This window comes from Butyrivibrio sp. AD3002 (assembly GCF_000420905.1).
Classification (GTDB): domain Bacteria; phylum Bacillota; class Clostridia; order Lachnospirales; family Lachnospiraceae; genus Butyrivibrio.
In genome coordinates, this window is record NZ_ATVV01000019.1 from 1 (window position 1) to 56,815 (window position 56,815).

Below are 56,815 nucleotides of genomic sequence, written 5' to 3' on the forward strand. Positions count from 1 at the left end.
GATGGATGAGATCCCTGTGTATAAAAAGGGCAGGAAGTCTGACTATGTTTTTTCGGGAAAAAGGATAAAGCGTGGACTCTACAGGCACTACGATGGGACAATAACAAATGCAGACATAAACGGAGCTGCAAATATCTTAAGAAAAGTATTCCCAAAGGTAACCCAATGGGATAGAGGCATAGTGGACATGCCCTGTTCTTTGGGATGCACTAAGCATCCCAAAGGTTCATGCCGCTCTGCGGCATAACAGAAACCTCTTCCGACGCAGAGTCGGTGGTGGTAGTTCATGAGGAGATGCATCCCTGGGGAGCAGGTGCTCCGACAGATGATGAGGATATCTATTTTAAGGTTGTAGACCTTAATGATGGGAGCATAGTTACTCTATTTAAAGGGCCTCAGCAGTTTTTTGATATTTATTGGAAATGATATAAAAATCCTATAAGAAAATTAGCACTCTACTTGACAGAGTGCTAATTTGGTGTTATACCATATATAGAACAAAGGAACAGAGAAGACCATAAGGACTTAGGTTCCCTAGATCTGAACCCTCCGTCCCAATGCTCAAAAATAAATGTTTTTGATGCAAAGGAGGAAAAAATTATGTTAGCACCTAGTATTTTTGAAGAAAATCTTTTTGACAATCTGTTCAATTTTCCGGATTTCAGAGAACTGAACAACATGGAGCGGAAGCTCTACGGACGTCACGCCGACAGGCTGATGAAGACTGATGTTAAGGAAGAGGATAACCAGTATGAAGTTAGTGTTGATCTTCCTGGTTTTGCCAAAGAGGATATTAACCTTGAACTGAATGACGGGTATCTTACAATCAGTGCTTCAAAGAACATGAACAATGACAAGAATGATAAGAAAGGACGTCTGATCAGGCAGGAGCGATACAGTGGCTCGATGCAGAGAAGCTTCTATGTAGGCGACCAGATCACAGAAGAGGACGTAAAGGCAGCCTTCCATCACGGAGTTCTGACACTTACCATTCCTAAGAAAGAACAGGAAAAGCTTCCTGAAAAGAAACATATCATGATAGCTTAAGAGCCAATAGGCTCCACATAATAAGAAAACTCCTAAAAGGCATCCCGAGACCAATCACCTCGGGATGTTTTTTGTATTATGATTTTCACGACAAATCAGAGCAAGAAATGTCGGGTAATACTAACACCATCGGATTAAACTGATACTATAAATATCAGGAAGAGGTAAGGATATATGAATAGACCAATTACAACATTATTTATGCTAATGTCTGTAGACGGAAAAATCAGCACCGGATCAACTGATAACATGGATGTAGACAGGGATTTTCCTGAAATGGAAGGACTAAATGAAGGACTTCATCAATATTATGAGATTGAACAGACTACAGATCTGTGGTCATTTAATACCGGGCGTGTACAGGAAAAGATGGGAGTCAATGAGAAACCTATGCCCGTTAAGACACCGGTTTCTTTTGTGATTTTTGACAATGCTCATCTCACTGAGCATACAAGATAGTATAGAAGAAAATGCGAATGATCTAGATTATGATGACGTCGTCAGGGCTGTAGAGTCTGTATGGGATAACAGATGCTATAATATGGATTTTGATGAAAGATTTACAGATATAGAAAACGCTATCGAATCAGTTAAAAATGATTTGGAGTATAGCATAAATCACATCACCGACGATTAACCTATATATGTCGTAATATTTGAAAGAGCAATTAAGCGGAGGCATTTATATATGGAAGAATATTGTGGAAACTGCCATTCTCCACTCAAAAAGGATCAGAATTATTGCCCATACTGTGGAACAAAGCGAGGCGAAGGAAAATTTGATCCATTTGATAATGAGATTACATGTGTATATGGTCCTCCGGTAACGGTTAAATATAAATGTAACTCTTGTGGTAAGAAATGGACAGTTAAAACCTTAGGTGGTGATAACAGTAAATATTGTCCTGAATGCGGCAAATCACCTATAACGAAGGTTAGTGAAGAATTTGGAATGTTTTAAGATTTAGAAAATGGTCCAATGGACATTAATTGTCCATTGGGTTTTATAAACTATAGCCATAAAGAGGTATAAAGGAAATAATAAGGTAGGGTAAAAAATGTACCATCCAATCAAAGAAAAGAATATGCAGGCTTTAGCGACCTATCAGAGGCAGTTATGGAAGAATCCTAAGCTCACCTTTTTATTTTTTGAACTAACGGACAGATGTAATCTGAACTGCATACATTGCGGAAGCAGCTGCTTAAATACCAATGCGACATACCTTGATTTTGAAGTGATTAGTAGGACTTTAAAGGAAGTATCTGAGCGGTATGATCCAAAGCAAATTATGATATGCGTTACCGGCGGAGAACCTATGCTTCATCCGGATTTTATTAAGGTTATTGCAGTGTCCCATGATCTTGGCTTCCCGATAGGGATAACTACAAACGGAACGCTGATTGATGACAAAATGGCTGAGAATCTTAAAAAAGCTGGTCTGGATACGGTAGCGATTAGTATTGATGGCTTAGAAGCAGCACATGATGCTTTTAGGAGGAGCCCCGGTGCATTCAGGAAAGCAATGCAGGGAGTAAAAGCATTGAAGCGTGTAGGAATAGAGCCGCAGGCGCTTACTGTTATCCATAAAAACAATTTTGATCAGCTAGAAGATATTTATAACTTTGTTAAAGCAGAGGACTTTTATTCGTGGCGTGTTGTAAATATGGATCCTATAGGCAGGGCAAAAGAGCATGAAGATTTACTTCTTGATGGAGAACAGCTCAGAGGATTATACGATTTTATCCATGAAAAACGCTTTGATCCTGACAATGATATGGATGTTACATATGGCTGTTCACATTTTGTCACATATGAGTATGAAAATGAGCTTCGCGACTACTACTTTCAGTGTGGAGCCGGTACAAAAATAGCGAGCATCCGAGCTAATGGCGATATTGTTGCTTGTCTTGATATTGAAAGAAGACCGGATCTTGTGCAGGGGAATGCATATAAGGACAGTTTCTGTGCTGTATGGGAGATTAGATTCGAGAGATTCAGAAGTGATCATACCGCGAAAAGTGCCGTTTGTAAGGATTGTCCACATAAAGGTGTTTGCATGGGAGATTCTGCACATACCTGGGATTATGATGCAAATGAACCGCTGTATTGTGTTTCAAAAATGATAGACGATATTGCGGAATGACTATACAGATACCCAAAACCGATAATTATTATTTTTGCTGCTAACGAGTGATGAACTCATCAGTAAGGGAAGGTGAAATATGCAGTTATCTTTACCAATTACAGAAAAAGAATACTATCTGTTTGTGAATAAAAAGGAAATTTATGACAAAGCACAAGAGCTAGGAGAAAGACAAGTCATTTTATTTGAAAAAGACAAGTTTGATGCTGATGATGTAACAGCACTTAATAATTCTGATAAGCAGGTAGTTTTTGCGTTCTTTTGTGATAAAGATGATGAAGTACTTCACCATCTAGTCTGCCAGTTGGAGCCATATACTCCATATTATTCACTAAAGGAAGATACTGTTTTTTATAACGAATTCAGATATGAGAGTATTGATGCAGTTGTAAGGAATCTCAAGGGTATTATTACAATTATTGAATATGATCTGAAAGATGATGGCCTCATTTCTACTACAGATTATAAAGATCGATGCGGCAATTGTCATTCGGAGTTAGAACCTGAAGACAAATATTGCAAATATTGCGGAACTAAGCGTGGTGAAGGGGCATTTAAGCCATATCGAAATGTCTCTTACGGATTGTATGGACCATGTGGAACATATTTTTATAAATGCCATCATTGCGGGAAAATATTTGAGTACTGGACTATTGGCTCAAGTGATGTAAAGCATTGTCCTTCCTGTGGAAGCGAGGTTGAGGATACAGATTATAAGGAAGATAAGTAATTAAAATATATAATGATGTAGGTTTATGAAGGATGTGGTCAGATTGGCTACATCCTTTTTTGAATATACAGTCTGCTATCTTATATGTCAATGATTTTCTTATATTGTTTTGTGGCTATACTTGGTATATAATTTAGTCACAAAGGAGGTGCACGTTATGCAGATAGTTCCAATGAGAGATTTAAAAAACACTGTAGAAATAGAACGCAGATGTGCTGAATCAAATGAGCCTGTCTTTGTTACCAAAAATGGATATGGCCGGCTTGTTGTGATGGATATAGATTATTATGAACGTACTATGAGAAAGATTGATGAGGCTTCTCTTGTCAACAGGGGGATTTCAGACTACGAGAACGGCCGGACTGTCGATGGAAGGAAATCTTTGAAGAAGCTGAGGGAAAAACATGGTCTTTGAAGGATATGATTACGATTTTACCGAAATTGCAGAAGCTGATATCGATGAGACCCTTTCGTATATCGAAGATGATTTAGCAAATCCAGATGCAGCGGCTGCATTTGCAGATACTCTTGAAGATAAGCTTGAAGAAATATGCAAGAATCCCAAAACAGGGCGACCTATCGAGAATCCTTTCTTAAAGCGTGATGATGTTCGCAGATTCCTTGTTGATAACTACATTGCCTACTACATTATTGACGATGAAAATGCAAGGGTTGTCGTTCTTAGAGTGGTTTATGGTAAACGTGATCAGGATAAGATTTTGAAGGATTTATGACACCGCAGTCCTTGCTATATAGCACATAATATATCTAAAAATCGGAGATGCTCATATTGAACACCTCCGATTTTACCGTTTTATTTAACCTTTACACTCTTAGATTTGCTCCACTTGGAGTATATCTTTTCTCCGCCAGATTTCTTATATGTTCGGATTCTGACATAGTATTTTTTCTTAGACGTAAGTTTCTTTATAGTCTTTGATGTCCTCTTAGTCTTGCCAATATTAACAGTCTTAACATCTTTCTTAAAAGACTTATCTGTACTGTACTGAATTTCATAACCCTTGATGTCTTTAGCGGTCAGCTTTTTCCATGAAATCGTAATGGATTTCTTACCTGCCCTTAAGCTTTGAAATAGAAGTACTTTTCTGTTTTTTGTTGATATTCTCAGCCTTTTCTTCCGCATTTTTTGCTGCAGTGGAATCTTCAGCTGTTACCTGCTTTGAAGAATCTGTTGCTGTATCAGTTGGCTTTGTCTGTTCTGTAGGGTCAGTTGGTTTAGCTGGATCTGCAGGGTCTGTAGGCGTTGTCGGATCTGTAGGTGTTGAAGGTTCAGGTGAAGAACTACCGGATTTATTCTTCCATTCAGCTTTGATTGTTATATCGGCTGTTACTGTAATGCTTTCGCCAAAAAAGGCTTGAAATATGTGTATTTATTATAGGAAGAAGAACAGATGCCTGAAGATAGTTTATTAGATGAAAAAATAAGGAATCAATGGAATTCGATAAAAGAGACAATCCGAAAAGAATGTGGGCTATCTCCAATAGTATACGGAACCTGGATAGAGCCTCTTATTTTTGAGAAATACGAGTCAGAAACAGCTTATATCCTAATTCCACATAACAACAGGATGGCAATTGACTATATTAACAAACGATTTAATGCTTTTTTCGTAGTTGCCATCTCCGAAGTAATTGGAATTGACTCCTTACAGGTTGTATATATCATATCCGACGATGTTGCTAATGCTATCACTCAGGAGAAGAGAAGTGAGGAGCACAGGATACAACAAGGAGCCCGTCTAAAAAGCAAATCTACCTTTGATAGCTTTGTTGTCGGTGACAGTAACAGATTTGCCTATAGTGCGGCAGTAGCGGTAGCTGAGGATCCCGGGAATGCATATAATCCTTTGTTTTTATATGGTGGTCCAGGCTTGGGAAAGACACATTTACTGCAAGCTATAGGTAATTATATTCTTCATAATACGCCTGAAAAAACGGTATTGTATGTGACATCTGAGGAATTTACCAATGAGGTCGTCGATCACATCATGAAGGGTATTCCTGAAAAACTACGTGACAAATACAGGAATGTTGATGTTCTTATGGTCGATGACGTGCAGTTTATTATTGGAAAAAACAGTACTCAGCTAGAGTTCTTTCATACATTTAATTCTTTATATCAGGAAGGGAAGCAAATCGTACTCTCATCTGACCGTCATCCCAAAGAAATTGAGAATTTAGATGAGAGAATCAGATCCAGGTTTGAAATGGGATTAACATCGGACATACAGACACCTGATTATGAGACCAGGATGGCTATACTTCGCAGATTGCAGGAAGGAAATCCCATCAAGGTTGATGACAATGTTCTTGAATACATTGCTACCGGAGTTGTGTCTAATGTCAGAGAACTAGAAGGCGCATTTACAAAGATAGTAGCTTATTCGAGACTAAATAAGCTTAGTCATATAGGTGAAGAAGAAGCAAAAATAGCACTTCGTGATGATATAGGTAACACACGGGCAAGGGATATTCCTGCAGCAAAAATAATTGAGACTGTCGCAGAACAATACAATGTCAGTGTTGATGCACTTGTTTCAAAAAAAAGAAGTAATGATATTGTCCTCCCGAGACAGCTATCTATGTACCTGATCAGGGAGTACACGGATATGACACTGGAAGGAATAGGAAAATCATTAGGTGGCAGGGATCACTCTACAGTAAAAAGCAGTATAGACAGAATTGAAGAGATGCTAAGTCAGGATGCGGAACTAAGCAGAGTTATTGAGGTTATATGCATAAAGCTAAACCTCAGCAAAAGGTAAATTATGGATTCGGGAATAATAACTTCGCCACATGAAATGGAATATACTTTTGATAATTTTGACGTTGATCGGAGAAATTATTTCGCCTATCTGGCTGCAAAGGAGATATCTGAAACAACGGAAGCTCTATATAATCCATTCTTTATATATGGCGGAAAATATGATGGGAAAACACATTTGCTCAAGGCGATGGAAAATGAACTATGTCAGAATTATAAGGAGCTTAAAGTCATATACACAACTGCCACAGATTATTGCAACGAAATGATAGAAGCCATACAAATGGATAAAATGGATGTTTTTAGAAAGAAATATCGCATGGCAGATGTGTTTCTTATGGATGATTTGGAAAGATTGGAGGGTTTAAAACTTATTCAATCCGAATTTTTCTGGACTTTCGAGGAATTATATCTCAAGAGGAAGCAGATTATATTTTCTGCTGACAGACACCCAAGGGGATTAGTAAGTCTGGATAGCTTATTTCGAAAACGATTGGAAATGGGTCTTGTAATCGGACTTAGGTCGTAGCACATTTATCCTTATGCCCAACATAAATAGTGATTAATATTTCAAAAATGAAGAAAGCACAATATGAATATGACAAGATATGTTGAAACCATTGATTGCTTAGTTGCAAATCCACAGAGAAAGGGATTTCCGGGATGCCTGAAATTTTGGCTACCCAAGTATATTGTAAAAAGTATTCGTGTTCGGATTAAGGATACTGATAAATGAAAAAGGTAATATCCACTTTATTTTGAAAGGAAAAGCCTATGGGAAAAACAAATTACGAAAAAGAATTAGTGGAATTGAAGGATACAGTTAAAAATTATCAATTGAAATAGCTAAGCTTCAGTTGAAGGAGAAAGAACAGGATCTACTACTGAATAATATCACGGATGAAATATTACAACACCTAAAAGAGCATGATGGTCTTCGTGAATAATTCGATGGTACTTTTTAAAAAATGTTTTGTGGTGGACAAGTTGCGTCCACCACTTTTTTTATACTTAATGAGGATATTTACGGTTTAAAAGTATAGTGAGTGCTAAAAATGATCGATGATGTTATTCTTGAAAAACTAAATGACAAGCAGAGAGAAGCTGTTTTTGCAACTGAAGGATATGTAAGAGTAATTGCTGGTGCCGGGAGTGGGAAGACCAAGCTTTTGGTCAGCAGATATGCGTATCTTGTTCAGGATTATGGTATTGATCCTGCAAATATATTGTGTATTACATTTACTAATAAAGCTGCAGGAGAGATGAAAAAAAGAATCCGCAGCCTTATTGGTGATGGAAATGATACAAGTCTGATATGCACCTATCATGGTTTCTGTAATAGGCTTCTGAGGGAGAATCCTGAAAAACTGTTTCTGAATAAGCAGTTTCAGATAATTGACAGCTATCAGCAGAAAGCAATATTGACTGATATATATCAGAAATTTGAACTGCAGCTGGATTATGCCAGCTTTGAATCTATGCTTCACAAACTGGGAAAGTTTAAGAGTAATACTGACTATGTTGATAGGATCTGTAATCCTGAGCCTTGCCAGATTATTGATAAAATCACTTCACAGGATGACGAAATACTTGAAGAGTTCATGCAACGCCAGAAAGCAACATATTCATTGGATTTTCATGACCTGATAGCGTTTGCCATTCATGTACTTGTGCATAACGATGATGTCAGAAAAAAGTGGCAAGAACGGCTCAACTATATAATGGTGGATGAATTTCAGGACAGCTCATCTGTTGAAATGCGTCTGATAGAGATTTTGTCAGAGCATTATCAGAATCTCCTTATTGTTGGAGATCCTGATCAGAACATTTATGAGTGGCGTGGATCCGACGTTAAATTATTGGTGGATTTTGAGAAGTCGCATGTTCCGACACAAACGATATTTTTGAATCAGAATTATAGGTCGACACCTGAAATACTAAAATGTGCCAACACCCTTATAGAAAAGAACGAGATACGCCTTAAGAAAGATCTGTTTACAAGAAATCCTAATGGTGCTGAGGTTGTTCATTACCATTCCAAGAATGATTTTGAAGAGATGGACCACATCGTTGAGCTTATAAAAGGGATAAAACAGGCAGAATCCTATAAATATTCTGATTTTGCAATTCTTTACAGGTCAGGATTTCTCTCACGAATAGCAGAGAAAAAGTTAGTTGAAAAGAATATTCCTTATGAAATCTTAGGTGGAGTGCGCTTTTACCAACGTATGGAAATACTTGATATATTAGCATATCTTAAGCTGATAGCTTTTGATGATGACATTTCCTTTAAAAGGATTATCAACACTCCTCGGAGACGATTTGGAAGGTCAAAACTTAGTCATCTTGAAAGTATCAGGGATGCAGTCCGTATGAGAAAGGGACAGGATTTAATGCTTATTTATTACCCCTTCCTTGTTGCAGGACTAATCCAAATGACTTTTATGATACAGATGTGATCAATAGATCTTTTGAAAAATATGGGAAAGTGTACACTTCAAATATAAGTTATCTTTATTCACCTATTCTTTCTAAAGAAGCAGATAAAACGCCTATAATATCGAAAATGTATGTTGATCGACGCCCGGAAACATATAATTGTTTTCAAGCGGGTTTCTTCACGTGGTTTAATCAGCAGAATGTAGTATATAACCCATTTGAGCGCATAAAGAAGTTCTTCCGTATTATGCCTGCAGAGTATGACTCTTATGATATGGTTGACTGCTTTTTATTCGCAAAATATATGTCTATCATAGGCAAGGGCATTTTCTCACTGTCAGAAAACGATGTTAACACCTTACATTACGTGGACAGTATCCGTGATTCGGATATGACACTGCTCGCAATATGCTTCACATGGATAATGCAGGGCTTCGAAGAGCCCAGTGATGCTATCAGCGCAGACTGCCTTGGACACAACATCCGGCCTGTAATGCAAAGAAATTTACGGTCATATACTCTGGAAGATATTACTTGTGTAGGTGGTGTACGTTTTTACGAAATTGGCGAATCTGAAGCAGATAAAGTTTATCTTAAACTTTTCATCATGTCAGATATGATAGATGACCTATGGATCCAGTTCAAGAAATCAGCAACGTCTACAGGCGGAGTATATATATCTGATCCATGGAACACACTAATAATCCCGACATATCAGGTATTGTATCTGAAACATGAAGATATGTATGAAATAAGGAAATGCTAGCTGTTACTCTGTTGGAATTGACGAGGTAGGGCTAAAGTGTTATATTGTAACTAGAAAATAGTTGCAAGAGGAATTGCTGTGCCAAAGAAATCAAAATTACTAGAAAAATTACTGTCAAAACCCGCACCGACAAGTTTTACAATAAGAGAACTGGACGCACTTATGAAGCAATGTGGCTGCGAAAAGTTCGAGGGCGGAAGAGGATCAGGAATAGGCTATTATCATGTTGAAACCAAGCGCATCCTCCAATTTGACGGTCCACACCCAGGCAATGAGCTGTACAGGTATCATGTAAAGATGGTCATAGCATTTCTAAAGGAAGTAGGTGAGATAGAATGATAAGTTCACTGATGGAATACAACGGATATCATGCAAAGGTAGAATTTGACCAGGAAGATCAGATTTTTATCGGTCATGTTCTCGGAATCAATGATTCTCTGAACTTTCATGGAGAATCGGTAAAAGAGCTTACCCAGTCAATGCATGACTGCATAGATAATTACCTGGATTACTGCAAAAAGATTGGTAAAGAGCCTGAGCGTGAGTTTAAAGGCTCCTTCAATGTCCGTATTAAACCCGAACAGCACAAGAAAATTGCATTATATGCTGCCAATGAAGGAATCACAATAAACCAGTTTGTATCCAGAGCTATTGATGATGAACTGGACATCCTAGAAGGTTAGCCCAAAGACGCAATATTTTTGTTAATTCGCCGATTCGAGAACTGATAACTAAAGATGGATTTTATAATGGAAAGGCCTTGATGACAAGGCTTTTCTTTATTTGTTTCAACTATTAAGATATAAGGGTATGAAACCTTTTCTGAGCAAATTAGATATGATGAGTTTAAAAAAGTTGTGGAGAAAATTAGGACATTATAATCTGTAGAAGTGATTCATTTCGCTGATTAGATTTCAGTTAAAACTGACTAAGACAAACTAAAGATTTAGGGGCTGAACTAAGTGATAACTATTAAAGAATCAACATATGATGATATCAAGAATATACAAAACCTGTGGGCAGATGAAGACGTCATGCAGTATATCTGGCCAGGAGGATTGCATGAGACAGGGGAAGCAGTACGAGAATGGTTAGATAGATTCATATCTGCAAGACCAAAGCAAAATCATTATTCAATTTTTGAAGATGGCAAATACTGCGGTGAGACTCAATATCGTATTGATTCGGAAACTAAAAATGCTTCTTTGGATATTAAGTTATTTGAATTTGCCAGGGGCCGAGGGATTGCAACGCAGGCGCTACTATACTCTATTCAAGAAGCTTTTAAACAAGGAGCTGAAAATCTGTGGGTTGATCCCCATCCAGCTAATGCCAAGGCAATAAATTTGTACCGTAAGTTGGGATTTATTCAGAAAGAAATGCCTGAGTATGTTATTGCTTTAGGAGAAGATCCTTCTCTTTATATTTACATGGAACTGGGTAAAAAAGAATTCAATGATAAGTTTGAAAAATCTTGCGGGGCAATAGTATACACTATAGACGGTGGAGTAATAAAATATCTTTTAGTTGAGGAGATGAGCGGATCTCACAGCTTTCCAAAAGGACATATGGAAGAAGGCGAGACTGAAATAGAAACTGCGCTTCGTGAAATAAAGGAAGAAACAAATCTGAAAGTCGAGTTAGACACTGAATTTAGAGCAAGCGAACAGTATACGCTTTCAGAAAAACCTGGAGTGACAAAGCAGGTAGTTTATTTCCTTGCTAAGTATAAAGACTCATCTCCGAGCATAACAAGACCAGACGAGGTCAAAGCTCTGAAGATTCTTAAACTTGAAGATGCTATCAATACCATAGAGTATGATAACAAAAAAGAGATGCTTAAAAAGGCTGATAGCTATCTTAAGAATAAGGCAGAGAATACTTTTTAAATTTCAGTATATATGACAATAGAGAGGTTGATATGAATTTTCTATTTGTAGCACTTGGTGGTGCCTTGGGTGCAGTAGCGCGATATGCAATAAGTCTGATTCCTGTTAAGACTTATTTTCCGATATTAACTCTGATTACAAATATCCTCGGTGCCATACTAATTGGATTCGTTGTTGGAATTACCAGTAACCGAGAAAGTGTATCTGATAATACCATTCTTTTCTGGAAGACAGGGGTGTGTGGAGGTTTTACCACATTCTCTACATTTTCCCTTGAAGCTTTTAATTTGTTTGAGAAGAAACAATATATGAATGGCGGATTATATGTGGTACTGAGTTGTTGTTGCTGCATATTTGGAATTCTATGCGGAAAGAAACTTGCGACGATAATAAAACTTTGAATTTCAGGATAATGAAATAAGCAAATCGGGATTAGTGGAGTAGAACATGGATAAAAAAAGGGCTTTGTCTGGCGCCATAATATTTATAACCCTGATGGGAATCGTAAGTCTGTTTTCGGACATGACTCATGAAGGCGCCAGAAGCATATTGGGCGAATATCTGAACCTCGCAGGGGCATCCGCTACAACCATCGGATTTGTGTCCGGTATAGGAGAATTGTGCGGGTATTCACTAAGGCTCATATCCGGATTTATAGCAGATAAAACGAAGAAATACTGGACATTTGTTATCACAGGCTATGTAATACAGGCTCTGGCGATTCCTGCACTGGCACTCGTACCTGAACATGGCTGGATTTGGGCCTGCGGTCTTGTGATCCTGGAGCGTATCGGAAAAGCGATAAAAAAGCCTGCCAAAAACACATTGGTAAGCTTTGCGGCAAGCGAGATCGGAACCGGAAAAGGCTTTGCCTATCAGGAGTTTCTGGATCAGCTTGGCGCGTTTCTCGGACCGGTACTGCTTTTTGTAACAGCTCTTGTAAAAGGTACAGACGACCTTTTTACAACATATAGAATCTCTTTTGCGATACTGCTTGTTCCTGCAATGATCACCATAGCTCTTGTTTTGACAGCAAAGATAAGATACCCTGATCCGGAGATCTTTGAAAAGCAGGAAGATAAACCGGCAAGCTTTGAATTCAGGAAGTCATTTGTTCTGTTCATGGCGGCCATCTGCTTTTTTGCTTTTGGCTTTGCAGACTTCACCCTGATCACACTTCATTCGGCTAATACCGGAGCATTTAATGAATCCATGCTCAGCCTGCTATATGCTGGGGCAATGGCTGTGGATGCCTTTGCTGCACTATTCTTTGGCTGGCTTTATGATAAGGTCGGGCTGAAGGCTCTGATCATTTCCACACTATGCAGCACATTCTTCTCATATTTTGTTTTTATGACTGGAAATGCCTGGTTGATCGGAGCTGGGATAATTCTGTGGGGGATTGGAATGGGTGCGCAGGAAAGTATTATGAAAGCAGCTGTCAGCGGAATCGTCCCGCGTTCCATGCGAAGCACCGGTTTCGGAATATTTGAGACAGGATTTGGTATTGCGTGGTTTCTGGGCAGTTGGCTTCTCGGTGCCCTGTATGATTTGAATCCTGTGTATCTTGTCACTGTGTCTGTGGTATCACAGTTTCTGGCGATTGCATTTTATGTTTTATGCCTCCGGTGCAATAAGACAGAGTGCTAACAATTCCAGTTTGCTGGAATGAGCATTATATCCGAATTTTATGTTCTATTGGTGCTAAGGGAATTCCGGGGTCAAGCTTCATATGCGCAAGAATTACTTCGTTTACGCCAGGAAGGATCATTTCTCATGTTAGAAGAGGTCCTTGTTAATTATGGCAGTCTGCTCAAAGCGTTATCAAAGATATTTACGCAGATATCAGCCATTTGTTTTTCGTCTTCCTGCATCCCATCCCTGAACCAGCTTATGAGTATTTGTAAAATGGCAGCTTCGGCAGCAAGTCTGAGATACTTCTTTTCTGGGTCAGCTGTAGGATAGAGCCGCTCTGAGACCGCTTTTTCAAGAAAGAGTTCATTCTGAAGAATTCCGGCTTGGTCAAACAGAGATATTATATCTTTATCGTTTTTGACAGCCCGAAAAATATCTTCGAACCACAGATGTGGGTTTTCGTGCAGTTCGGGCTTTTCGCTGATCTCCGCTATACGCTTTATTATTTCATCCCCAAGCTCATGCAGGATATCTTCTTTATCTGTATAGTTTCGATAGAACGCCGTCCTTGATACTCCTGCACGGCGTACTATCTCGCTGATGGTGATCTTCTCATAAGGGTGTTCGCTCATTAGATGCATAAGCGAAAGCTGCAGACACTCTCTTGTCAGCTGATTGGACTCCTTATTATTCATCCTCAGAACTTCTTTTTTTTGCATTTCTGTTAAAGATTCTTTTGAGCTTTTCATTTTTTCTCCCTCTCGACGTTACAAAAAATGCAAGAATGTAACATCGGTTCACTTAAACGAAATATTGTCATGTCCGATGGTAGAGCCATTGTTATTAATATGCTGTGGCGTTACACTTGTTACATCAGAATAATTGTAGCATCGTTTGGGGAGGCATAACAAGTATGGAATTAGCAAAAAACATTTCTCACAAAGTACAAAGACAGGCTTTTAGCATACTGATTGACAGGTTCCTTGCAAATCTCGATAAAACGGAGAACAGGACTGCTACTTATCTTAAGCTTGTTGACCAGGCAGAGAAATTCTGGGGTAAAGATGGAGCCAGAAAAGAAAGCCTTGATAAAGTAAGAGCGGCATTTAAAGATCCGGATAACAGATGGGTTAAGTTTTTGAATAAAGTAATAGATGAGACAGATCCGCATGTTGCAAAGATGATGATGCTCAATCTTGGCTATGAGGCATTTTTCAGAGGCACAAAAATGATCAGGGCAAACAGGGAAAAATACGGATGCAATATCCCATGGCTTATTCTTTTTGACCCTACAAGCGCCTGCAATATGCACTGTGCGGGATGCTGGTCAGGTACTTATGGACCTAAGCACAATCTGTCTTTTGAAGATATGGACAAAATCGTTACCCAGGGAAAAGAGCTGGGAGTATATCTTTACATGATGACAGGAGGAGAACCTCTTGTAAGGAAGAAAGATATCTTGAAACTGGCAGAAAAGCACAATGATGTTGAGTTCTCTATCTATACCAATTCAACACTTATTGATGAGGATTTCTGTAAAGAAGTTGTAAGGCTTGGAAATCTCACATTCCAGCTTTCTATCGAGGGAACTCCTGAGACTAATGACGCAAGACGTGGCCTTGGTCATTATGATGCAGTAATGAATGCCATGGATCTACTCAAAAAGTACGGAATAGTTTATGGAACTTCCATCTGCTATACAAGAAACAACATCGAGGCAGTGACTGATCCCAAGTTCATCGAGTTCATTGCTGAAAAAGGTGCTAGATTCGGATTTTTCTTCCACTACATGCCGGTTGGAAACAATGCTGTTCCTGAGCTTATGCCTACAGTAGAGCAGCGAAAGAAGATGGTGGATCAGATAAGGTTCCTTAGAAGCGTCAAATGTGACCTGGGATTCTTCCCTATGGACTTCCAGAATGATGGTGAAGCTGTCGGTGGCTGCATCGCAGGCGGAAGAAACTATTTCCACATCAATTCAAGTGGAGATGCTGAACCATGCGTATTTGTCCACTTCTCCAACACCAATATACATACACATTCAATACTTGAGATGCTTCAAAGTCCTCTTTTCATGGAATACCATAAGGGCCAGCCTTTCAATAAGAACCATTTAAGACCGTGCCCTATGCTTGAAAATCCGGCTCTTTTAAGGGATATGGTCGAAAGATCAGAAGCTCATGGTACAAATGAAGAATCCGAAGAAAGTGTTGAGCATCTGTGTGCAAAGTGTGATGATTACGCAAAAGAGTGGGCGCCTGTAGCTGACGATATCTGGGCCGGACAGAAACACTATAAGAAGGCATATGAGAATTATGCAAAAAAGGATGAAAAGCCTCTAAACATAGTTGCATTTAAGCACAAACCCAGACAGCATCACTTTAAACATAAGAGAGCTTAAATGCCTCGAATTTTATAGTATTGTTGTTTCATTTACCCTGTCGAATAAAGTTTTATACTTTTCTTTTTCTGATGCAAGGCAGGTTTACAATGATCGGATGTCCCAAACCGGATGAGGGAGATTACACTGAGAAACTGACAGAAGTTATCAGTAACAAGGACATAAGGGATGTTACTATTGCAAGGATGGAAATGCCATGCTGCGTCGGTCTATGGTGTTCCGATGACTCATATAGCGTCGGAACACTTTTTTTATGTTCTAATGGTGCTCCGTGAATCCCTGGTTCAAGTCCCGTATGCGCATAAGTTAGCAATGCCGGAATACTAGAAGTCGCCTTTATCGATTTGTTATTTATTATTTATCGTATTTTAACATAATAATGTTAGAATGAAGTGTGAGTATCTAAAGCAAAGAACAAACAATAAGGCGAGTGTATCATGAAATCAAAAAGGATCCATACTACTATCAGCATAGCCCTCCTTTTCCTGGTAATCTATCTGGGAGTCTTTTTGACGCCTGTTTATGCCTCGTCTGATTCTCCTGCTACAGAATTTACAGTCGGTGTGCCTGTAGACAGATGTCCTATGTTTTACATTGATAAAGACAACGGCAAGATTGCAGGAATCGGCGTTGATCTTATGGAATCCGCTGCCAAAGAAGCTGGTTTCAATGTCGCATTCAAAGCTATAAGTGAATCAAATCTTAAGGAAGCCCTTGATAGTACTGAGTACGATCTTGTTATGCCCTTTGGAAGTGCTGTTTCAAGTGCATCTGGTCAAGCGACCATCGTATCTGACAATCTCATCCAGACCCCATTTACCCTTGTGACTACAGATAAGCACTCTATTTCTGACATAAATACCATCAGAGTAGGCATGCTAAAATCACAGGGCGGAGTAGCAGAAACTGTAAAGCAGTTATACCCTGGAATAACGATAAACCTTTACAATTCCATGGCTGATTGCATTAAAGCGCTTAGAAATGAAGAGGTAGATGCACTTTTACATAACTCATATGCGTGGAGCTATGTGCTTCAAAAGCCATCCTATAATGATCTTAAAGTACAGCCTTCTGCCATGTTTTCAATGGATTTTCGTGCCGGAACTCTTGAAACCCCAGAGGGAAAAAAACGAATTGAACTTCTGAACGAAGGAATTGCAGCTATTCCTGAAACCAAAAAACAGGCTATAGCCCTTGATTACACTACCAGAGATCTTTATGTATATACTTTTGAAGACTATCTCTACCAATATAAATACTTCCTTATTATTGGGACTATCCTTTTTGCTGCTCTTGTTATAATGCTTGTCCTAAGACAGAAAGCATATTTTGAAGAGCAGAAGGAAAAGATGCGGATAATGGAGGATATCGATCCTCTCACTGGTGTGCTCAGCCACAATGGATTCCGTAAAAAAGTTGAGGAACTACTCACTAACAACCCTGATACACCGTATACGATATCCTATAACAACATAAAAGACTTTAAGTTCATCAACGACAGCTTTGGCTGGAAGGCCGGAGATGAGCTGTTAAAATTTTGGACTGAGAGAAGCCTTGAAGTACTTACCGATAAAGAAGCTATAGGAAGGTATGATGGAGATCATTTTGTTATCCTTCGATGTATTGGCGGCAATGAACAGATTCTTCAGGATGAAAAATATATTTTGACTCCTGTTCGCAATTATTTTAGCGATCGTGGAAAAGACTTTGTTGTAAGGCTCTGCTCTGGTATTTATGTTCTTATGCCTGATGACTATAAAGACATAAACGTGGATAAGATGCTTGATTATGCCCGCATTGCAGAAAGAAAAGTCAGAGAATCCAAGAAAGAAGGATTTGAGTTTTATAACCCAAAGCAGTGGGACATGGGAAGGAAAAGTGCCGGTATCGCAAGTCGCCTTCCTGCAGCTATTGAGTCTGGGGAAATACAAGTATGGTATCAGCCACAGGTCAACTATAAGACTGGGATGATAACTGGTGCAGAGGCTCTTTGCCGCTGGAAAAGCAAGAAGGATGGAAACATTTCTCCGGGAGAATTTATTCCGGTTTTGGAAGATGCTGGGCTTATCTATGATCTTGACTGTCACGTTTGGGACACTGTGTGTAAGGATTTGAAGCGATGGAATGATCAGGGCAGACAACTGTGTGTATCAGTAAACCTATCAAGACTTGATATAGTAAAGAACCCTGATGTAGCCGACCACTTTAATACATTAAAAGAGTTCTATAACCTATTGCCTGGTCAACTTCGTATTGAGATAACGGAAAGCGCATATGTCGAAAACTCCGATACCATCATCAAAACAACAACCAAACTTCGTGAAGCAGGCTTTGAAGTTGAAATGGACGACTTTGGAAGTGGTTACTCATCACTGAATATGTTAAAAGAAGTTATCCTTGATCGCATAAAGCTTGATCTTCGATTTATTACCGGTTCAGGTGACCAAAAGATGGGTCGGACAATACTTAGCTACATGGTCCAGATGATCCATGCTATTGGAACTTCTATTATCGCAGAAGGTGTTGAGACACTGGAACAGGCTGATTTCCTCGGAAGTCTTGGATGTGAGGAAATGCAGGGATATTATTTCTACAAGCCTATGCCGGTAGATGAGTTTGAAGAATTAACGGCATATCCAACAAAGAAATAAAGCCAATAAAGAACGATGTCAGACAGGGGGTTCACTTCCCGCTGGAACGCGCTGCTAACGCAAATATCATTGCACAAAATTCCTCTTTTCTGACATGAATGTCATATCTGTGAAGAGGCGCAAAATTTCAGGGTAACCGCAACATTATGACACTTTTGTCATTGGTGTTGCGTTTGTTTTATGCTATGATTTTGTTCGGTTTTTATCACCTACAACAGAGCTAAATGCCACTCCCAGTACCATTATAATGATGTCATCCAAAGGGCCTGGGGCAAGATCCGGCGAAAAAACATACAAAATCGTCAAAGCTATTATTATTTTTTTCAATATCTGCTCATTCATAAAGTGCCCAACTGAATAATAACGAAATCTTTTCTCGCTGATGAATTTGTTTACCAGTAACGCTGACGAAAAAGTTTACCACCTGTATTAATTTACTTCCTATTATAATCTTCTTCAAGGCTCTTGTTGAACAAAATCATGTCGCAGCCGTTTTCTATGGCAGTCGGTATGGCAATATTTCTGGGCATTGCACTGGTAAATCCTACCATGGGAGTGGCATCTGTGGTTATAAGGCCATTAAAGCCAAGACGTTTTCTGAGAAGACCTCCAAGAAGTTCCTTAGAAAGAGATGCCGGCATCAACATGCTTCTTCTGTCAGCATTATTGTTAATCTCTTTTACATAAGCCGGCTGGGCAATATGGCCCACCATTACAGTCTTTGCTCCCTTGTCTATATATCAAACTCTCTTCTTCCAAAGTATTAAGCAAAGTATTTCCTGAGAAAATACGCCGGGCCACAGCTCCAGGCATGACAATAACTGTTTACAATGGTTCCTCCGTAAGGTGACTCGTCCGGATTTTCGGGATTATACAGCTCCCAAAAGGTGTCTGCACCGTTTTTGATCATTCCGCCCCAGTACTGTCTCATAAGATTGTGAGCGTCTTCTTTCCTGCCAAGCTTAATAAGTGCATCTATATAGTTGTGATACATATAAGGAGTAACCATTTTAACAGCACCGTCGCAGCCATTTAGTCTTTCCAAAAGCCTGAGTGCAGCACTACCTTCAACGGCATTTCCAAGTATCATCCATATCTGAGATGCAAAGGAGATCTGTCTGTCTTTCCCGCTTACGTACATGCCCATTTTTTCATCATATAAAAAAGTATTGGCTGCATCCTTTACTTTGTTGTAAAGATCAGCATACTCTTCCTCTGAGAGCACATCTCCGACCTGCTCGGCAAGCTCAATTGCTGCCTCCAGCGCGTACAGGAATATCCCCTGCGCACTTGCCTGTTTATTCAGCTCCAGATTCCAGTCCACAAAGCACCAGCCAAGAACGTCAAGGTCCTTTACTACATAGTGTTGGTCAAGGCCCTCTCTGGCAAGACTGATCTGTCTGCGGCATACCTGCCACAGATCCTCCAGCGCCTCCTGGTCACCTGTCTTTCTGTAATAATCCCTGAGAATGACCACAAAAAACAGAGAATAGTCAAACATACAGGTGTCGTCTACTTCAGGCTCAGGCTCCAAAAATACGCAGGCTCCGACTCTTCCATTCTCCTGAGTAAGCGCACCGAACAGGTATAGGCAGGATTTGACCATATCATTCATTCTGTAGGTTTCATAATTGGCCAGAGCCTGTATCCTAAGATCTCCTATCCACAGCCTTCTGTCTCTTTTAGGTCCATCCTCAAACACTGTCTGCATGCAATCTTTGAGAGTTTTTACAGCCACCTTGTCCATCTCTCTGTCCAAGGAATCTGCCGTCTCATAGGGTAAAAGATCCGTATCTCTGGCAGAAGTGACGGCCTTGGCCCAAGCTTCGGAAATCTGAAGGTCAAATCTTGAACTGATATCCATAACCTCAATCCTTACAAATCTGAATGAATATCGTCTGTCAAAGTCCAGCCTTCCGGGGACCACATCCACCTTTACCAGCTCTTCCTGGATCCATGATGCGCTTACCCAGCCACTGTATTCTGATGCATCCTCAAACAACTCTACTTCTCTTTCGGCAAAGCGTACTCTTAAGAGCACCGGAGCATCTGCATGAGCTCCTATGTTCTTAAAATCAAGAGAAAGATATCCAACCAGATGTCCGCCAAAGTCAAGGATGACCTCATCACCTTTTTTTAGTGACATAGTCCTGAAATCCCGGAGACTTTTTTTCTTTATTCCCTTGCCGTCCCTTGTAATACTTACTGTTTCGGCTACAGCAATCTCTTTTTCATTTAACCTTGGGAAAAGAGCCGTTGCTTTTTTCAATAATCTTAAGTCTTTCATACTTTCAATAATCTCTTTATCAAATCATTGTTGTTCAGGTAAATAAGGAAAACAACCAGCAATACTGCATTTATAATTGACTGCATCGTTGCATTCACTGAGTTTGAGAATACAGCAAAAGTAGAATTTAAAAGTGACATGCAAACAGCCGCCAGGAGAAAGCCAATCTTCTCGTTTGTGAATCTGCCGATATATCCTGCGATAAACATAGGGAGAAATGCTGTAAACATGATGGCTATACTGCCAAAATTGAGCTGTCCTCCATTTATTGTCGTATTTCTGGCCGCATTAAGTGTTCCCACTATACCCATCAGGCCTCCACTGATCCCATAACAGATCAGAGTGTTTTTTACCTCATTGATACCTGTAGCCACAGCCACCTTCTGTCCCGACTTAAGTGCGTTGTAGTCATATCCAAAGGCCGTTTTATCAAAAGTAATTATCATAAATGCAAGGACTGCCGCTATTATCAATGCTGCATAGACCCAGGTTCCTGTAAGAGCGGACATTGAAGGATTTTGAACTTCACTCATAACATATTTGCCACCGGTTATTGTGTACATAATTCCCTCATACACTAGCGTTACTCCCAGTGAGACTATGATGGGAGGCAGTCTTAATGTGCAATATGTAAGACCCGATATTAGTCCAAGTATCACTCCTGCAACAAGGGATATACAAAGCATCAGCGGTGCAGAGCCATTTCCCCCGGAGAGAATCCCATAGGTTATTTTTGCCCCTATGATAGATGACAGACCGGCCATTGATCCCAGGGAGAAATCAAATCTTCCGCTGTTCAGATTTATGGAAAGAGCCATGGTTGTGATCATCACAATAGCTGTATAAACTATGAAATTGTCAAAGCTTTTCATATTTGAAATCACACTCTGTCCATTTAACAGGCAAAGAGTCTGCAAAACCACAAGGGTTACAACCGGCATGGCCAGTGCGTTTACGATTCTCTTCGGGGTACTCATAGCTAATCTCCTTATTACTCTGTATTACTTACTCTCTACAAGGCTCTTTACATCCTGATAGGTGACCTGACTTCCGATAATGCTATCAAGTGTCTCTTTGCTGTAGATGGGTGAATCACCGTTGTCATTGACAAAATACTCATCGAAGGTTGCCTTGTCTGTTGCTACCAGATAGCCCTGATTGAGCGATACAGCATTTCCATCATCATTTCTGATAAGATTTCCGTCAATCGCATTTGAAATCAGCGCAAATACAGGTCCGATAGATGATGAATACTTACCTGCAAGATATTTAAGACTTCCACTCTCCATTGACTGACTGTTCATGGCAGTAAAGGAATCAATATCGGCAAAAGGTATATTTTCCTGTGAAAGTGTCTGTGCAAAGAATGTAGTTGCCATTCCAACTGAAAGGAATGCCTCGGGAGCCTTCTGAATAGCTGCACCAAGCTCATCTGTTGTTGTATCGCCATATCCCTGAAGGTATGCAACAAGTTCAACATCGCCTGAAACCTTTGAAAGATCAATTCCCTGATCCTGGAAAATCTGTCCCACGATCGCTCCCATGTCATTTGCTCCGCCGTAGGTACAACCAAGTCCCGTAAGAATACCGGCTGCTCTGAAAACGTGCATAGGATTTGGAATGAAAGCGCCATAGAGAGCCACCTTCTTTACTCCCTGATTTTTAAAATACTCGCCCATAGCTTTTCCTGCCTCAAATTCAGTGGCATTTGAAGGTCCGATCTGGCAAACGAAGTGCTCATAACCTTTGTATTTTTCATACTGCTCGTCATCAAGAACTCCTGAAGCTATTGCATAGTAAAGGCCATACTGCTCGCAGGTCTCAATCTGCTGTGCTCTGTCGCTGCTGGATAAAGAGATAACTGCGTCATATCCCTTTGATGCAAATTTTTCAATAGCGGCCTTCTCGTCTTCAGCGCTTGCCAGCGCATCAGTGTAATCAAAGGTAACATCATAGTTTTCCTGAATATACTTCTCATAGTAATTTCTAAATCCCAGGGCTTTCTCACCGCTGACATCTGCTACAAGCACTCCGATTTTCTTGGCTTTGCCGGAAGGCTGAGTAGTTGTTTCAGCTTCCTGTGCAGGTGCTGCGTTATCAGCACTGCCCTGTGCAGCAGGTGCTGAATTTCCGCATCCTGCCATCACCGTCATGGCCCCGGCCATGATAAGTCCGATCACTTTTGTAAGTTTTTTGTTCATAATATTTTCCTCCTTTATCTTGGTAACAGTGCTGTCCTGTAATTCATGCTGGTTACATAAACCACCGCCAGGAAAAAGACTGCACTGATCACCTGTGTGATGCCGTATGCTGCGCTGCTGTCTATGACTATCTCAAGAATGTCATTCAGCAAAATATATGAGAAGCCACCGATCAGTGCCGCGTAAATCTTACTTCTTGCACCTCCTGAGATTGGCATTCCTCCGAAAACGATCGCAATAAAGATATTCATTCCTATACTTGATGCTGTTGTAGTAGTAACCGATGGGGTATAGCAAAGTGTCAAAAATGCTCCGAGGCCGATTCCAATTCCCGCCATCACAAAGGCCAGGATCGTATATTTACTTGCCTTTATTCCTGTAAGCTCTGCACAAATTGGATTTCCGCCCACAAATTTCATCCTTCTTCCGGCCTTCGTAAACTGGAATACAAAGAAGCAAATGGCAAAAAAGGCTATTAAAAGCATTGCCTTAAAACCTATGTTGCCAAAGGGCTTTACAACTTCGCTGGGAATACTTATTCCGCCAAGAGCTCCTCCATAACTTGTGATGATCTGTGCCGAGAGAGCGGAAAGAACCGACATCATGGCAACAGTTGTCACGAAGGGAGGTATATGAAAAACCGAGGCTAAAACCGAATTCAGCAGTGAAGCTGTGATACCCACTGCGAATATCGCGACGATCATCAAAATAAGGCTTTGAGTCTTGTTATAGGTCATGACCCCCATAGTGGCTGCAAAGAGCGTTGATGCTCCAAGGCTTATATCAAAGGTGCCAAGGGTATAAATGAAGATCGCCCCAGTAGCAACCACCGCAAGAACAAGAGCCTCATTAAATACTATTTCCAGGTACATATCCAGCCTGTAACCATTTATGCTTACCACCACCAGAAATGCTGCAAACAAAACCAGTAAAGCGGCAATGGGAAGTAAGGATATGATTTTTTGTTTTATGTTGGTTTTTCTTTTATCTGTCATCTCTTTTACCTTCCTCAGATCATGTAGCTTATAATGTCTCCCTCGCTGAGGGTACTGCTTCTCTTAAACTCTCTTGTGATCTCTCCGTCCTTCATAATGAGTACTCTGTCACTCATACCTATCAGCTCCGGCAGCTCCTCGCTTATCATAAGTATTGCCTTGCCTTCATTTTTGAGCTTTACCATGAGCTGATACATCGCCTGCTTGACTCCGATATCCACGCCTCTTGTGGGGCAATCCAGGATCAGTATCTCGCTTCCGCAGCCTATCCATTTACCAAAGACAACCTTCTGCTTATTACCACCCGAAAGCTGACCTACCGCCTGATCCATATCTGAACATTTGATCTTAAGTTCATCCACCTGTTTTTTTACATATTTTTTCTCACCGGATGAAGTAACAAGGTTTATTTTGTTTTTAAAGATATTCATTCCGGCGATAGCAATGTTGTCTTTTATACTGGCATCGAGACAAAGCGATTTCTGATCTCTGTCTTTCGACACATATCCGATCTTTTGCCCCATTGCATTGTGAGGGCTGAGTATCTCTTTTCCACTACCGCAGATAACATACCCCGAATCAAGCTTTAGCGCTCCGAAAAGGGCTTCACCCAGATCATGCATTCCGCTGCTCGCAAGGCCACCGACTCCCACAATCTCTCCGCGGTGGAGCTCCAGAGAAACGTCCTTTAAATTATCTTTGTAGTTCAGGCTTTGAGCGCTGAGTACCACTTCATCAAGAGATGTACACTCCGTATCCGCCCTGTAATAATCACCTTTAAGCTCTCTTCCTATCATGCTGCTGCGGATGGCATCTGCATCAAATTCCTCTTTTTCAAAAGTCCTTATGATGTTTCCATCCCTGAGTACCGTCAACGTGTCACAGACTTCCATGATTTCGTCCAGATCATGAGATATAAAGATCACTGACTTTCCGTCATCCCTCATTTTTCTGATCAGACTGTACATGATCTGCCTTCCATCGTGGGACAGCGCAGTTGATGTCTCATCGATGATCAGAATATCCGGGTTTTTCATGATAACTTTGGCTATTTCAACCAGCTTTCTGTCCTGAAAGTCCAGCCTTCCCATCGCATCTCTTCCGCTGATGCCTGCTATCCCAACGCTTTTAAGAGCCTCATCTGCTTTTCTTTCCAGTTTGTTCTTGTCCACAAGGCCAAATTTGTTTTTAAAGCTCCCAAGTTCGGCAAGGAACATGTTTTCAGCCACCGATATTCCTCCAATGGTTCCGCTTTCCTGAACAACCATTCCAATGCCCTTGTTCAGTGCATCTATCATACTGGCCGGTTCCCATCTGTTTCCCTTAAAAAACATCTCTCCTTCATTTGCTTTCTGCATTCCGGCAGCTATTGAGGAAATAGTGGATTTTCCTGATCCGTTCTCACCGATCAGGCCTCTGATCTCGCCGGGATAAACTTCAAGGTCAACCTCGTTAAGAGCCACGACGCTTCCGAATCGTTTGCTGATATTCTTCATTTCAAGAACTGGTTTATTCATAACTGCCCATTCCTTTCTGTAACGGCGCTCTTTATGATGCAATTATATGTTTAAAAAGCACTGAACATAATTCACAAAATCGCTCAATATTATTGATGTTTTATGATATAAATATAATAATTTTTATATAAATCTTTGATTTTTTGACATCTACTTGCCGAGCAGATATAGTAGATTTAATAGGAGCCCTCAATATAAGGAGATAAAATGGACGCTAATGCATTAAAGCAGCATATATACGATGTTACAGAGGTGGAAGCATTTTATAGAGAGTACTACCTCGCAGGGAAGAACCCGGATTCGCTTAGAGAATTTCTTAAGAATCTTGACATGGAAATGGTGCTGAGTAAGCACCTTCTGATCAAAGAAAAAAAGAAACAATCCCCGATGTTTATGAGGATTATTTCTTTTTTGATCTGTCTGACAATGACAGTATTATTGTTCAAAAGCACGAAAGATACAGCCCGGATATTGAGCATAGCCATACCTTTTTTGAAATCTCATATATTTACGATGGCAGATGCACCCAGACTATATCGGGCAATACCATTGAGATGAGAACAGGAGATTTCTGCGTGATCCCACCGGGAATCAGGCATTCTTTTGCGGTATTTGACGACACTATCGCCATAAATATAATGCTGCGCCGTGATACACTTCACACTATGTTATACTCCTTTCTCAACACCCGTAACATCCTCTCATCCTTCTTTCTGAACAACATTTATGCCAAAAAGGCGAACGATTATATAATGTTCAGGACCGGCCAGGACACGGTCATTTCCGAGTCCTTCATATGGATGTTAACAGAGAGTCGCAACAAGGAAGAGTACCACTACCAGGCCATAACAAACACCCTACTCCTCGACTTCTATCTGATAATTAGACGGTACTCCGAATCTGTTCAGATGCCCCTGTTCGACTCCAGAGTAGATGTCCAGCGCTATGCTCTTATCCAGTATATTCAGGAAAACTACAAAGACGTTACCTTGTCGGATCTGTCAAATAAGTTCCACTATTCCAATGAATATACATCAAGACTGATAAAAGAGCTCACAGGCATGAATTACACAGATATCCTGCGAACTGTCCGAATCGAAAGATCGCAGGATCTTCTTGCCAATTCCACCATGACGGTGCAGACCATAGCAGAAGCTGTTGGGTACGATACCACAGAGCATTATATAAGGCAGTTTAAAAAGCACACAGGCATGACGCCCTCTGCATATCGCAAACAGTCCACATCAAACAGAACCAGGTAAAAGAGCTCTCATACCCCTGTCAGATATCATCCGCGATATCGATATTCTCGCCTGTAATTCCTACCCACGCGCCGTCCTTAATCTTACCATCATGATCAAATGTTATATAATGCTTGTAATACTAAAATAGTTATCAGCAATAGCATCTAATTGCACTTTACAGTAAGTATCAACGCTTTTGCTATCTTATATACAGAAAACAGTATTCCAAATGAATATCCAAAAATAACCAGCGCTATAAGCAGTACTTCTTTCACTTTCCTCTATCCTTCGACTTTTCAGCCAATAATTTCATTGAGAATTTTTCCATGTGGTGTCAAATATATAATTACCATTGAGAATTTTTCCTTTTAATGATAAAATTCTCAGTAGAAATTAAAATTAAGGAGTGCTGCCATGATCAAACGCGAAAAGTATATCGCCCCAATAAGAAGTTTCTATGACAATGACCTTATTAAGATCATTACAGGAGTAAGAAGATGCGGCAAATCAGAGATATTAAAGCAGATAAAAGCTGAAATCGCTGAAAAGTCTGCTAATATCATCTATCTCAATTTTGAAGACCGTATCGTAACAGAGCAGATCCAGGAATGGCAAGACATCGTTACACACGTTGAAGACAACCGGAAGGATGGGTTCTGCTATGTATTTCTTGATGAAGTACAGGAAATAGATGGATGGCAGAATGCCTGCAAGACCTTGCGTTTAAGGGATTGCTCAGTATTCATTACCGGCTCAAATTCCAAACTTCTTTCGAAGGAATTTACAAAAGAACTGTCGGGAAGATATGTTGCTTTCAGAATCCGCCCGTTCATATATAAGGAAATCCTTGAATATGCAAAAGAACTTGGTCGTGAGGTACCCATCTCCGATTACCTCATTTGGGGTGGTTTCCCCAAAAGGCTTGAATTCCAAGGTGAAGAAGAACTCAGGATATATCTCAACGATCTTGATAAAACCATCGTGGAAAATGACATCATAAACAGATATAAGATACAAAAGTCCAATGAATTCCGCAAAGTCACAAGCTTTGTTCTGATGTCCAACTCACGCATTTATTCGGCGAAAGCCATTGCCGATTACATGAAAGGAAACAATAACCAGTGCAGCAGTAACACAGTGCAGAAGTGGATTTTCTATCTGAGTGAGGCATATATCATAGATCAGGCAGACCGGTATTCAAAAAAAGCAAAGAAAGTCCTTGAAAACAGCCATAAGCTGTACAACTGTGACGTTGCCCTTAACTCTATCAGGTGCCCAAATAATCGCTATGACATCACTCACAATATGGAAAACATCGTGTATAACGAGCTGATATACATGGGTTACAAAGTAAGTGTCTATGACAACAATGGCAGGGAGATTGACTTCCTTGCTGAAAATGGCAATTACAGGTACTTCATCCAGGTTGCTTACAGTGTTGCCGAAGATAAAGCATATCAGCGCGAAATGTCTGCCTTTAGTGGGCTTAGCCAGATAGATACAAAAATCCTTATCACCAACGATGACATTGATTATTCAACAAGTAACGTCAAACACATAAAATTTAAGGATTTCCTGTTAATGGAAACCCTTGAGAAATAACGAATAAATTTCACCCACCAGAATCACCCCATGAAACTGATGAATGGTGAAACGCAGTATGCTTAAGGCAACTACGATATATATCATTATTATTGCAGGGAGGAATGTATGTGATGAAAAAGGGATTTGTTAAACAACGGATAATAATGCAATTTTTACTTTTACTGACAATGTCATGCTTTATTTTTTGCAGGCAAAATGTATCAGCTGCCTCAGCAAAGGATAGGATAATATCAAATTCCAACAAGGTTGTAGTAATCCGGACATCTTATGCTACTGGCGGATTTAATGACGGTTGGGGCGGAGTCATGGATGCTGTACCCAATAAGGATTCAGATGTATATGAGTTATATGATGTTGTTATCTGGGACGATCGCATTAGTCTATATAAATTTCCGGGAAACATCGATGATGCCAGCGATGAATTTTTCAAAAATCATCCTGAATACGATACAAGAAACAACAAGGAATATGAAAAAGGCTGGCGTGCTTTCAGAGAGGAATGCTGCCTTGATACGCATATGGTAAAAAGCTCTGAAGCAAGTCCGGGCACTAATAGTAAAAAAAGACTTTCCGCGTACAAATCATTCTTTAAAAAGATAAAGGAACGGACATCCAATAGCAGCAGCTATGTCATAAAATATTCAGGACATGGCCAGGATGAAATGTTCTGTGGGAATCTCAACAGAAATGACACTATAAATATATTAAAGTTCAGTAAAAAGCTATTGGGTAAAAAGTTTTCAATTATCGATTACGGAACAAATTGTAAGTCCGGAAAGACGTCTGTACTAAAAATGTACCAGGACTATACTGACTACATGATTGTGAACCAGTTGGACTTTGGTGGTTTTGAGTATGATGATGACAAGGATTGTAAGATATACGATCAGGTAGATACTGATATGGTATATGACAAAATGTTTGTATCCGGAGAGACCATGAAAGATGCTGCAATAAGAATGGCTAAACAGCATACTATCATCTGGCCGTACGCCAAAAATGATCTCAAAAAGCATCATAATCCACAGTCTGTCACCGTCGTGGATATGAATGCATTCAAAAAACTCATGAAATCAGCTTCAGCTTACATTTCAAAAGGCTCAGATCTGAAGAGTAGTATAAAGAAAAGCGGAAACAAATCTTTATCAAAGAAGTATAATAAAGCAGTGATTTTTTACGGAAATGATAAAAAGCAGATCGGAAAGTGGTCAAATTCATACGGTAACGGAATTACTAATGACTGACATTGATGATATGGTGACTGTTCTGCTGCATGGACTCACCAGGCGAATACACTATCGAAATGGTTCAATAGTTTTAGATATACCATATCAAAAATTAATTATATTAGAATTATTTATTTACATCATATTGCAGCTATGTTATTATTTTTATTGTTAAATCTAGTATTTTTTATATAGTTGTCGCTTGTAGCCGAAATTCTTATTTTTAAGGATTTCGGCTTTTTTGCGTTTACTGGAGGTGATTCATTTGAGGCATACTTTGGATAAACTTGTTGGGTTGTTCTGCATCATCGTCTTTCTTACATTCATGGTTAATCATGGACATATAGATTTCAGCGGCGTTGACTGGGTACGAAGGAACGTCTCAGAAGCAGTACAGAGTCCGGATGGTCAGGAATGCATAGAAGAAACAAAAGACATTTCAAAGGGCATATCTGCTGTAGTTGTCTTTCAAAAAATCTTCAGTAAACTTATGGCCCTTTTTGAGACGTTCTGGATCCATGGTCCAGCCTTGAATTGTGTAATCCTTTACTATCTGACCAGCCCATTTACGGAAACGAACCACCCTGTCGTTATTAACCTTAAATCCAACTGAAATAATCAGTTGGAGGTTATAATGCATTACATTCCTTTGTACTTGTCTGCTTCCCTCTGTTTGAACTATCCGAAAATTTCGGATAGTTGCCTCCTTGGTCAACTCGCCATCATCAAATATTTTCTGAATATGATCATTTATAGTTCTTACATCCACTTCGTACAGTGAAGCCATCATTTTTTGAGTAAGCCATATATTTTCAGCTTCATAGCGCATCTCAAACCAATGCCTCTATTTCTAAGTTTCTTAACTAAATCTATTCCAATCTCAGGCACTTCCCTATTAGGATGCTGAAAATTAAGATATCCTGCGAATCCATCGCTATTATAATCTAAACATATATGTATATTTCCATCGCTGCCTGTAAGAACTTCCTGCCACGAAGACTCCGCAAATTTCGGCATTAAGTCATAAGCTACTCCTACATCACTTACATCTTTCTTTAGCGAGATAAATGCATCCCTGTCATCCTCCCGAAACGCTCTTAAGACTATCTGTCCTTCAGTAGCATAGATTCCATTATCATCAAAAAAATCTTTATTATTCATAACAGCCTTCCTTAATAATCAACCATGACGATCCTTACACTTATCTCAGTAAAAGAATCCTTCTTATCAATCTCCGTTATTTTTACCTTTAGGAGTTTCCCTGCATCCATAAGACGCGCAAAAACTGTATTATCCTTCATTGGTACATATCCAAGCTTCTTTTTATCCGCGTTAAGCACCAGGATAGCATTGGAATCATACTTATTATCTTCTCTTTTAAGGATAAGCTCATCTCCTCTTTTTGCCTTCTTTAGAACAGACATATCATCAAGATGAGTTGTCCCGGCAATATAGGTGTCAAAAAGGTGTATCTCTTTAACAAGGGGCTTTAAGATATCCCCGAGGTCATGAGTACCTATGACAGCCACCATATTCTCACCATTTATCATCAATTCATTGGCCATAACATCGTCACCCCGCTTATAACTAACGCCTCAAGCACTTTATCGAGTTCCTCACAGTATTTTTCATACTCCTTAAGCTCATATGACAGCTCAAGCTTCTTATCACTGATTGCATCCTCATCTTCTAAAAGAAACTTATATATATAAGGTACCGTAGATATGATGTGCTCTATCTCTTCCTCAAGAGCCTTTATCTTTTCTTCGATATTGGGGATCTCAACCTCCACGTCCTCTATGTCTGTATCCTTCAACGCCTGTGCTACAAGAAATTCAAGTTCCTGAAGCGCCTGTAAATCATTACAGTTATATGCAACAACTACTCTGTTCCAAAGGTCCATAAGATCTTCATTCTCAGCTACCTCTGGATTTATGTCCGGGTGAATCCTCTTTACAATCCTGTGGTAGATACGCTTTACTTCGAGGTAATCCTTTTCACTTATAACCCCTCCGCTTTTAGCTTCTCTATAATCCTCTTCCATATGGTGGAGCTTTTCAGTGAACTCTGCCATTTCTTCCTTTATATATGCATTGAGCTTATTCTGATCTATAGGTTCATCCCGGTTTATCGCCTTCTGGCAGAAATCTATGACCTTCTTTTTCTCTATGCACTCAATCTTTTTGTTGAAAACAGCAAGGATGAGTTCTCCAAATTCCCTGACATATCCGCGCTCATACTGGAATGCATCTTTTTTGTAGCGGTCTCGCTGGTTTATCAGCTCTTCGTATAATGAATATGACGACTTTTTCTCAGTAACAATATTGTTCACGGCCATGCACCTCCAATCTCATAAAAAATACCTACGACAAAAAGGATGCTATTAGCATCCCCTGTCAAAACTCTTTCCATACCCCTGCCCTTAAAGCGGACAACTCATAAACATCAGCAACATGGCTCCTAATCCCAATAAAACTCTCATCATAATACTCATACCTTTTCATCCTCCAGCCCTTTGTCACACTTACAGAATTCGTAGAATTCACATGTAACACAAAAATGCTTACAGAACCTGTTGTTCTTGTGAATACACTTACTAAGCCAATAAATAAGTCTTTCCACGTCACACCCTCCAAAAGACTAGTTGCTTGTTTCTTTGTACTTTTAGTATAAAAATATTGCAGTCCAATAAAAATGACAGCCACATCTTGTATATACACCTCGTCATCAACAACTATATATTGTGGTTATTATGCTATTTACTTATTTCAGAAAATAAAAAAAGAGAGCTGTACTAAATAATAGTGTTTCAGCTCTCATACTGTATTCTGGCTCTTATATAGTATTTGTTTTATGCGGTCTCTTCCTGTACCGCAGCTGTCATTGGAATAGGCTCAGAAATCGGAACTGTATTATTTTCAGTCTCATTATTGCCCTCGATTCCTTCTACATTCTTAAGAACTACTCCGTTTTTAGAAATAAGCTCCATTCCCTCACGAAAGCATCTTATTGCAAAAGATTCCGTATACTCGCTCTTCTTTGCTATAGCTTTGACCTTCTTAGCAGTCTTTCTCACATCCTTTGCGTCACATACAACTGACGGATAAGCTCCATTCTTTTCACATGTATAGCCTTCTTCAAGAAGTATTTTTAAAAAATCGTCTTTTGTCACTGGTCCTCCCCATAATCATTTCTGATTATTATGCTGCTTTATACTATTTCCGCCCAAAATCAGGCGTGCGTTTCGTATTCTACATCAAATATTTGGAGAAAATCAATTCCTAATCTAAATCTCTATCTGATTCATTATTTTTCCAATACTGTCGTGAAAAACAAGATCTGCCCTCTGTTCCATCTGAAAAAGCTTTCTATGGGCATCGTTTGGCTCTATACTCCTGCAATCAAGGTTCTTGCGGAAATAATCAAAGAAAACTGCGGGCTTCTTATTTAGACAGTCATAGCTTAAGAGGTATTCCGGTTTATACATAGAAAACCGCTTATCTTTCTTATGATACAGGCCGTTCTTACTTCTAAAATCGGGAATACCACTCTCAGTGGACACATCTGCCCCGCCAAGAAACACTATATGTTCAGAAATATCTACCATCTCATTTAAAGCATCTATCTTCTGCTCATCATTAAGAGATCTAAAGTATTTTTCTTTTTCCCTCTGGGATGAAAAATCCGGTAAAAGCATATCTATTCCTCATTAGAAACACCAAACTGCTATATTTAATAGATTATTCCTTATTCCCTGCCACATCCTCAAGCAGCTTTGATGCCTCAAGATCTGCTTCATGCAAGGCAAGTACTATAGGATATTTCTCCATAGCATCGCCTACTGCCTTATATTGGCTCTTTTCCTCTGAAAATCCCATATGCCATCTTATTGCAAATATCTCAGGAGTCTTAAGTTTCATAAAGCAGTTAATCAGCATAACAGATTTCTCTCTATGTCCTAAAGGCATGGTATCGTCTATTTCATAGCGAAGGACAGTCTCCCAAATAAAGTTGCCCTTATCATCATGTTTAACCTGCCAATTCTCAGCTGCATCTACCTTTTCAGGATCATAAGTCTTCTGATTCTTTGTGCCTTTCACATAAAAGTTTACCTTACAAAGGTCATGTAAAAGAGCCATGATAATGAGGCTTTCTTCCGGAATTGTCTCAATTACTTTTTTCCTTTTTTATCCCAAGTACACACCACCTTATGAAAGGTATGCGGCTCATTATCTCATACAGAAGGTAGGAGCCTGTGAATGCTGCTATTGCAACCAGCAGGTATACGATTATAGGTGCCATGGATGGACATAATGTATGCAGATACCATCCGCTGACCGCTATCATCAGATAATGGAATACATAGAGTCCCCATGACTTTTTGCACATCCACTTTGCGAAAGCATTCTCGAAATTGCCCCATTTTTTCATGAAGGCAAGTATACCGATAGTTCCAAACCATGCGTATACATTGCACAATATTGTATCCAGAACCACGTGATCCGGATAAGACTGACCCATATATAATATCACGAAGGCTATGCAGGATGCGAGGGCAAGGATGCTTAATAACAGCCAGTTTTTGCCAAGTCGATCCATCACTTCGTCATGGGACAGTACAAAGTAGCCAATCAAAAAGCCCAGCCCGTAAATACCGAACCTGTATACCACTATTATCGGTGTGTTAAGTATCTGCGCCGCTCCGTATACGGGTATGACAAGAAGTATAACTATCAGAAGATTGGCCTTGCCGCAGATGTTATAGAATCTGTCTTTTTCAATCCTTCTGATCAGTACCAGTATCAGGCTGAAGACCCAGAGCATCTGAATGTACCACAGAGGACCTGAGCCGCTGACAGCCATTATCAGGAAAATGATTGGCCCCGGTACGTTGTTCATGGAATTAAATGCACCGGAAATAAGCATATTGTAGTAGCCAAGAACCCAACCGAAAACCAGAAGTCCGATTGTTGATGGCACAAGATATTTTCTTGTCCTTATTTTGATGAATTCCTTCTCTGTTCGTTTAACCAGTTCATAGCGGGCTGACATGCCGGATACCACAAACAGGAGTAACATGAACCAAGGATATACAATGTACTGATATGTATCCTGAGGCTGATGTTCACTGAAGGGACCGATGATTCCATGCTCTGTTACGCCGTTGAATATGTAAATTACATGATAGATAACAACCAGCACTACTGTTATCCAGCGAATATTATCCAAGTATACCTTTCTCATATTTCTACCACCTTTGCTACATTTATTAACATTTATCTTAATCATAAAAAAGTAAGCCCCGCCTGTCTACCAAGCTAAGCTTACATATTACGTTATTTTTTGTTAGATTTGGTTGCTTACGTCTCCTCGTATCCCTCTTTTCCCGGGTTACTTAATCTCGTCTTTAGTTCCGTCCTTTTTTACTACAACGAGCTTGCAGCCAAGACCGAATGCAGCAATAGCCTTAACCTTATCGATGAGCTTCTGCACATCCTCTTCAAGTGTGATTTTCATAATATTCTTCCTCCTTACACTTCTTTAGCCAAAAGGCCAATTATCATTGCGACAACAAGTATCGGGAATGCTATGTAAACAAGACCTCCAACTACCAATGCTACTAAGATGAACGGTAGGAACACAAGGAAAAATGCAATCTTAATCATGCTCCAGGAAAACTTAAAAGCAAACCCTATGAGCTTCCCAATAAAACCAAATAAGCAAACCATAAAAAGAATTGTCAGTAACATGATCATCACCATCCTTCTATATATGTACTAACAACTGTTTTCTGTCTATGGTCATATTGTAAGCAAAAACATGAATCTGTTACATATCAAGTAGAGCAAAAAACATATCCGTATTTTCCATTCTTTGTGACTTAAAAGAAAAGCAGACCACCAAAGCTGATGATCTGCCCGGAATATAGCATTTTATTCAGTTTTTATTTATTCTTCTGCGCTCTCTGCCTCTTTTTTATTATTCTTCATAAGCTTGAAGCTTAAATATAAAGCAGTTAAAAACAGGCAGAAACCGTATCCCTGAATTAATCCCTTAAAATATGCGGGCATATCGACAAAGCCTGCAACTATAATCATCATAAGTCCTATACCGTTTGCATATCCATACTTGTTGTTTAAAAAGTTCATCTTTTTTCATCCTCCAAAGTTTATTATTTTGTATTTTTAATATCTTATTTCTTACTTAAATATGAGCATCAGGCCAAACCCTATGCCGCCGCATACCACAGCTGCAATAACAGCCGATATTATTGTGGTCAGGGCTTTCTGGTAGGGCCTTTTAGCCTCTTCCTTTATCTTATCTGTAGGAGACAGTGTTTCTCCCTTTGTGAATGCAATGATTTCCTTGTAGGTCTGTACATTGTATTCCTTTTTATACTTTTCAATTCTTGTGGCAAAATACATTGTGCATGCAAACAATACCGCGAATGGGATGAGGAACCAGAACCCAATAGTAACTGCGAGTATTGGTGTCGTGATAAGAATAGCTATTATAGAAATAAGCATTCCTATCGCATAGGTGTTCATCTTGTTAATGTCAGCCTGCGTCTGTTCTGTGATGATTCTTTCCATTTTTTCAACATCTCCTTTTAATAGTTGGTCTACGGAGACATCGAAGATTTCGCTTAGCAGCAACACGCTCTGAATATCAGGATAGCTTTTATCATTTTCCCAGTTTGAAATTGTCTGTCTTGAAACAAAGAGCTTCTCAGCTAATTCATCCTGGTTGATATTTTGTGCTTTCCTTAACTCTTTAATTCTGCTTCCAAGTTCCATGTCGTATGTCTCTCTTTCCACCTCAGCATATCGAGATATTGAAAATGCTGCCATCAAAAGGCTTTTACATTCGTGTTTTTTGTAATGTCAAAAGCTTTTGACATCCGCTTGTTTACTGGGTTTCATCCCCGTTTAAGCTTTTAAATATCGGTTGTAATTTTAAATCACAGTATCTTATTTGTAACCTATTTTAATGAATCCCCTATTATTTTTATTCCCTCACTAAAAACACTTCTTCTACTATAACGGCTTTCCGTAAATTAAAAAAGCCCTGTAGTGGTATTTATTTCCACTACAAAGCTTTTCCAAAACATTTTTACTTGCAGCACGGTATCAGTGCTCGTAAAGTTCCGCAACTTTCTTAAGATTGTCGATGATAGGCAGGTGTTGAGGGCACACTCCTTCACACTGACCACAGGCTATGCAGTCGCTTGCTTTGCCGAAAGTCTTTCCAAGGGTTCCATAAGTGGAGAAATTAATTGTCCAACCCTTGTGCTCTAAGTCATCTCGCATGTCTGCATTGTAAAGGCTGAAATACTTTGGAATGCAGATGTTCATGGGACAGCCGCCTGTGCAATACGAGCAGGCTGTACAAGGTATTGCAATCTGGCTATTGATGATCTCTCCTGCCCTGAGGCAGAGGTCCTTTTCCTCCTCGGTAAGAGGCACAAAATCCTGCATGTAGCTTGTGTTGTCTTCCATCTGCTCAAGGCTGCTCATGCCGGACAGAACCATCATTACGTTATCGAGGCTTGCCACAAACCTTATAGCCCAGCTTGGTATGCTCATTGACGCATCATGCTCGGTAAATAGAGCCACCGCTTCATCAGGCATCTTATTGGCAAGTGTGCCGCCTTTTACAGGTTCCATGACGATTACAGGCTTATTGTGCTTTACAGCAACGTCATAGCAGGCTTTTGACTGGATCCACTCACTGTTCCAATCCATGTAATTGATCTGAAGCTGAACAAACTCCATCTCCGGATGATCTGTCAGAATCTTGTCGAGAAGCTCCGGTGTGTCATGGAATGAAAAGCCCACGTGCTTTATAAGACCTTCCTTTTTCTTTTCGAGGACAAAATTAAAGCAGTCCAGACATTCATATTTATTGAGCATATCTCCCTCTATACCATGTATCAGATAGTAGTCAAAATACCCGGCTCCGGTTTTTTCTAGCTGCCCCTGGAATACTTTGTCTCTCTCCTCTATGGAGTTAAAAAATGCACTATGAAGTTTGGTTGCGAGTGTATATGACTCTCTGGGATGCCTGTCCACGAGAGCCTTCTTCACCACGCTTTCGCTTTGGCAGGAGTGATACATAAGAGCTGTGTCAAAATAGGTAAATCCTCTTTCAAGGAACATATCCACCATCTTACATACCTGTTCGATATCAACATCTGCATCATTGTGAGTGTCATTGAGAGGCATTCGCATAAGTCCGAATCCCAGTTTTTTTGCAGGCATAAAGTCCATATTTTCTCCCTCCTAACATAACTAATACAGTGTATGTATCAAAATGAATTTTTTACATCACACTTTTTCCGGTAAATCCATATGCGCCACATCATTTAGCATTTCAGTGGTTTCAAAGCTTATTCCGTTTTCCGACAGTTCCTTTTCAAAAGCTCTTACTACTGTGTCTTCTTCAAAATTCTGATGCATTGTCAGGAAAATCTTTCCATTTACGGCAGCTATTTCAACCAGAAGTCCGTTTGCGTTTGGCACGTGAGTCCAGAACTCCTTTATATGCTTTCCCACAGATGGATATTTCCATTTTCCGACATAGCTTACCATGCATGTAAACAGTTTTCTGCCGCCTGACAGCATCATGCCGTAAGTCTGCATTTTTGCCGCTACTGTCGGAGTAGCCTTGGCAATTGCCTTATTCCTTGAAGCAGAAACGGTCATGGTTTTCTGTATTCTCTTCTCGTCGCTTTGGATGAAGGTTTTTCCACGATATGCAGTGCATTGTCTGTCAAAAGGCATTGCTTTGATCTTATCGGAATAATCAAAGAAAACGGTATTGACACAGTTATGATGGGTATTTGGGGCATGCAGCATAGGTCTGGCATTTATTATATAAGACCCCATTATCCCTTTATCTCTGTCAGGGAAAAGCCTGTCAATTGTACGTGCCAGAAGTATCGACACCATGACTCCCGGGCTTGCGTCATTTGCTGATGAAAACTTAAGAAAATCCTTTTCAGGAATCACAACGTCAAATAATCTCTGTTCGCAGGGAGTAAAACCGCCATCTTCAACCAGTGAAAAAGCAGGTTCAAGCTTGAGAGAAGGAATATTGCTGATATCAATCTCCGGCAACTGATCCAGAGGATCAAGATACTCATCCGGCGTAATCTCATCATCAAGAGTCCTGATGCCCTCGCTTTCAACGTCCCCGTATTTCTGATTGGTATAATAATAGAGTATCGTGGACAGAACCATGTACATTCCTGTTCCGTCACACAGGCCATGATAGAAATCGAGGAAAATCTTATCTTCAAAGTAGCAAACTGCCCACATGTGATATCCCGTTTCTTTTGCACCGAGAGTCACTCTTTCCTTTTGGTTAAGGACAGCAATCGGCTCATCATTGTCCTCATAAAAGATTTCATTATCATCACGCTTCATCCTCAGAAGAAGGTACGGATAACGGTTTGCCGCTGATGCTACCGAATCCCTCAAAATATCACCGTCAACCTCGTCTTCCATTCGGACAACAAGTCTCACACTATAATCTGCTCCTTGTCCAAAGCTTCCATAAACGTGCATTATATCGCCGGCAGTTATTTTTTTCATATTATCGGGTCCTCATAATCAATGTTCTGTAGCTACTTTGATGCTATTTTCGGATTAACATCGTCTATTAAATTGTACTATATTAAGTTGGCTGACATTCTAAAATTTGCATAAACAATGCACGATTTGATCTGCACTTAATCAAATAAAAAAGACAAAATTAGCAGGAATACCGTAAATGATATTCCTGCTAAATATTTATTTTATCTTGAGATTAAATGTCATTTTTTTGCCTTTTGTGCTGTAGTAGGCATTTACTACATGGATATATAAAACCTGTCCCTCAGTCAAATCATAAGTTATAGTTCGTGTGGCAACGTTCTGTTTACCGGGGACTCTGTATCCGAAAGGATACTGGTTGTCTCCTCTATATTTTTTTGTATGTCCGGAAACGTATGTTATGCCATCTTCTGCTCCGCTGGGAACAGAGAATTCTGCATAAGGAAGACAAGGTGACTTGCCCTTTGCTCTAACATGACTGAACGTAAATGCATATTTCTTGGTTTTAGGAACAACAAATTTTATTACGCCACCATAATAATCAGAGCTTTTGGTTTCTACCACTTTATAACTACCGGTTTTAGTAACGGTTACCGCTTTTGATTCCATATAGGATTCATATGGATGCCCAACTGCAGCAAAAGGAAGTTTCAGCTTTTTGGTCTTAGCCTGAGCTGTTACGGGATTCACCAGAATGATAGTCATTGCAAATAGCAATGCCAACGATAATACTCTTTGCCATACTCTTCTCTTCATATTTAACCCTCCAAGAAAATGATGAAAAATTATCGCCTACCTTATATCGATACTAGTTATTTAATTTTTAGATTAAATGTTACTTTGGGTCCTCTTGTATTCGTATGAGTATTATAAATATTAATATAAACAACCTGACCTTCAGTTAACTGATACGTTACTTTCCGCGAAGCTACATTATATCTGCCCTTTTTACCCGGTATTCTATATGCGAAAGGATAAGAATTTTGATATCCACCTTTAGAATAACCATCAAGATTCTTTATTTGATCTTCTATCCCGGTAGGAACAGTATAATCTACTGTAGCTAAACATGACGACTTGCCTTTTGCTCTCAGATGGTTATATGTAAATGTGTATTTCTTGGTTTTAGGTACAACAAATTTTATGAAACCGCTATAAATTTTTCCGGATTTTCCTAATTGAACTTTATAATTACCGGTCTTATTTATAGTTACTGCTTTTGATTCGATATAAGATTCTTGTGGAATATTAAATTCGGCATAAGGAAGCTTCAGCTTTTTGGTCTTAGCCTGAGCTGTTACGGGATTCACCAGAATGATAGTCATTGCAAATAATAGTGCCAATGATAATACTCTTTGCCATACTCTTCTCTTCATATTTAACCCTCCAAGAAACGATGAAAAAAATTTTCGCCTATTAAATGAATTTTAGCATATTTTATTTCATTTGCTACCGCCAAAAGGGGGTATTTTTGTGAATGGTTTTTTGAGAAAAGTTATAGAGTGATCAAGCCATGTTTGTCAGTATTAGAGCTATTCCTGACACGATTAACATGACAATTACCATTTTTTTTATTATTTTGTCATCTATAACCCGGACACTGAGCATTCCTGCACCAAGTCCGGCCAGCATAAACGGAGCCAGAAGTGCTGCTGTTTTCAGAGATTCCATTGTGATTATGCCATACAAGCTGTACAAGGCAATTCGAAAGGTGTTCTCTACCACAAAGACAAGGCAGATATTGGCTCTGAAGGCCTTTGAGCTGTCTGTCACTCTGCCTATATATGCTCCAAGCAGCGCACCTACGCCGTATAGTCCGCATAAGAAGCCGGATAAAACGCCGATTATCGTCAGTAAGATTCGGGACTGCTTCGCTTTTCCGGGAGAGAGCTCTCTGAGGAGCATCTCTATGCCGATTACGATGATAAGTGCACCAAAAATTATTTTTACAACAGATACGTCTGCATTTTTCAGAAAAAATACGCCTGCCACACTGCCGACAAGAACCATGGCCGCAAGCGGAATGCATATTTTCAAATCTATGGATTTGCGTTCTTTCCAGCTGATTATCAGATTGGTGGGATATCCAAGAATCAGCTCAACCGGAGATATATTTATGTTGGCATTTCCAAAGCTCAATATTGAGGTGAAAACCAACGTGTTTGCAAACCCGCATAAACCTTTAACATAAAAAGCACAAAGTGTTGCTATTATCCAAAATATCATGTGGTATTTTTTCTCTCCATTCAGGGACATCAGTATAAACAAAGTTGTTCCCTATATTTCAGAACAGGCTTAGCTGTTCATAGTCGCATGTTCTATCAAGCTCAGGCATTTTTTCCTTGATCATGTCAAGTGCGGCACTGCTCTCACACAGATATTCCCTCACATTCTTTTTGTCGATAATTACGGGCATCCGGTCGTGGACAGGGCTCATGGAACTGTTAGCTTCTGTGGTAAGTATTACAAAGCTGTCTCTGTTATCGCTCATATCATAGAATCCGGCAAGATACAGAGGATTGCCATCTTTGCTTGTAAATGTGTACTTGGTTTTGTCCCTGTTCCATTCATAGAAGCCTCCCGCCGGGAGGATGCATCGCCTGGACTTTATGCTTTCGGAAAACATCGGCTTTTCCAGGACAGATTCCGCCCTGGCATTTATCACCAGCTTTTTATCTTTGGTGGTAAGTCCCCAGTGAAGGTCACAGACTTTAATATCAGCTGTTTCTTTTCCCAATAGAAGCGCAATAGCCGCTTTTCCGGGAACAATATCACCGGCTGGAAGTATCAGCGTCCCATATGGCAGCTGTAACTCGATTTCCACAGCCTTTGCAGTTTTGTCAGCATAGTAATATCGTCCACACATATAACGCCGTTCCTTTCTCCGTTTCCGATTTGGGCTATAAGCTCTCTTGAAAAATCATAAATTACACTCTGCATAAATTGCAACCAAAAAAGAGACCGGGGGTGAGGTCTCTTTTCGGTAGATGTATAAGATGTAACAAATATTGCACTATGAATTAGATAGTGAATGTTGCACCAAACATATTGATTTTGGGCTCCTTGTTATGAAGCTCAAACAGCTTTTCTCTGTACTGGTCATAGCTTATAATCTGGCCATTTTTTCTGTTTCTTTTGTTTTCGCTATGTGTCGTCAAATCCTGAATATCTTTGTATCTCATAGTAAACCTCCTCAATAAAACCTTTATTTCTAACTGTAAACTCTTTTTTCATGCCTCTTTTTCACGCTCCGTCTTATTTTTTGCTGCCAAAGTACTTATCAGCGTTGTTCCTCCTCCTAAAACACAGATACCAGCCCAAAAGTGGTTAGCAGCTATCAGGAACACCCCGGCAACATAGACTGCAAGCGAAGCTATGTACATCATCTTTTTCATATGTCGTTTTCTCCTTTCCTGAGAATATATTTATCACATATAGAAAACGGGTTACGTAATTACACTTATTTAGAACTGTTTTACACGGAAATGCTTTTCCTTTAAGAAAAAAGTAAATAAAATAAGGTTTTTAGCGTTTTGGTATACATTTTCGACATGTTTTTATGGGTTTTCAACCCAAAATGTAAATGAGAAGGTGCTTTCAGTGATTTGGTACCCATGATTTCAAAAAAGATGGATACCAAAATCCTATAAACACATTCTCATTTACAAGTTGTCCTGTGGAAGTCCCTAAAAGAGCGCAAAAGGTATACCAAAATGCCCAGAATTCTCTCTCATTTACAAAAAGAAAAGCGGGGGTAATGATACCTCCGCGTTATATAGATGCACTTGTTGTGTAGCTATGTGCGTTTCGCAAATACGCAATTATTTATAGTTTATTACTCTTTTTGCATGATATTTATTCCATTTCTATAGTTCATTTTTCGCAAATCTATTTGTTCTTTAGATTTGTTACTCCTTTTTTACTGAAAACAGAGTAACAAAAGGAAAATTACTGTTAGTTTGCGAAAATATATGGGGATATCTATACATAAATAGGCTAAAAAGAGTAACAAATTCATGAAAAAAGCATTATTGCGAAAAATGCTGTTGACCATAAGAAATCTCAGGTTTTAGAGCGAGAAATCCCACGGTCTCATAATAAGATCGTGGGATTTGATGGATTTATATTTAGAATGTTATGTACGAAAAAAGAAATTTTCTTCAGAAATCTACGGTGTTATATCCGCAAAGGGTTCCCCCATGAAGATGTGATGATCCGCTTCCAGTTTAAGCTCTACTCCTTCCTGGAAGATCATAACGATATCGCTTCCACCAAAAAGGAAATATCCCATCGGATCCCCGGCCTTTACGGAAACGCCGGGTTTTACGGTTTCTTCCCAGTTGCAGGAGCTGACCTGAGACATGCCGATTGGAAGGATTGCGACCAGGCCGTATTTTGTATCAAGTATCAGACAGTCTCTGGTTTCTATCGACTGCCATCCGGGGTTCGAATCCCAAAGAATATATTTCTTCTGGGTACTGTCCCAGGAAATAATGCCGCCAACTGCATCAAGCGCATTTATTTTACGCACTTCAAGGACAGTGCCATCCATAGGAAAATGATAGCGGTGATAATCGTTGACATCCAGGAAAGTGTGCGTCAGCGTTCCATTAGCAAACTCATCCTCATATTCGCTATCTTCTCCGATGATATCCTTCACATTATAGAAACGCACGGATTTTAGCTGAACTCCAAGGTCAATCTGCGAATTTTCATCTATTTTCCATATGCCCTGAGGGGTAGAATCTGCAGGGGCAATTACGTCTGCATCAGCAAGAGGACGAACTCCGGGATCTATGAGCTTCCTGGAAAACCACTCGTTAAAGGTCTTCCACTCATTAGTATCCGCGTACCACCCTTTTTTCATATTAAAATCTTCATCAGCTACTACGCGGGCATAATAGTCATCGTTCCAGCTCTCTTCGGTTGAAAGGAATTCTCCCCAGTCTTTGCAGTAAGATTTCACCCATGAAGCCACAGGCTCGTGGTATTCAAGGCAGGGATAATAGTACCCTTTCCCGGCAAGCTCCGGCAGAGGCTGATCCAGCAAGTAATAGAAATAGTCCAGACTCTGGTCTATGCTCGAATAAAGTGAAGGATTTTCAACATCCAGTATATTCCAGGGCATACAGGTTGCTGACCAGTCAAGAAAAGCATAATAATCATCAAGCGAGCGCACCGGGTTTGTCTTTTTATCGGGATTGTTCACCGAAGCAAGCATGATTGATTCTTCCATCAGGCTTTTTAATTCCGGATCCTCATCAAGCATCGTCATAAACTCGATTGTGGTTTTGGCATGGGCAGTCTGGGTATCCGACTTTGGCTGAGCATTGTTGGTACCCAAAGAACACCCTGAAATCATTACAGTTACAATCATTGCAGCCAGCATATAAGCTTTTCTTATTTTCATTATCAATACCTCCTGTAAAAGAATCAGTCGGCTATTACTTAACTTCAGTTTTGGGGTGCGTGATAGTGTTCAAGCGCATATTCAAAGCGCTCGAAGAAGGATATTGTATGCCTCGGCCTCACGTTCAAAGCGATTTACAAATCCCGGTGTGAACTTAAGGATTATATGATTTCTCCATAAGAAAAATACCAATATTACGCTTATTCTATTATTTCAGATAGAAGTAAAAATTATCTTAATTCAAGATAAAAATAATCTTATTATTGAAGATTATCCGAGGCCGGAAAAAATTTTAAAAAAATTTTTTAAAACTTTGCAACATTTTCCCTCCCCCGTCTGTATATAAGGTAAAGGCGCAAATAAAACAGCCAAATATAAAAAATCAAAAATAAAAAATGATAAAGAAAAGAGGAAAAAGGTATGAAAAGAGTGTATTCAAAGGTTATGGGTGTTATTTGTATGGCAGCTACAATTTTCAGTGTAGCAACAAGCAGTGTTAATGTATCTGCAGCAGGATTTTACAATCCTTCCAAGTCACAGGGACAGACAAAAACAACTACTCAAAGCAGAACATCTACAGGAAGCAGTACAACAACCGAGAGAAAGTCAACTTCCGGTAATAAGACTTTACTTACAAAGGAAAAAGAGACTGTATCCAAGAGCTCATATCTCACATCTGAGCAGGAGAAAATTCTTGCCAAGCTTGAAAATGATTATTCAAAGATCAACTGGGGTGTACAGTACTCTCCCAAGGATATGGATGGAATCATCATTTCCGTTTCTTCTTATATGGAAGACACAATGCCTTTTCTTGTGATTGGTATTACAAATATTTACAATGATGATGTGACATTTTCAGCAACAGGCTATGCTAAGGGAAAGAGCGGACAGGAAGTCGCTGATATATCTATCTATGAGACAGCTATAAGACCCGGTAATACAATTATAAAATCGGTATACTGTGACAGCACACCTACCGGAGAGATTCAGTGGGATAACATTGAACTTCCTGAAGTATATGAAACTAGCGCTTATGCTACAGGAGATTGGACTTTCACAACAGATAGTGATGGTTACTACATGGTTGACTACTCTATTAAGTCAGATGACTATATGATGCCCGGATATGTAACAGCTGTTCTTGTTGATTCAAACGGCAATATCCTCGATATGGCATACAATTTTACTACTGATAAGGGTTATACAGTATCAGACAGCATCAAGTTCTACGAGAAGGAATACTCCAGAAGAGTTGCTGATGTAGCTATGTTTACAAATCCTTTGATTGAGGACTAAAAATGAAGTAATTAAGAATTGAACAGGCATTATTTTGGGGTCGTGCACTTAGTGATCAGTGCGCGGCCCCTGTTATTTTTTCTATGCCAATATTTCCTTTAGATAGTCCGAAAGCACTTTTGAAGCAAGGCGGTGGCCTTCCGGATCCGGATGAAGTCTGGCACCAACATGTATATCGCTGCAGTCTGGAAGCCTTAGATATGTAACGTTGTCCCCGGTTTCTTTGTTATAAGTATCTATAATCTGCCGGATTACATCTTCCATGTCATTTCCAAGCATACCGTAAGCCCATATGATTTTTGCACCGGGATTATTTTTCCTGATATCACCTAAAAAGATATTTCCGGTGGTCGTGAATTGCTCGAGAAATTCATCTTCATCCCAGATATCAAGCTTCATTGCACTGCTGTCATTCGTCCCGAGGTTTATTATGACCGCGTCTGTTTCAAAATCAGTAAAATCCCATTTTTCCATGCAGCCAAGCGCTTTGGACTCTTCACAGTTTTGTGCGGCGCAAACATAGGGGTATATCTTTTGCATTGAACATTCGCAGCTGCCCTCCCAGGAAGCAAACAGCCCCCATCCGCTCTGGCTTATTATGTTGTAATCAGCATCCAGAATTTTTGCGGTCATGTATGTATAACTGCTTACATGGTCAAATACAGTGGGCATCCACTCTTCACGCGATAGAGCAAAACTTCCCTCTCCTGATGTAATACTGTCACCTATAAATTCCAGGCTGAATTTCCTTTCCTTCACAGGCACAAATTCTCCATCTGTCTCAAAAGAAGAGATTTTTACAACTGAAGCGCAGCTCTCAGCCATTGACTGTGTACTTCTTACAACTCTGATCGACGCCGCATGAGTGGAGTCAAATCCGTTCATCAGTTGATATCTGTGTTTTCCCTTTAGGAGAGGGAAATGCATGATTCGCTGATCATCTATAAATACATCAATCCAGATTTCCAATACATCATAAACAGCCTCTATATCAGCATACATATGCCCTGCTCTTACATTTAATTCAATTCCGCTTCCTGTCCAGAATAATATAAGCTCATCCGCTACGGATGAACATCTTCCCCATATCTTTTTATGAGGTATATCCGCTACTTTATATTGCATACGTCACTCCTTGCTCTGTCGTTTTTTATTATTCTAAATTTAGATTAAAAATTTTTTTAAATCTTTGCAACATTTTTCCTCCCCCATCTGTATATAAGGTAAAGGCGCAAATAAAACAGCCAAATGAACAAATTAAAAAAATTAAAATAAAAAGGAAAAGAGGAAAAAAGGTATGAAAAGAGTGTATTCAAAGGTTATGGGTGTTATTTGTATGGCAGCTGCAGTATTCAGCGTAACAACAGGCAGTGTTAATGTATCAGCGGCAGGCCTTTACAATCTGACTTCACAGGCAAAGGTACAGCCTGCAGCATCTACAAGTGGTAAGACTTTACTTTCTACAGAAAAGACAACTTTATCCAAGAACTCATATCTCACATCTGAGCAGGAATCAATTATGAACAAACTGGATACCGACTACAATAAGGTTAACTGGGGTGTACAGTACTCACCCAAGGATATGGAAGGAATCGTTATTTCTGTAGCTTCTTATAAGCATAGTGATTCTCCTTATCTTTTAATAGGTATTACAAACATTTATGATGAGGATGTAACCTTCTCAGCAAAAGGCTATGCTAAGGGAAAGAGCGGACAGGAAGTCGCTGATATCTCTTTCTACGAGACAGCTATAAGACCCGGCAATACAATAGTACAGTCAGTATATTGTGACAACACACCTACCGGCGAGATTCACTGGGACAGCATTGAACTTCCGAACGTATATGAAACAAGCACATACTGGGAAGGTGACTGGTACCTCTCAACAGATAGCGACGGATACTACAAAGTGGACTATACTGTTAAGTCAGATGACTACATGATGCCCGGATATGTAACAGCGCTTCTTCTTGACTCAACCGGCAACATCATCGATGCAGGATATGATTACAGCACAGATAAGGGCTACACATTATCAGATCGTATCCAGTTCTACGAGAAGGATTACAACAGAAAAGTTGTTGATGTAGCAATGTTTTCAAATCCTTTAATTCAGGATTGAGAAGGCTGATATCTACATTAGGAGTATCAAATTGGAACAGCAAGTAAAAAAGTGGTTCCATTGGATGAGTTGTGGGGACAAGCACTCTTCTTTTCTTGGATATTTTGTAGAGGGACTGGCATGGACTGTATTTATTGCCGCGCTAACTAAAATATTTATACCCGTAACCGGCTTGAGATTGCGGCTATGGATCTGGAAAATCATTGTAGTAATAATACTTATAGCATTGCTTGCAGGACTGATAATGCTCATTTTCAGCATTAAAAAAAATCTCCTCCGCGTTCTTGCAATCGCCCTGACAGGGATGCTTCTTATCGGTGGAGGGGAAATATTGATGCTTAGTGGAATGCTTTTCTTTACTCAAACAGAGGAAGTGATAACAAGAGATGGTGAAAAATACGTGATGGAGGTGGAACAATTCGACGATACTTATGTCCGTTTCTATCCATACAAGAATCTCTTTTTCAGTGGGCCCATAAGAATAAAGGAAAGCTATGCCGGCGACGCTTCAATCACCTACTATGACAAGCACGGCTTTGTGACTGTTTCTAGGTCATGCATGAGTAATGAATCCTACGAGGAGCTATGGTACTACAAAAATAGGATGGATTATTATTGAGAAGAAAAAGAGTATTGAATAACGAACCTCCGTCAGAAATGACGGAGGTCCGTTATTACTGGTGGGTGAAAGTATTTATTGTAGTAACTCTCATAACAAATACTCCTTTTTCTATGCAGCTGACTGATGATCATTTGTATCCATTAGTTATTTCTTGCGCTTTGTAGGTACCGGGCTTTAATTTCATTTTTAATACAACTTTTCCGTGCTTGCTGTCGTGCGTTAATTGCCCTATATGCACCTGAAAGTGTATATCCTGTACCTTCAGCTACACCTTGCTGTTGCGATAAGATTTACATTATATTCTTTTCCGTCTATTGTAATTTTACTAATACCACTCCCGTTGTTCGTGTTGCTAACAACATAAAGCTTAACATTTTCTGCACCCAAAGGATCTATATATTTAACAGTTACCTTGGGCGGAGTTCCATTATAATATGTGGCATGTACAATCTGAATTCCGCCAGCTTTTACACTTATTCCAATGAAAATGCCTGATTTTATGCTATTTTAAGCCTCTGTTAAGGCGTTTTTAATAAAAGTTTTACTCTCCTGTTTTATAATGTTCACATTAGATATGCTCAAATTATAGATGTTAATGACAGGTGGTGATTTCTATGAAGAAGCGGATAACCTACAAGATTTCAGAAGTACAGGTGGAGTATATACAACAACACACCTTCAACATGCTCTACGACAAGACAATGTATTGGCTGTATTCTGAGAGGATGCCATTCCTCCACCCTTTCCTTGAGAGGAAGAAAAAAGAGAATGTATCACTTGAAGATCTTCTTGAGTACTGCAAAAACCAGCAGATTCAGGTATATCCCATGACCGTGAGGAAGAACAAACTTTTTACGGATATAGCTGCATATCTTGAGATGATCAATATGAAAAGACGTGGCATTTTGATCAAGAGTAATGAAATAGCGGCGCTTATCGTGGAATACACAAAATACTGCCTTGTGAACTATCCGGCTGATACAAGCACGGAGTCTGTCTGATAAGAGACGATTTCACACATTTTACACAAATTGGTCACTTTCTCTTACGATTTTATCTGTATTATATAACCATCAAGAGATTAAAAACTTCTCTTGACTCCCTCATAAGAACACACACTTTTCTTCATTAAAACAAGGCTGGAGCTTACGTGACGAAGCTCCAGCCTTCCCCATTAATCAGGTTTTCCACTATGAATAATACTTATCTTCCTTGATCAAATCTTATTAAAATGAATCTGAACAGCAGGATATACTCCGTAAAGCGGGTCTAATGCAAGACCTCCATTCATCAAAGCTCTACCGGTATATCGCATACCCTGTTCGCTTCTCTCCTCAATTCCGGCTTCTTCGGGGGAACCCTCTACGGATTTCAGCATATGATCAATTTCATAAACTGCATCCGGATCAAGCCCCGGAAGCTTCACAAAAGGAATCTCCGGATTACCTCTTACATCTGTAACTACAAGATTTAAAAGCACTTCTGACTTATCAGCAGCCACAAATTCCCAGGCTGTGAAATAATCTTCCGTAAGCTTGTCCGATAATCTGTAATATCTGCCTCTCTGAATAAGCTCGTAATACTTATTGAAAAGAGCTATCTGGCATCTCATCTCAGCACGCTCTTCCTTGGAAAGCTTTCTCGGATCAAACTCATATCCGAAAGTTCCGGACATGGCAACAATTGCTCTTGTGGTAAGAGGTGTTTTTCTCCCGTTCTGGTGATTAGGAGATGCTGAAACGTGACTTCCCATGGTACTTACCGGATAGCCATAGCTTGTGCCCTTCTGAATCTTCAGACGATTTATGGCCTCACTGTTATCTGAGCACCATATCTGAGGTGAATAGAAAAGAATTCCCGCATCAAATCTTCCACCGCCGCCTGAGCAGCCTTCCATCATAACTTCAGGATAGGCTTTTCTTAGTCTACCGAGTAGATCATAGGTTCCGAGCACAAATCTGTGCGGAACTTCACCCTGCCTGTCAGCAGACATAGCATTTGAGAAGACATTAGCCATTGACCTGTTGAAATCCCACTTGATGTATGAGATGTTGGCAGAATCAAGAATCTTCGACATGCTGTCAAACAGATAATCCACAACCTCTCTTCTTGACATATCAAGAACAAGCTGATTACGTCCCATTACAGGATTTCTGTCGGGATCGCGAAGCGCCCAATCGGGATGATTTCTGAAAAGCTCTGAATCTTCATTCACCATCTCAGGCTCAAACCAAAGCCCAAACTTCATTCCAAGACTGTTCACATGATCGGCAATCTTTGACAGACTACCGGGAAGCTTTTTCTCATTTACAAACCAGTCCCCAAGCCCCCTGTTGTCATCATTTCTTTCGCCAAACCAACCGTCATCCAAAACCAGCATCTCACAGCCAGCATCTGCTGCTGCATCTGCAATCTCGATGATGCTCTTTTCATCAAAATTGAAATATGTGCCTTCCCAGTTATTGATCAGAACAGGTCTCTTAACCTGTCTGAATTCACGCGGGCACACATTCTCACGGATAATGCGATGGTACAAAAAGCTAAGATCATTAAGACCGTTGCCGGTGTATGCCATGATTACTTCAGGAGTATCAAAGCTCTCACCTGATCCAAGTCTCCAGTCAAAATTATTACTTCCGATTCCGCAAACAAGTCGGATGCTACCGGCCTGGTCTACCTCGATTTCCTCTGCATGGTTGCCTGAATAAACAAGCATGAAGCCATAGCATTCTCCGCTATTTTCAGTTGTATCGCGGTCGCAGAGAATCACAAAAGGATTGTTGTGGTGGCTGCTGGCACCTCGCTTGGAAGAAACAACATGTACGTCATGTGTGAGCGGAATCCTCTCAGGCTGTCTCTCCATTGCATGTCTTCCATGGAAGTGAATCATGTCCATTTTCTTATTAAGCATATCAATCCCCATTGATGCTGCCTTAGTCAATCTGTGAACACTTCCGGATGTATTTGTGATCTTTGCGGATCTTGTGATAATATCTTTTTCTTCATAAACTGAGTAAATAAGAGTAACTTCTATTCCCGAAGGCTCGTCAAAAAGGCTTATCTTAAGGGTGCTTACCCTGTCCTCTTCGCCTCTTACATGGGGTAATCCCATAAGAGCCTCTTTTCCCTCTATAATGCTGTGGCTCTTATATCTCAGATCCAAAGTTCTACTGCCGTTTTCCAGAACAACGTCAATTGCACTTATTCTGTAGTCTCCGGCGCCATCCGTGCTGTACTCAAAGGGAAGGGTATCAGGTGAAATACCTCTCTTGTGCCTTCCTTCGTATGAGTTGCCGGAAAAGCCACGGTCTATCTCACGAACAAGATAGCCCATGTCATTGTTTCCAACGGGTGCTCCATAGTAGGTATGAAGCAGCATGTTGTATTCATTTATCTTTATCTGATATTCAGTGTTTTCAGTATTTAAGCAAAACACTTTGTTTTCTTTGTCAAAACTGATTGCCATATCAGAGCTTTCCTCCTGATGTTGCAATTCCTTCTACAAACTGCTTCTGGAAAATGATGTAAATAATTATCATAGGAACAATTGCAAGCACTGCTGATGCCATCATTGCGGGATAATCACTGCCATACTGTCCCTGCATCTTTGCAAGACCTGCACTAAGTGTAGTTGTGCTGGCATTTGTGCAGACGATCATGGGCCACATAAGATCCTTGAACGCAAACAGCGCAGTAAAGATTCCAAGTGAGATCATTGCTGATCTTGTAAGAGGCATCATTATGAAAAGAAATGTCTGTCCAATATTACAGCCATCAATGGCCGCCGCCTCTTCCAAATCCTTTGGCAGACTTTGATATCCCGTCTTCAAAAGGTAAGTTCCAAATGCTGTAACAAGCCCCGGGAAAACCAGTCCTGCTGTAGTATTCATCAGTTTTAGCTTTGAAACCATTAAGTACTGAGGTATTACAAATACCTGAGAAGGAATCATCATCTGGATAAGAACCAGGGAAAACATAAACTTCTTTCCGGGGAACTCGAGTCTTCCAAATGCATATCCTGCCATTGTTGCTGTAAGGCAGGCACAGATTACACGGAAAATAATGAACAAAATTGTGTTCTTGTAAAGAGTTATGAAATTATAACTCTTCCATACTGTTCCGAAGTTTTCAAAATGCCATCCATGCGCAGGTAAAATGTAGAAAGGATCTACGCTGATTGCTTCCTGGTTTGTCTTAAGTGCGGTAAGGATCATCCATACAAAAGGCACAAGCATTATGATTGCAAATATTATCAGCACTGCATATGCGAGAATTTTACCGATAATATACTTTTTTTTCATACTATCCATAACATGCTCCTTCTTTAATTGTAGAATACAATCTTCTTCTCAAGTCTCTGCAGGAAGAAGGTTGCGATCATAATAAATACTACAAGTACTACAACAAGTGTCGCGCCGTAGCCCCTGTTACTGTTTGTAAATGCGTAGGTATAGAACAGGTAAACGATTGATTGTGTCTTATTAAGAGCAAGATTCGTCTTATCCATTACCATGAACATAAGATCAAACACAGTGAGGGCTCCGATAATTCTTGTCTGAACGATAAAGAATGTTGTAGGACTAAGAAGCGGAACTGTTATGTTAAAAAATTGCTTCAAGGGTGATGCTCCGTCAATCTGGGCAGCTTCGTAATAATCTCTCGGTATTTCCTGAAGACCAGCGATAAACAGAACCATGTTATATCCGATTATTGACCAGACACCGATTATTCCTACACTGATCCATGCAATATTAGGATCTGATATCCACGCAACCTTTGTACCAAAAGTGTTGTTGATAAGTCCGAACTGCTGGTTATATAGCCACTTCCATACCATAGCTACTGCAGCAGGTGCGCAGACCATAGGAAGGAAAAACAGTGTGCGGAAAAATCCCTTTCCCGGAAGCTTATTCTGAAGAAGTACTGCAAGTATAAGAGCAATCACAATTCCAAGAGGAACCTCAACGATTGCATATTTTACAGTATTCCACAGGGATTGCCATGTTTCACCTGCCGTAAGAACAGCCTGATAATTTGCAAGACCGACAAATCTATTTCCTTTTCCGAAATCTCCGGTTTTACAAAATGACTGGTATACAGTATTAATTGCCGGATAAAAATTTAATATGATAAGTCCCAGCATGGTAGGTGTAATAAAAGCCCATCCCCAAATAGCCTGCCTTTTCTGAGACGGAGTCATTTTCCCTTTAGCCATGATTATTCTCCTCTGTTATATTACTCTGCTGCTATAGCATCCTCGATAATCTTCTGAGCATTGTCACATGCTGTAGCCATTGCTGCCGGATCATCAGGGCTCTGCCATGCATCAAGGAAAGCGCCTTCCTGCTGAAGAGCATCTTCCCAAACAGTTGTCTTTCTTGTGTAAGGACGGAAGTAAAGATCTCCCTCTTCCTCGGCTCTTACAAATGCTGAAACATCCATTCCCTCAAAAGCGCCGGAGAAATCTTCTGAAATTCCCTTCATACCGCCCATTGTTACACCAAGCTGAGCCTGCTTCTTCTGACCTTCCTCTGAGCAGAAGTAAGAAATGAGGTCGTAGCAAGCCTGAGGATCTTCAACAGCTGCATTTGCTGCCCATCCAAGACCGTTGTAGCAAGAATATCTCTCGCCGGCATCACATGAACCATTGCCGTTAACATCTGCATAAGGAAGCATTGCCCATGCATAATCTGCATGATTTTCTGCTGTGTAGAATGTGTTGATCATCCATGAACCCTGTGTGATCATAGCTGTCTTACCGGAGATGAAAAGTGAATCTGTTCCTGTCTCAGCTACTACAGACTGAGGAGCGCCAACAGAGATAAGCTTTCTGCACATCTCCATACCATTCTTAGCTTCGTCGGAACCGATTGTTGTTCCCTTGTGATCTTCTGTGATAACCTGTGCGCCGTAATCGTAAACAAGGTTGTACCATCCATCCTGGTTGTTGGAAGTGTTCATAGCCATACCATAAACATCGCCGTTTGAACCCTCGGTGATAGCCTTAGCTGCCTCGTACATATCTTCCCATGTCCAGTCATCTGTAGGATATTCTACGTTGTACTGATCAAAGATTGCCTTGTTATAAAGAAGAGCGATTGTGTCATGATCCTTGGGAAGTGCATACTGTTTGCCACTGCTGCTGTAAAGATCCCAAACACCTTCGTAATAGTTGCTCTTATCGATTGAAGAATCATTAGCAATGTAATCTGTAAGGTCAAGAAGAATATCATTCTCCATATACATCTGTGCTGTGTTGGAATGCATCCAGAATACATCGGGCATATCTCCGCCTGAAGCACCGGCTTCAAGAAGTGTCCAATAGTTATCCCAATCGATAACCTCGATGTTAACCTTAACACCGGACTTAGCTGTCCAGTCATCAGCTATCTGCTGGATTCCTGCCTGCTGGTTTGAATCCCAGATGTTGATTGTGATGTGGTCTGTCTTATAATTTCCGGAAGCAGTGCTTTCTGAGGCAGTGCTCTCGGTATTCTCAGTAGTTGCCTGGGTGTTGTCTGCTGAAGATCCGCCACAGCCGATCATTCCTACAGCCATCATAGAACTAAGAACAAGTGCCAATACTTTCTTTTTCATTTTTTCTTATCCTCCATTTGTTTTGCAGATTTATTTCTGCTTTTTTGTTTGCCTGTCTTGCTTAGTTTATCCATTACAAATGTTTCTTTACATGTTATTATGTTGGTAGTATTTGTCATTTTGTGAGGTGGTTATTTTATGAATACAAAAACAGATGGACCCGGATTTGATTTTTGCGCTTTTCTTGACTACGACAAAAGCGATGAAGTAAGGCTTTATGAGATAGGACGTTATGTGGCAAAAACCTGTTATTCATACGGCCCCGTTATACGTCCTCGCGGCATTTTGCATTATGTGACTTCTGGCAAGGGCATGCTTCAGATTATGGGAAAAGAATACTCTATCCATGAGCAACAGATTTTCTTTATTCCGGCAGGTATCAGTGCATACTACATAGCTGACAGCGAGGATCCCTGGACATACTGTTGGGCTCATCTCGGAGGTTCTGCTATGCTTGAGCTTTTTAACGAATGCGAGCTCAATGAGATGCAGCCTGTACGCGATGTTAAACTCCGGGAAGGCGAAACAAAAAGCGCTCTTCAACGTCTGATGGACGATCTTTTTGAAAACTATGAAAGGGAATACTTCAGCATTGCCAAAACCTATGAACTGATGGACTTTCTTCATTCTTCCTATGCCCGCAGCGAGGAAGAAACAAATGAAAGCCTGCAGCTCCAGTACGTCCGCACAGTGATAAAATTCATACAACTTAAGTTTTCAGAACCCATCCATGTAGAAGACATAGCAATGACCTGTGGCTTAAACAGAAGCTATTTATCAAGGCTTTTTCATGAAGCAACAGGCTCTACAATCAAGGATTTCCTGTCAACTTATCGTGTTAACATGGCTAAAAATATGCTGAAAAAAACCGACAACACAATACAATTCGTTGCATTTGCTGTCGGTTACAGTGACATATTTACTTTTTCAAAAGCTTTCAAGAGAATAACCGGTATGTCCCCCAGTGAATACAGAAGTTCTCCTGATATTTAAATGTGTCTAGGCTTTATTTTTTCCCTTGCCATAACGGAACGGTCTTGCCACATTGACATTGAAGAACTCTATAAGCGGCCCCATGAAAAATCAACTACGTAGCCCACAAGGAACAAATTGATAAATGTGGCTATCACAACACCTCCAAGAGTCATAGCAAGGCGTCGCTTCATTTCGTTATCAATCTTACTAAACATATTCGTGTCCTCCAGGTAAGAATGATATCAAAGCGATTTTTTGTAAACAATGTTATTTTGTGAGGTGTTGAAATTCATTGAAGTTCTAGCTATTTAATTGTGAAATCAAACTGTACATAGCTTGATCTGCTTCCGGAAACATAGAATTCTATATACATCACAGTGTTTTGATAGCATGCAAAACCGATGCGTCTTGTCTTTCTGGCCATACCGGTATTTTTAGAGGCAAATAAACCACTGGTTCCGATTCGCTCCGAATATAGATATCCGTCGGGCTCCATCAATTTTTGCAGAACATTGAAATATCCGTTCACATAGTTTTTTCTTTTGTTTCCATGAACTTTATTTACAGTAAAATAATAGTCTTTTTCCTTGGGAGCCATGAATCTTATGAGGCCGTAGGCTCCGGAATTCTTCGGC

General features: G+C 39.9%; 66 protein-coding genes and 2 pseudogenes (1 of these 68 cut by a window edge). 32 read left to right on the forward strand and 36 right to left on the reverse strand.

Annotation, left to right across the window (positions count from 1 at the left end; all coding sequences use genetic code 11):
* The 10 genes and pseudogenes from G596_RS25265 to G596_RS0113260 all read left to right on the forward strand — a co-directional run.
* Nucleotides 1-247, forward strand: a pseudogene (locus G596_RS25265) (RNA-guided endonuclease InsQ/TnpB family protein); the annotation flags it as partial.
* Nucleotides 229-426, forward strand: coding sequence for a hypothetical protein (locus G596_RS0113225; protein WP_022762323.1), 198 nt, complete (start codon nucleotides 229-231; stop codon nucleotides 424-426). The pseudogene G596_RS25265 and the gene G596_RS0113225, both read left to right, overlap by 19 nt.
* Nucleotides 427-600: 174 nt before the next feature.
* Nucleotides 601-1,047, forward strand: coding sequence for an Hsp20/alpha crystallin family protein (locus tag G596_RS0113230; RefSeq protein ID WP_022762324.1), 447 nt, complete (start codon nucleotides 601-603; stop codon nucleotides 1,045-1,047).
* A 174-nt stretch (nucleotides 1,048-1,221) separates the two neighbouring features.
* Nucleotides 1,222-1,506 carry a hypothetical protein gene (locus G596_RS22180; protein ID WP_044928675.1) on the forward strand — a complete coding sequence of 95 codons (285 nt, stop codon included), beginning with the start codon at nucleotides 1,222-1,224 and terminating at the stop codon, nucleotides 1,504-1,506.
* Nucleotides 1,478-1,684, forward strand: a complete 207-nt coding sequence (locus G596_RS25415) for a hypothetical protein (protein WP_196805814.1) — start codon at nucleotides 1,478-1,480, stop codon at nucleotides 1,682-1,684. The genes G596_RS22180 and G596_RS25415 overlap by 29 nt, the downstream gene beginning before the upstream one ends.
* Before the next feature lie 51 nt (nucleotides 1,685-1,735).
* Nucleotides 1,736-2,008, forward strand: a complete 273-nt coding sequence (locus tag G596_RS0113240; RefSeq protein ID WP_022762325.1) for a zinc-ribbon domain-containing protein — start codon at nucleotides 1,736-1,738, stop codon at nucleotides 2,006-2,008.
* A gap of 97 nt (nucleotides 2,009-2,105) precedes the next feature.
* Entirely contained in the window at nucleotides 2,106-3,191 is a 1,086-nt protein-coding gene (locus G596_RS0113245; RefSeq protein ID WP_022762326.1) for a radical SAM/SPASM domain-containing protein, read from the forward strand.
* Nucleotides 3,192-3,270: 79 nt separating this feature from the next.
* A complete protein-coding gene (locus tag G596_RS0113250) occupies nucleotides 3,271-3,921 on the forward strand; it encodes a hypothetical protein (RefSeq protein ID WP_022762327.1) in 651 nt (216 codons plus the stop codon).
* A gap of 157 nt (nucleotides 3,922-4,078) precedes the next feature.
* Complete coding sequence (locus tag G596_RS0113255; protein WP_022762328.1) at nucleotides 4,079-4,336, forward strand: type II toxin-antitoxin system Phd/YefM family antitoxin; 258 nt, start codon at nucleotides 4,079-4,081, stop codon at nucleotides 4,334-4,336.
* Nucleotides 4,326-4,655, forward strand: coding sequence for a type II toxin-antitoxin system RelE/ParE family toxin (locus G596_RS0113260; protein ID WP_022762329.1), 330 nt, complete (start codon nucleotides 4,326-4,328; stop codon nucleotides 4,653-4,655). The genes G596_RS0113255 and G596_RS0113260 overlap by 11 nt, the downstream gene beginning before the upstream one ends.
* 80 nt (nucleotides 4,656-4,735) lie before the next feature.
* Here the strand turns inward: G596_RS0113260 and G596_RS0113265 are convergent, their stop codons facing one another.
* Nucleotides 4,736-5,065, reverse strand: a complete 330-nt coding sequence (locus G596_RS0113265) for a fibronectin type III domain-containing protein (protein ID WP_022762330.1) — start codon at nucleotides 5,063-5,065, stop codon at nucleotides 4,736-4,738.
* An 11-nt stretch (nucleotides 5,066-5,076) separates the two neighbouring features.
* Here G596_RS0113265 and G596_RS25765 point away from each other — a divergent pair, with 11 nt between their 5' ends.
* The 10 genes from G596_RS25765 to G596_RS0113325 all read left to right on the forward strand — a co-directional run bounded on the left by G596_RS25765 (nucleotide 5,077) and on the right by G596_RS0113325 (nucleotide 13,450).
* The gene (locus tag G596_RS25765; protein ID WP_155829278.1) at nucleotides 5,077-5,301 is read left to right on the forward strand and encodes a hypothetical protein; all 225 of its coding nucleotides are present in this window, start codon (nucleotides 5,077-5,079) and stop codon (nucleotides 5,299-5,301) included.
* Nucleotides 5,302-5,333: 32 nt separating this feature from the next.
* A complete protein-coding gene (gene dnaA, locus G596_RS0113275; RefSeq protein ID WP_022762332.1) occupies nucleotides 5,334-6,707 on the forward strand; it encodes a chromosomal replication initiator protein DnaA in 1,374 nt (457 codons plus the stop codon).
* 3 nt (nucleotides 6,708-6,710) lie between these two features.
* A complete protein-coding gene (locus G596_RS0113280) occupies nucleotides 6,711-7,235 on the forward strand; it encodes a DnaA ATPase domain-containing protein (RefSeq protein WP_022762333.1) in 525 nt (174 codons plus the stop codon).
* 526 nt (nucleotides 7,236-7,761) lie between these two features.
* Complete coding sequence (locus G596_RS22185) at nucleotides 7,762-9,165, forward strand: ATP-dependent helicase (RefSeq protein WP_049944867.1); 1,404 nt, start codon at nucleotides 7,762-7,764, stop codon at nucleotides 9,163-9,165.
* 107 nt (nucleotides 9,166-9,272) lie between these two features.
* Nucleotides 9,273-9,911 (forward strand): hypothetical protein, encoded by a 639-nt coding sequence (locus tag G596_RS0113295; protein ID WP_155829280.1) that lies wholly within the window; start codon nucleotides 9,273-9,275, stop codon nucleotides 9,909-9,911.
* A 78-nt stretch (nucleotides 9,912-9,989) separates the two neighbouring features.
* Nucleotides 9,990-10,250: a type II toxin-antitoxin system HicA family toxin gene (locus tag G596_RS0113300; RefSeq protein ID WP_022762335.1), complete on the forward strand. Its 261-nt coding sequence runs from the start codon at nucleotides 9,990-9,992 to the stop codon at nucleotides 10,248-10,250.
* An 11-nt stretch (nucleotides 10,251-10,261) separates the two neighbouring features.
* Nucleotides 10,262-10,594 (forward strand): type II toxin-antitoxin system HicB family antitoxin, encoded by a 333-nt coding sequence (locus G596_RS0113305; protein ID WP_196805226.1) that lies wholly within the window; start codon nucleotides 10,262-10,264, stop codon nucleotides 10,592-10,594.
* Between the two features lie 279 nt (nucleotides 10,595-10,873).
* On the forward strand, nucleotides 10,874-11,800 hold the full coding sequence (locus G596_RS23915) for a GNAT family N-acetyltransferase (RefSeq protein ID WP_049944868.1): 927 nt from the start codon (nucleotides 10,874-10,876) through the stop codon (nucleotides 11,798-11,800).
* Nucleotides 11,801-11,832: 32 nt separating this feature from the next.
* Nucleotides 11,833-12,201 (forward strand): fluoride efflux transporter CrcB, encoded by a 369-nt coding sequence (gene crcB, locus G596_RS0113320; protein ID WP_013282473.1) that lies wholly within the window; start codon nucleotides 11,833-11,835, stop codon nucleotides 12,199-12,201.
* 46 nt (nucleotides 12,202-12,247) lie between these two features.
* A complete protein-coding gene (locus tag G596_RS0113325; RefSeq protein ID WP_013282474.1) occupies nucleotides 12,248-13,450 on the forward strand; it encodes an MFS transporter in 1,203 nt (400 codons plus the stop codon).
* Nucleotides 13,451-13,599: 149 nt separating this feature from the next.
* Here G596_RS0113325 and G596_RS0113330 read toward each other — a convergent pair whose 3' ends face one another.
* The gene (locus G596_RS0113330; RefSeq protein ID WP_013282475.1) at nucleotides 13,600-14,184 is read right to left on the reverse strand and encodes a TetR/AcrR family transcriptional regulator; all 585 of its coding nucleotides are present in this window, start codon (nucleotides 14,182-14,184) and stop codon (nucleotides 13,600-13,602) included.
* A gap of 164 nt (nucleotides 14,185-14,348) precedes the next feature.
* On the opposite strand from G596_RS0113330, the gene G596_RS22195 reads away from it, so the two are divergent.
* The 3 genes and pseudogenes from G596_RS22195 (at nucleotide 14,349) to G596_RS0113345 (ending at nucleotide 18,487) form a co-directional block, all read left to right on the forward strand.
* Entirely contained in the window at nucleotides 14,349-15,836 is a 1,488-nt protein-coding gene (locus tag G596_RS22195; RefSeq protein ID WP_013282476.1) for a radical SAM protein, read from the forward strand.
* A gap of 83 nt (nucleotides 15,837-15,919) precedes the next feature.
* Nucleotides 15,920-16,048: pseudogene (locus tag G596_RS26100) on the forward strand (4Fe-4S ferredoxin); the annotation flags it as partial.
* A 225-nt stretch (nucleotides 16,049-16,273) separates the two neighbouring features.
* Nucleotides 16,274-18,487, forward strand: coding sequence for an EAL domain-containing protein (locus tag G596_RS0113345; protein WP_022762337.1), 2,214 nt, complete (start codon nucleotides 16,274-16,276; stop codon nucleotides 18,485-18,487).
* 434 nt (nucleotides 18,488-18,921) lie between these two features.
* Here G596_RS0113345 and G596_RS0113350 read toward each other — a convergent pair whose 3' ends face one another.
* From G596_RS0113350 to G596_RS0113375, 6 genes are read right to left on the reverse strand one after another with little or no spacing between them, the layout of a single operon-like run.
* Complete coding sequence (locus tag G596_RS0113350; RefSeq protein ID WP_278246766.1) at nucleotides 18,922-19,224, reverse strand: glycoside hydrolase family 3 N-terminal domain-containing protein; 303 nt, start codon at nucleotides 19,222-19,224, stop codon at nucleotides 18,922-18,924.
* Between the two features lie 26 nt (nucleotides 19,225-19,250).
* Nucleotides 19,251-20,774, reverse strand: coding sequence for an alpha-L-rhamnosidase-related protein (locus tag G596_RS0113355; protein WP_022762339.1), 1,524 nt, complete (start codon nucleotides 20,772-20,774; stop codon nucleotides 19,251-19,253).
* Nucleotides 20,771-21,751: an ABC transporter permease gene (locus G596_RS0113360; protein ID WP_022762340.1), complete on the reverse strand. Its 981-nt coding sequence runs from the start codon at nucleotides 21,749-21,751 to the stop codon at nucleotides 20,771-20,773. Before G596_RS0113360 ends, G596_RS0113355 begins: the two co-directional genes overlap by 4 nt.
* 24 nt (nucleotides 21,752-21,775) lie before the next feature.
* Nucleotides 21,776-22,975, reverse strand: coding sequence for a substrate-binding domain-containing protein (locus tag G596_RS0113365; RefSeq protein ID WP_022762341.1), 1,200 nt, complete (start codon nucleotides 22,973-22,975; stop codon nucleotides 21,776-21,778).
* 14 nt (nucleotides 22,976-22,989) lie between these two features.
* Nucleotides 22,990-23,970, reverse strand: a complete 981-nt coding sequence (locus G596_RS0113370; RefSeq protein WP_022762342.1) for an ABC transporter permease — start codon at nucleotides 23,968-23,970, stop codon at nucleotides 22,990-22,992.
* Between the two features lie 14 nt (nucleotides 23,971-23,984).
* The gene (locus G596_RS0113375) at nucleotides 23,985-25,487 is read right to left on the reverse strand and encodes a sugar ABC transporter ATP-binding protein (RefSeq protein WP_022762343.1); all 1,503 of its coding nucleotides are present in this window, start codon (nucleotides 25,485-25,487) and stop codon (nucleotides 23,985-23,987) included.
* Nucleotides 25,488-25,694: 207 nt separating this feature from the next.
* Between G596_RS0113375 and G596_RS0113380 the strand changes: the two genes are divergently transcribed.
* The 4 genes from G596_RS0113380 (at nucleotide 25,695) to G596_RS0113395 (ending at nucleotide 29,580) form a co-directional block, all read left to right on the forward strand.
* On the forward strand, nucleotides 25,695-26,045 hold the full coding sequence (locus G596_RS0113380; RefSeq protein ID WP_026671337.1) for a hypothetical protein: 351 nt from the start codon (nucleotides 25,695-25,697) through the stop codon (nucleotides 26,043-26,045).
* The gene (locus G596_RS0113385) at nucleotides 25,985-26,749 is read left to right on the forward strand and encodes an AraC family transcriptional regulator (RefSeq protein WP_442855881.1); all 765 of its coding nucleotides are present in this window, start codon (nucleotides 25,985-25,987) and stop codon (nucleotides 26,747-26,749) included. The genes G596_RS0113380 and G596_RS0113385 overlap by 61 nt, the downstream gene beginning before the upstream one ends.
* A 396-nt stretch (nucleotides 26,750-27,145) precedes the next feature.
* Nucleotides 27,146-28,333, forward strand: coding sequence for an ATP-binding protein (locus G596_RS0113390; RefSeq protein ID WP_022762344.1), 1,188 nt, complete (start codon nucleotides 27,146-27,148; stop codon nucleotides 28,331-28,333).
* Nucleotides 28,334-28,446: 113 nt separating this feature from the next.
* Nucleotides 28,447-29,580: a hypothetical protein gene (locus G596_RS0113395; protein ID WP_022762345.1), complete on the forward strand. Its 1,134-nt coding sequence runs from the start codon at nucleotides 28,447-28,449 to the stop codon at nucleotides 29,578-29,580.
* Between the two features lie 421 nt (nucleotides 29,581-30,001).
* Here G596_RS0113395 and rhuM read toward each other — a convergent pair whose 3' ends face one another.
* The 21 genes from rhuM to G596_RS22210 all read right to left on the reverse strand — a co-directional run bounded on the left by rhuM (nucleotide 30,002) and on the right by G596_RS22210 (nucleotide 44,568).
* Complete coding sequence (rhuM, locus tag G596_RS0113400; RefSeq protein ID WP_026671339.1) at nucleotides 30,002-30,352, reverse strand: RhuM family protein; 351 nt, start codon at nucleotides 30,350-30,352, stop codon at nucleotides 30,002-30,004.
* Nucleotides 30,349-30,723, reverse strand: a complete 375-nt coding sequence (locus G596_RS0113405; RefSeq protein ID WP_022762346.1) for a GNAT family N-acetyltransferase — start codon at nucleotides 30,721-30,723, stop codon at nucleotides 30,349-30,351. The genes rhuM and G596_RS0113405 overlap by 4 nt, the downstream gene beginning before the upstream one ends.
* An 11-nt stretch (nucleotides 30,724-30,734) precedes the next feature.
* Nucleotides 30,735-31,127 (reverse strand): HIRAN domain-containing protein, encoded by a 393-nt coding sequence (locus G596_RS0113410; RefSeq protein ID WP_022762347.1) that lies wholly within the window; start codon nucleotides 31,125-31,127, stop codon nucleotides 30,735-30,737.
* On the reverse strand, nucleotides 31,112-31,894 hold the full coding sequence (locus tag G596_RS0113415; protein ID WP_155829284.1) for a hypothetical protein: 783 nt from the start codon (nucleotides 31,892-31,894) through the stop codon (nucleotides 31,112-31,114). The genes G596_RS0113410 and G596_RS0113415 overlap by 16 nt, the downstream gene beginning before the upstream one ends.
* 519 nt (nucleotides 31,895-32,413) lie before the next feature.
* Nucleotides 32,414-32,734: a hypothetical protein gene (locus G596_RS0113425; RefSeq protein WP_022762350.1), complete on the reverse strand. Its 321-nt coding sequence runs from the start codon at nucleotides 32,732-32,734 to the stop codon at nucleotides 32,414-32,416.
* Nucleotides 32,735-32,848: 114 nt separating this feature from the next.
* Nucleotides 32,849-33,259 (reverse strand): Sir2 family NAD-dependent protein deacetylase, encoded by a 411-nt coding sequence (locus tag G596_RS23920; RefSeq protein WP_022762351.1) that lies wholly within the window; start codon nucleotides 33,257-33,259, stop codon nucleotides 32,849-32,851.
* Between the two features lie 43 nt (nucleotides 33,260-33,302).
* Entirely contained in the window at nucleotides 33,303-33,701 is a 399-nt protein-coding gene (locus G596_RS22205) for a hypothetical protein (RefSeq protein WP_022762352.1), read from the reverse strand.
* Between the two features lie 28 nt (nucleotides 33,702-33,729).
* A complete protein-coding gene (locus G596_RS0113440; protein ID WP_022762353.1) occupies nucleotides 33,730-34,806 on the reverse strand; it encodes an acyltransferase family protein in 1,077 nt (358 codons plus the stop codon).
* 147 nt (nucleotides 34,807-34,953) lie between these two features.
* Nucleotides 34,954-35,079 carry a hypothetical protein gene (locus G596_RS25770; protein WP_022762354.1) on the reverse strand — a complete coding sequence of 42 codons (126 nt, stop codon included), beginning with the start codon at nucleotides 35,077-35,079 and terminating at the stop codon, nucleotides 34,954-34,956.
* A 14-nt stretch (nucleotides 35,080-35,093) separates the two neighbouring features.
* Entirely contained in the window at nucleotides 35,094-35,318 is a 225-nt protein-coding gene (locus tag G596_RS0113450) for a hypothetical protein (RefSeq protein ID WP_022762355.1), read from the reverse strand.
* Nucleotides 35,319-35,510: 192 nt separating this feature from the next.
* Entirely contained in the window at nucleotides 35,511-35,711 is a 201-nt protein-coding gene (locus G596_RS0113455) for a hypothetical protein (protein ID WP_022762356.1), read from the reverse strand.
* Between the two features lie 51 nt (nucleotides 35,712-35,762).
* Nucleotides 35,763-36,413 carry a helix-turn-helix domain-containing protein gene (locus G596_RS0113460; protein WP_022762357.1) on the reverse strand — a complete coding sequence of 217 codons (651 nt, stop codon included), beginning with the start codon at nucleotides 36,411-36,413 and terminating at the stop codon, nucleotides 35,763-35,765.
* Between the two features lie 279 nt (nucleotides 36,414-36,692).
* Nucleotides 36,693-37,823, reverse strand: coding sequence for an aldo/keto reductase (locus G596_RS0113465; protein ID WP_026671343.1), 1,131 nt, complete (start codon nucleotides 37,821-37,823; stop codon nucleotides 36,693-36,695).
* A gap of 66 nt (nucleotides 37,824-37,889) precedes the next feature.
* Nucleotides 37,890-39,158, reverse strand: coding sequence for a hypothetical protein (locus tag G596_RS0113470; RefSeq protein WP_022762359.1), 1,269 nt, complete (start codon nucleotides 39,156-39,158; stop codon nucleotides 37,890-37,892).
* Nucleotides 39,159-39,356: 198 nt separating this feature from the next.
* Nucleotides 39,357-39,914 carry a hypothetical protein gene (locus tag G596_RS0113475; protein ID WP_022762360.1) on the reverse strand — a complete coding sequence of 186 codons (558 nt, stop codon included), beginning with the start codon at nucleotides 39,912-39,914 and terminating at the stop codon, nucleotides 39,357-39,359.
* 56 nt (nucleotides 39,915-39,970) lie between these two features.
* Nucleotides 39,971-40,534 (reverse strand): hypothetical protein, encoded by a 564-nt coding sequence (locus tag G596_RS0113480; protein WP_022762361.1) that lies wholly within the window; start codon nucleotides 40,532-40,534, stop codon nucleotides 39,971-39,973.
* A 130-nt stretch (nucleotides 40,535-40,664) separates the two neighbouring features.
* Nucleotides 40,665-41,384, reverse strand: coding sequence for a sulfite exporter TauE/SafE family protein (locus G596_RS0113485; protein ID WP_022762362.1), 720 nt, complete (start codon nucleotides 41,382-41,384; stop codon nucleotides 40,665-40,667).
* A gap of 58 nt (nucleotides 41,385-41,442) precedes the next feature.
* Entirely contained in the window at nucleotides 41,443-42,024 is a 582-nt protein-coding gene (locus G596_RS0113490; RefSeq protein WP_022762363.1) for an SOS response-associated peptidase, read from the reverse strand.
* A 154-nt stretch (nucleotides 42,025-42,178) separates the two neighbouring features.
* A complete protein-coding gene (locus G596_RS24930; protein WP_022762364.1) occupies nucleotides 42,179-42,340 on the reverse strand; it encodes a hypothetical protein in 162 nt (53 codons plus the stop codon).
* Nucleotides 42,341-42,388: 48 nt separating this feature from the next.
* On the reverse strand, nucleotides 42,389-42,553 hold the full coding sequence (locus G596_RS24935) for a hypothetical protein (protein ID WP_022762365.1): 165 nt from the start codon (nucleotides 42,551-42,553) through the stop codon (nucleotides 42,389-42,391).
* A gap of 773 nt (nucleotides 42,554-43,326) precedes the next feature.
* Nucleotides 43,327-44,568, reverse strand: coding sequence for a phosphatidylserine decarboxylase (locus tag G596_RS22210; RefSeq protein WP_022762366.1), 1,242 nt, complete (start codon nucleotides 44,566-44,568; stop codon nucleotides 43,327-43,329).
* A 420-nt stretch (nucleotides 44,569-44,988) separates the two neighbouring features.
* Between G596_RS22210 and G596_RS0113510 the strand changes: the two genes are divergently transcribed.
* On the forward strand, nucleotides 44,989-45,864 hold the full coding sequence (locus G596_RS0113510; protein WP_022762367.1) for a hypothetical protein: 876 nt from the start codon (nucleotides 44,989-44,991) through the stop codon (nucleotides 45,862-45,864).
* An 81-nt stretch (nucleotides 45,865-45,945) separates the two neighbouring features.
* On the opposite strand, the gene G596_RS0113515 is transcribed toward G596_RS0113510, so the two are convergent.
* A complete protein-coding gene (locus tag G596_RS0113515; RefSeq protein ID WP_022762368.1) occupies nucleotides 45,946-46,989 on the reverse strand; it encodes an SGNH/GDSL hydrolase family protein in 1,044 nt (347 codons plus the stop codon).
* A gap of 172 nt (nucleotides 46,990-47,161) precedes the next feature.
* Here G596_RS0113515 and G596_RS0113520 point away from each other — a divergent pair, with 172 nt between their 5' ends.
* The 3 genes from G596_RS0113520 to G596_RS0113530 all read left to right on the forward strand — a co-directional run bounded on the left by G596_RS0113520 (nucleotide 47,162) and on the right by G596_RS0113530 (nucleotide 49,609).
* The gene (locus tag G596_RS0113520) at nucleotides 47,162-47,986 is read left to right on the forward strand and encodes a hypothetical protein (protein ID WP_022762369.1); all 825 of its coding nucleotides are present in this window, start codon (nucleotides 47,162-47,164) and stop codon (nucleotides 47,984-47,986) included.
* Nucleotides 47,987-48,017: 31 nt separating this feature from the next.
* A complete protein-coding gene (locus G596_RS0113525; RefSeq protein WP_022762370.1) occupies nucleotides 48,018-48,605 on the forward strand; it encodes a hypothetical protein in 588 nt (195 codons plus the stop codon).
* Nucleotides 48,606-49,222: 617 nt separating this feature from the next.
* Nucleotides 49,223-49,609: a hypothetical protein gene (locus G596_RS0113530; RefSeq protein ID WP_022762371.1), complete on the forward strand. Its 387-nt coding sequence runs from the start codon at nucleotides 49,223-49,225 to the stop codon at nucleotides 49,607-49,609.
* 215 nt (nucleotides 49,610-49,824) lie between these two features.
* Here G596_RS0113530 and G596_RS0113535 read toward each other — a convergent pair whose 3' ends face one another.
* Genes G596_RS0113535 through G596_RS0113550 form a run of 4 tightly spaced genes read right to left on the reverse strand, consistent with a single transcriptional unit; the run spans nucleotide 49,825 to nucleotide 55,205 of the window.
* Entirely contained in the window at nucleotides 49,825-52,074 is a 2,250-nt protein-coding gene (locus G596_RS0113535; RefSeq protein WP_022762372.1) for an alpha-galactosidase, read from the reverse strand.
* A 1-nt stretch (nucleotide 52,075) separates the two neighbouring features.
* The gene (locus tag G596_RS0113540) at nucleotides 52,076-52,918 is read right to left on the reverse strand and encodes a carbohydrate ABC transporter permease (RefSeq protein ID WP_022762373.1); all 843 of its coding nucleotides are present in this window, start codon (nucleotides 52,916-52,918) and stop codon (nucleotides 52,076-52,078) included.
* Nucleotides 52,919-52,932: 14 nt separating this feature from the next.
* A complete protein-coding gene (locus G596_RS0113545; protein WP_022762374.1) occupies nucleotides 52,933-53,823 on the reverse strand; it encodes a carbohydrate ABC transporter permease in 891 nt (296 codons plus the stop codon).
* 20 nt (nucleotides 53,824-53,843) lie between these two features.
* On the reverse strand, nucleotides 53,844-55,205 hold the full coding sequence (locus G596_RS0113550; protein ID WP_022762375.1) for an ABC transporter substrate-binding protein: 1,362 nt from the start codon (nucleotides 55,203-55,205) through the stop codon (nucleotides 53,844-53,846).
* Between the two features lie 138 nt (nucleotides 55,206-55,343).
* On the opposite strand from G596_RS0113550, the gene G596_RS0113555 reads away from it, so the two are divergent.
* Nucleotides 55,344-56,198, forward strand: a complete 855-nt coding sequence (locus tag G596_RS0113555; protein WP_022762376.1) for an AraC family transcriptional regulator — start codon at nucleotides 55,344-55,346, stop codon at nucleotides 56,196-56,198.
* A gap of 68 nt (nucleotides 56,199-56,266) precedes the next feature.
* Here G596_RS0113555 and G596_RS25775 read toward each other — a convergent pair whose 3' ends face one another.
* Nucleotides 56,267-56,395 (reverse strand): hypothetical protein, encoded by a 129-nt coding sequence (locus G596_RS25775; protein WP_022762377.1) that lies wholly within the window; start codon nucleotides 56,393-56,395, stop codon nucleotides 56,267-56,269.
* A gap of 89 nt (nucleotides 56,396-56,484) precedes the next feature.
* A protein-coding gene (locus G596_RS0113565) for a hypothetical protein (protein ID WP_022762378.1) crosses the window boundary here: on the reverse strand, nucleotides 56,485-56,815 show its 3' portion. Its footprint extends 215 nt past the window's final position; only the last 331 of its 546 coding nucleotides appear in the window; its start codon lies off the right edge, out of view — the gene reads right to left on this strand; it ends in the stop codon at nucleotides 56,485-56,487.

Coding starts and splice junctions, on each gene's coding strand:
- G596_RS0113225 (WP_022762323.1), top strand. CDS start 229: ATGCCGCTCTGCGGCATAACAGAAACCTCTTCCGACGCAGAGTCGGTG.
- G596_RS0113230 (WP_022762324.1), top strand. CDS start 601: ATGTTAGCACCTAGTATTTTTGAAGAAAATCTTTTTGACAATCTGTTC.
- G596_RS22180 (WP_044928675.1), top strand. CDS start 1,222: ATGAATAGACCAATTACAACATTATTTATGCTAATGTCTGTAGACGGA.
- G596_RS25415 (WP_196805814.1), top strand. CDS start 1,478: ATGCTCATCTCACTGAGCATACAAGATAGTATAGAAGAAAATGCGAAT.
- G596_RS0113240 (WP_022762325.1), top strand. CDS start 1,736: ATGGAAGAATATTGTGGAAACTGCCATTCTCCACTCAAAAAGGATCAG.
- G596_RS0113245 (WP_022762326.1), top strand. CDS start 2,106: ATGTACCATCCAATCAAAGAAAAGAATATGCAGGCTTTAGCGACCTAT.
- G596_RS0113250 (WP_022762327.1), top strand. CDS start 3,271: ATGCAGTTATCTTTACCAATTACAGAAAAAGAATACTATCTGTTTGTG.
- G596_RS0113255 (WP_022762328.1), top strand. CDS start 4,079: ATGCAGATAGTTCCAATGAGAGATTTAAAAAACACTGTAGAAATAGAA.
- G596_RS0113260 (WP_022762329.1), top strand. CDS start 4,326: ATGGTCTTTGAAGGATATGATTACGATTTTACCGAAATTGCAGAAGCT.
- G596_RS0113265 (WP_022762330.1), bottom strand. CDS start 5,065: ATGCGGAAGAAAAGGCTGAGAATATCAACAAAAAACAGAAAAGTACTT.
- dnaA (WP_022762332.1), top strand. CDS start 5,334: ATGCCTGAAGATAGTTTATTAGATGAAAAAATAAGGAATCAATGGAAT.
- G596_RS0113280 (WP_022762333.1), top strand. CDS start 6,711: ATGGATTCGGGAATAATAACTTCGCCACATGAAATGGAATATACTTTT.
- G596_RS22185 (WP_049944867.1), top strand. CDS start 7,762: ATGATCGATGATGTTATTCTTGAAAAACTAAATGACAAGCAGAGAGAA.
- G596_RS0113295 (WP_155829280.1), top strand. CDS start 9,273: ATGTATGTTGATCGACGCCCGGAAACATATAATTGTTTTCAAGCGGGT.
- G596_RS0113305 (WP_196805226.1), top strand. CDS start 10,262: ATGGAATACAACGGATATCATGCAAAGGTAGAATTTGACCAGGAAGAT.
- crcB (WP_013282473.1), top strand. CDS start 11,833: ATGAATTTTCTATTTGTAGCACTTGGTGGTGCCTTGGGTGCAGTAGCG.
- G596_RS0113325 (WP_013282474.1), top strand. CDS start 12,248: ATGGATAAAAAAAGGGCTTTGTCTGGCGCCATAATATTTATAACCCTG.
- G596_RS0113330 (WP_013282475.1), bottom strand. CDS start 14,184: ATGAAAAGCTCAAAAGAATCTTTAACAGAAATGCAAAAAAAAGAAGTT.
- G596_RS22195 (WP_013282476.1), top strand. CDS start 14,349: ATGGAATTAGCAAAAAACATTTCTCACAAAGTACAAAGACAGGCTTTT.
- G596_RS0113345 (WP_022762337.1), top strand. CDS start 16,274: ATGAAATCAAAAAGGATCCATACTACTATCAGCATAGCCCTCCTTTTC.
- G596_RS0113355 (WP_022762339.1), bottom strand. CDS start 20,774: ATGAAAGACTTAAGATTATTGAAAAAAGCAACGGCTCTTTTCCCAAGG.
- G596_RS0113360 (WP_022762340.1), bottom strand. CDS start 21,751: ATGAGTACCCCGAAGAGAATCGTAAACGCACTGGCCATGCCGGTTGTA.
- G596_RS0113365 (WP_022762341.1), bottom strand. CDS start 22,975: ATGAACAAAAAACTTACAAAAGTGATCGGACTTATCATGGCCGGGGCC.
- G596_RS0113370 (WP_022762342.1), bottom strand. CDS start 23,970: ATGACAGATAAAAGAAAAACCAACATAAAACAAAAAATCATATCCTTA.
- G596_RS0113375 (WP_022762343.1), bottom strand. CDS start 25,487: ATGAATAAACCAGTTCTTGAAATGAAGAATATCAGCAAACGATTCGGA.
- G596_RS0113380 (WP_026671337.1), top strand. CDS start 25,695: ATGGACGCTAATGCATTAAAGCAGCATATATACGATGTTACAGAGGTG.
- G596_RS0113390 (WP_022762344.1), top strand. CDS start 27,146: ATGATCAAACGCGAAAAGTATATCGCCCCAATAAGAAGTTTCTATGAC.
- G596_RS0113395 (WP_022762345.1), top strand. CDS start 28,447: ATGAAAAAGGGATTTGTTAAACAACGGATAATAATGCAATTTTTACTT.
- rhuM (WP_026671339.1), bottom strand. CDS start 30,352: ATGATGGCTTCACTGTACGAAGTGGATGTAAGAACTATAAATGATCAT.
- G596_RS0113405 (WP_022762346.1), bottom strand. CDS start 30,723: ATGAATAATAAAGATTTTTTTGATGATAATGGAATCTATGCTACTGAA.
- G596_RS0113410 (WP_022762347.1), bottom strand. CDS start 31,127: ATGGCCAATGAATTGATGATAAATGGTGAGAATATGGTGGCTGTCATA.
- G596_RS23920 (WP_022762351.1), bottom strand. CDS start 33,259: ATGCTTTTACCGGATTTTTCATCCCAGAGGGAAAAAGAAAAATACTTT.
- G596_RS22205 (WP_022762352.1), bottom strand. CDS start 33,701: ATGGCTCTTTTACATGACCTTTGTAAGGTAAACTTTTATGTGAAAGGC.
- G596_RS0113440 (WP_022762353.1), bottom strand. CDS start 34,806: ATGAGAAAGGTATACTTGGATAATATTCGCTGGATAACAGTAGTGCTG.
- G596_RS25770 (WP_022762354.1), bottom strand. CDS start 35,079: ATGAAAATCACACTTGAAGAGGATGTGCAGAAGCTCATCGATAAGGTT.
- G596_RS0113450 (WP_022762355.1), bottom strand. CDS start 35,318: ATGATCATGTTACTGACAATTCTTTTTATGGTTTGCTTATTTGGTTTT.
- G596_RS0113455 (WP_022762356.1), bottom strand. CDS start 35,711: ATGAACTTTTTAAACAACAAGTATGGATATGCAAACGGTATAGGACTT.
- G596_RS0113460 (WP_022762357.1), bottom strand. CDS start 36,413: ATGGCAGCATTTTCAATATCTCGATATGCTGAGGTGGAAAGAGAGACA.
- G596_RS0113465 (WP_026671343.1), bottom strand. CDS start 37,823: ATGCCTGCAAAAAAACTGGGATTCGGACTTATGCGAATGCCTCTCAAT.
- G596_RS0113470 (WP_022762359.1), bottom strand. CDS start 39,158: ATGAAAAAAATAACTGCCGGCGATATAATGCACGTTTATGGAAGCTTT.
- G596_RS0113475 (WP_022762360.1), bottom strand. CDS start 39,914: ATGAAGAGAAGAGTATGGCAAAGAGTATTATCGTTGGCATTGCTATTT.
- G596_RS0113480 (WP_022762361.1), bottom strand. CDS start 40,534: ATGAAGAGAAGAGTATGGCAAAGAGTATTATCATTGGCACTATTATTT.
- G596_RS0113485 (WP_022762362.1), bottom strand. CDS start 41,384: ATGATATTTTGGATAATAGCAACACTTTGTGCTTTTTATGTTAAAGGT.
- G596_RS0113490 (WP_022762363.1), bottom strand. CDS start 42,024: ATGTGTGGACGATATTACTATGCTGACAAAACTGCAAAGGCTGTGGAA.
- G596_RS24930 (WP_022762364.1), bottom strand. CDS start 42,340: ATGAGATACAAAGATATTCAGGATTTGACGACACATAGCGAAAACAAA.
- G596_RS24935 (WP_022762365.1), bottom strand. CDS start 42,553: ATGAAAAAGATGATGTACATAGCTTCGCTTGCAGTCTATGTTGCCGGG.
- G596_RS22210 (WP_022762366.1), bottom strand. CDS start 44,568: ATGAAAATAAGAAAAGCTTATATGCTGGCTGCAATGATTGTAACTGTA.
- G596_RS0113510 (WP_022762367.1), top strand. CDS start 44,989: ATGAAAAGAGTGTATTCAAAGGTTATGGGTGTTATTTGTATGGCAGCT.
- G596_RS0113515 (WP_022762368.1), bottom strand. CDS start 46,989: ATGCAATATAAAGTAGCGGATATACCTCATAAAAAGATATGGGGAAGA.
- G596_RS0113520 (WP_022762369.1), top strand. CDS start 47,162: ATGAAAAGAGTGTATTCAAAGGTTATGGGTGTTATTTGTATGGCAGCT.
- G596_RS0113530 (WP_022762371.1), top strand. CDS start 49,223: ATGAAGAAGCGGATAACCTACAAGATTTCAGAAGTACAGGTGGAGTAT.
- G596_RS0113535 (WP_022762372.1), bottom strand. CDS start 52,074: ATGGCAATCAGTTTTGACAAAGAAAACAAAGTGTTTTGCTTAAATACT.
- G596_RS0113540 (WP_022762373.1), bottom strand. CDS start 52,918: ATGGATAGTATGAAAAAAAAGTATATTATCGGTAAAATTCTCGCATAT.
- G596_RS0113545 (WP_022762374.1), bottom strand. CDS start 53,823: ATGGCTAAAGGGAAAATGACTCCGTCTCAGAAAAGGCAGGCTATTTGG.
- G596_RS0113550 (WP_022762375.1), bottom strand. CDS start 55,205: ATGAAAAAGAAAGTATTGGCACTTGTTCTTAGTTCTATGATGGCTGTA.
- G596_RS0113555 (WP_022762376.1), top strand. CDS start 55,344: ATGAATACAAAAACAGATGGACCCGGATTTGATTTTTGCGCTTTTCTT.
- G596_RS25775 (WP_022762377.1), bottom strand. CDS start 56,395: ATGTTTAGTAAGATTGATAACGAAATGAAGCGACGCCTTGCTATGACT.